Raw genomic sequence first — 51,263 nt, 5'->3', positions numbered from 1 at the left:
GGCGCCGGACAGTCACGGACATAAAACCCAATCAATGCATTGTTATTTAATGTATTTTTGGATGATTACGGACGTTACAGGAAGAGAGGATGGTGCCGATAATAGGAGTCGAACCTACGACCTTCGCATTACGAATGCGCTGCTCTACCAACTGAGCTATATCGGCATCGAGCCGGGCCTGTGGGGCAAGCCGGAAGTGCGTTGAACAAGGTAGACCTGCACGCGAAATGAGTCAATAGCCGCCGGGGCGTTTGGTTGTTTTGCAAGCAGTCACACTGCCGCGCGTTGGCCCTTCCAAAAAAATCAGGGCGCAGCATGCTGCACCCTGACGTCTTTACTACCGCAATCCGGCCTTAGCTGCGCACCAGATCGTCGCCGTAGCCGATCCACTTGTAGGTGGTCAGCGCGTCCAGCCCCATCGGGCCGCGGGCGTGCAGTTTCTGGGTGCTTACCGCCACTTCCGCGCCCAGGCCGAACTGGCCGCCGTCGGTGAAGCGGGTGCTGGCGTTGACATACACCGCCGAGGAGTCCACCGCGCGCACGAAGTGCTCGGCGCTGCTCAGCGAGCGGGTAAGGATCGCGTCGGAGTGGTTGGTGCCGTGGGTGCGGATGTGGTCGATGGCCTGATCGATATCGTCCACCAGCAACACGTTCAGATCCAGCGACAGCCATTCGTCGTCGTAATCTTCCGCGTTCACCGGCACCACCGTCGCAGGGCCGCCCTGCAGCAGCGGCAGCGCGTTTTCCGCCGCGTGCAGCGTCACGCCCGCCGCCGCCATTTTGGCGCTCAGCGCCGGCAGGAACTCGGTGGCGATGCTGCGGTTCACCAGCAGCGTCTCCAGCGAGTTACAGGCGCTCGGGCGCTGGATCTTGGCGTTCTCAATCACCGTCAGCGCCTTGTCGAAATCGACGTCGGCATCCACGTAGGTGTGGCACACGCCGATGCCGCCGGTAATCACCGGGATGGTCGATTGCTCGCGGCACAGCTTGTGCAGGCCGGCGCCGCCGCGCGGGATCAGCATGTCGACATAGCGATCCAGGCGCAGCAGTTCGTTCACCAGCGCGCGATCCGGGCTGTCGATCGCCTGTACCGCCGCCGCCGGCAGGCCGCACTGTTCCAGCGCCTGCTGGATCACTTTCACCGTTGCCTGGTTGGTATTGTGCGTCTCTTTACCGCCGCGCAGGATCACCGCGTTGCCGGTTTTCAGGCACAGGCTGGCGACGTCGATGGTGACGTTCGGCCGCGCCTCGTAAATCACGCCGATCACGCCGAGCGGCACCCGGCGGCGCTCCAGCTTTAGCCCGCTGTCCAGCAGGTTGCCGTCCAGCACGTGGCCGACCGGATCGTTCAGGCGGCACACCTGGCGCACGTCGTTGGCGATCGCCGCCAGCCGCGCCGGAGTCAGCAGCAGGCGATCGAGCAGCGCTTCGCTCATGCCGGTGGCGCGCGCCTGCGCCATGTCTTGTTCGTTCGCCAGCAGGATCGCTTCGCTGTTGGCTTCCAGCCTGTCGGCCATCACCGACAGCACCTGATTCTTCTTCGCCGTGCTCAGCACCGCCAGCTGCCAGGAGGCCTGCTTGGCGGCCTTCCCCATCTGCTCCAGCATGCTCACTCCTTAACTGACAATCATATCGTCGCGGTGCACTGCCACCGGACCGTATTCATAACCGAGGATTTCGCTGATTTCCTGCGAGTGGTGCCCGGCGATCATGCGCATCGCGTCGCTATTGTAGCGGCTGACGCCGTGCGCCAGATCGCGCCCCGCCAGGTTGCGAATGCGGATCACTTCGCCGCGCGAGAAGTCGCCCTTCACTTCGCGAATGCCCTTCGGCAGCAGCGAGCTGCCGCGCGCCATCATCGCTTCCACCGCGCCATCGTCGACGGTGATCTCACCGGCCGGCGGCGCACCGAAGATCCAGCGCTTGCGGTTTTCCAGCGGGGTTTCCAGCGCGTGGAAACGGGTGCCCACCGGTTTGCCTTCGATCACGTCCGCCACCACGCCCGGCTTGCTGCCCGCGGCGATCACCACGTCGATGCCGGCGCGGCAGGCCACGTCGGCCGCCTGCAGCTTGGTGCCCATGCCGCCGGTGCCCAGGCCGGAGACGCTGTCGCCGGCGATGGCACGCAGCGCGTCGTCGATACCGTGCACTTCACGGATCAGTTCGGCCTGCGGGTTGTTGCGCGGATCGGCGGTGTAGAGGCCCTGCTGATCGGTCAGCAGCAGCAGTTTATCGGCCCCGGCCAGAATGGCCGCCAGCGCCGATAGGTTATCGTTGTCGCCCACCTTGATTTCGGCGGTGGCGACGGCGTCGTTCTCATTGATTACCGGCACGATGCGGTTGTCCAGCAGCGCCGTCATGGTGTCGCGCGCGTTGAGGAAGCGCTCGCGGTCTTCCAGATCGGCGCGCGTCAGCAGCATCTGCCCGACGTGGATGCCGTAAATGGAGAACAGCTGTTCCCACAGCTGGATCAGCCGGCTCTGCCCCACCGCTGCCAGCAGCTGCTTGGAAGCGATAGTGGCGGGCAGTTCGGGGTAGCCCAGGTGTTCGCGCCCGGCGGCGATGGCGCCGGAGGTGACGATGACGATGCGGTGGCCCGCGGCGTGTTGCTGCGCGCACTGGCGCACCAATTCGACGATGTGGGCGCGGTTCAGACGCAGCGATCCGCCGGTCAACACGCTGGTGCCCAATTTCACAACCAATGTCTGGCTGCCGTTCATAGTATTTCTGCCGTGTGTAATGATGAGAAGAAGAGTGCAAGGGTCTTTGTAACAGGAGAGACGCGTTATGCCAACAGGCACAACGCGAAATCAGCACAATACGTGGTCAAACGGGGTCAGGCGGAGAGTTTGATCAGTTTTTCTTTGAAATCGTCGGCGGGTTCCAGCCCCAGTTCCATGGTCGCCAGCAGCTCGCCCAAGCGGCGATGGAAGTCGCGCAGGGTGTCTTCCAGCTTGGCGTTCACTTCATCATCCTTAATGTTTTGCGCCGTCCAGTCGCCTTCCTTGTCGAACAGGCCGAATTGGTACGAATAGGTGAAGCGCGCCTCTTCCGCCTGCAGCTCCATCCACCAGCCCCAGAACTCACGCTTTTCCGGAGCGGGCTTTACATTGACGCAGACGGCCAAACAATCAAAGAAAAACCGGTCGTTCTCACATTGCCCTTCACGCAGGTACGGCCCCAAGCTGGCAAAACGTTTCATTAGTCGGCTTTTAGGGTGACCACTCGGTAACGTCATTCTCTAACCTCCTCAATGTAGACCACTCTTTTTAACAAACTGTTAAAATTTAGCAACTAATTAACGCATTTTGTCCCTCAGCCAACCGGACATCTGCAGCAACGCCCGGTGGAAGCTGTCGTAAACCGGGGTGCGCGGGATGGCGACCAGCTTGCCGCTCACCGAGGAGGTGACGATCAGCTGCGACTCTTCTTTTGGGCTGAGCGTATCGCGCTCCCAGTAGCCGGAGATCATCGGCGTCGGGCAGCGGCGCCCCAGCAGCCCCTGCATTTTCAGCGAGTAGCTGTTCAGCTCCACCTTCAGCACGTTGTCCGAGGCGTTAGCCATGCCCATGCGGCTGGCCAGCACGTCCATATACATGTCCGGCACGTTCAGCTGGGTGCTGCTGTCACACAGCAGGCGATGCACCACCGGCCCCAGGCAGGCCACGCCGCGCAGCCGCTGCGGCTCCAGGTAGGCCAATCTCACCGCCACGTTGGCGCCGAAGCGGAAGCCAAAGGCGCTCACCCGCTGATGGTCCACCCACGGCACCGAGGCCAGCTGGATCAGCACCTGTTGGTGCAGGTAGCTGGAGTCCTGCGTCAGCTTCCATTTGCAGGAGGAGCCGATCGACGGCATGTCGAGCGTCAGCATGGCGATGCCGTGCGGCGCCAGGTAATCGCGGAACAGGCGGTGGTAGTCGGTCTGCAGCGTGTCGAGGCTGCCGCACATCAGCACCGTCGGGAACGGCGCTTCGCCCTTCTCCGGCATGTGCAGGAAACCGGTGACGCTGCCGCCGCCCTCGATGCGAAACTCCAGCTCTTTCAGCTGATACGGCAGCAGCAGCGCCGCCTCTTCGTAAGCGCGGTTGGCGAGCATCTCCGCCTGTTCGGCCAGCTCGTCGCCCTTCAGGTGCGGGTAACCGGCGATGCTGTACAGGCTCGCGGCCTTCAGCCAGTATTCGCCGCCGAGCAGCGGATCCTGCTGCTCCGTCGCCCGCTGCTGCCACTGCATGCCCTGATGGATCCACTCGTAGATCCAGTTGCCGTTGCGGTAGCCCACCACGGTATCCAGCCGCTGCGGATTGCTGCGCTCGGCGTCCGAGGCGGCGATGCGCGCCAGCACTTCGTGGATTTCGATCGGGCTGACGCCGCGCCAGGCCCACAGCAGCGGATTCAGCATGCGGTACCAGCTGCCGGTGGTGTCGCCTTCCAACGCGGAATGCATGGCGGCGCTCACTTTGTTGCGCGCGCGCAGCACCAGCGTCGAGGTTTCAGGGTGTTTGAATTTAGGCTTGAAAAGAATTTCAGAAAGGTTGGCCTGTGCCATGGTAACAACAGCCTCCGTAAATCTGGCGATAGGCCGCAAAAGGCCTACTTAACTGGAGGTAGTGTACCTAACTCTGGCAGGATAAACCAAGATAACGCAAACGCCCGGCATAACCGGGCGTTTGGCTGGAACGGGCTGGGCTTAGCGGCCGCCGATAGGGGGAACGAAGCTGACGCCCATGTCCCACGGCTGTTCGATCCAGGTGTCCTGCGGGATGTCGACCACGTAGTCGTCCACCAGCGGGCGGCCCGCCGGTTTGGCGAAGATGGTGACGAAATGCGCTTTCGGGTACATGTCGCGGATCGCTTTCGCGGTGCCGCCGGTATCCACCAGATCATCCACCACGATGAAGCCTTCACCGTCGCCTTCGGCGCGCTTGAGCACTTTCATTTCGCGTTGGTTGTCATGGTCATAGCTGGAAATGCAGACGGTATCCACATAGCGGATGCCCAGTTCGCGCGCCAGCAGGCCCGCCGGTACCAGACCGCCGCGGCTTACGGCAATGATGCCTGTCCATTTGTCGGCAGGCAGCAGGCGGTGCGCCAGCTTGCGTGCGTGCATTTGCAGCATATCCCAGGTAACAACGTATTTTTCGCTCATAGAATCGTGTCCCAGCCGGCGGTGAAGCGGCTTATTTTATAGTTCAGGGGAAAAAAGGTTGCGCGAGATTATAGAGACTGGCCGCATTGAATTCCAGCTGTACCGAGGAAAACCTCGCGATTTCCGCCGCGCGGCTTTCCGGTGATTGATGCTGAAAAAACGAACGTTCCCGCAGCGAAGCCGTGTGATCAAGCGCTTAAACCGCACAATACGGGGCGCGCACCGCCGGAAATAAAGTGATATTCTCTGATGATCGTGCCACGACGCACAGATGCCCACTCACCTTAACCGCGCGGCACGCCCGTCCTGTCGGAGCCTGCCGTCACAGGAGACTTATAGTGTCTGAATTGTCTCAGCTTTCGCCACAGCCGCTGTGGGATATTTTCGCCAAGATCTGTTCTATCCCACACCCTTCTTATCATGAAGAAGCGCTGGCGCAGCACATCCTCACCTGGGCCAAAGAAAAGAACCTGCACGCAGAGCGCGATCGGGTCGGCAATATCCTGCTGCGCAAGCCGGCCACCAAAGGCATGGAAAACCGCAAGCCGGTCGCGCTGCAGGCGCACCTGGACATGGTGCCGCAAAAGAATAACGACACCGTACACGACTTCGCCAAGGATCCGATCCAGCCTTATATCGCCGGCGAGTGGGTGAAAGCGCGCGGCACCACGCTGGGCGCCGACAACGGCATCGGCATGGCCTCCGCCCTGGCGGTGCTGGCCGACGACAGCGTTGAGCACGGCCCGCTGGAAGTGCTGCTGACCATGACCGAAGAAGCGGGCATGGACGGCGCCTTCGGGCTGCAGCCGAACTGGCTGCAGGCGGACATCCTGATCAATACCGATTCCGAAGAGGAAGGCGAAATCTACATGGGTTGCGCCGGCGGTATCGACTTCATCACCACCCTGCCGCTGCAGCGCGAAGCGGTACCGGCCGGTTACCAAACCCTGAAGCTGACGCTCAAGGGCCTGAAAGGCGGCCACTCCGGCGCCGAGATCCACGTCGGGCTGGGCAACGCCAACAAGCTGCTGGCGCGCTTCCTGTTCGCCCATGCGGCGGCGCTGAACCTGCGCGTGCTGGATCTGAACGGCGGCACCCTGCGCAACGCCATCCCGCGTGAAGCCTCCGCGGTGGTTGCGGTGCCGGCGGACAAGGCCGACGCGCTGAAAGCCCTGAGCCAGGAGTTCCTGGCGGTGCTGCAGAACGAACTCTCCGCCAAAGAGAAGAACATCACCGTGCTGCTGGAGCCGACCACCAGCGCTTCGCAGGCGCTGAGCGCCGACAGCCAGCAGCGTTTCCTGGCGCTGCTGAACGGCACGCCGAACGGCGTGATCCGCATGAGCGACGCGGTAAAAGGCGTGGTGGAAACCTCGCTGAACGTCGGGGTGGTCACCACCAGCGAAAACGAAGCGGAAATCATCTGCCTGATCCGCTCCCTGATCGACAGCGGCAAAGACTACGTGGTCGAGATGCTGACCGCGCTGGGCCAGCTGGCCGGCGCCAAGGTGGCACCGAAGGGCGGCTACCCGGGCTGGCAGCCGGACGCCGACTCGCCGGTGATGCACCTGGTGCGCGAGCTGTATCAGGAGCTGTTCGACAAGACGCCGAACATCATGGTGATCCACGCCGGTCTGGAGTGCGGTCTGTTCAAAAAGCCGTATCCAGACATGGACATGGTATCGATCGGGCCAACCATCACCGGCCCGCACTCGCCGGATGAGCAGGTGCATATCGAAAGCGTCGGTCTGTACTGGAAGCTGCTGACCTCGCTGCTGAAAGCGATCCCTGAGCGCGCGTAAGCTGCGCGCTTAACGCAAAAAGCCGGCGACCGCCGGCTTTTTTATTCCCAAGGCAGTGCCAGCTGCCGCTCCAGCTGCGGATCGAGCAGCGTCACATGCAGCCCCACCAGCCGCACGCCGCGCCCTTCGCGCCGCTCGCGCCACGCCTGCCGCGCCACCTCCAGCAAATCCTGCCGGTTCAGCACCGGGAACACGTGCTCCTGGGTGGTTTGCTGAAAATCCTGAAACTTCAGCTTCACGCCCTGCCGGGCGATGTGCAGATCCGGCTTCACCTTGCGCAGTCGCATCTCCAGCTCGGGATAGAGTTTGTCGATAATCAGCGTTTCGCAGTCTTCCCAGTCGTGAATGTCTTCCGCCAGCGTGCGCTCCACCCCCACCGATTTGCGCAGCCGCTCCGCCGAGATTTCGCGCCGATCGATGCCCTGGCACCGCTCCCACAGCACCCGGCCGAATTTGCCGAAGCGCTTGAGCAGCTGCGCCAAATCGTATTGCTGCACGTCGGCGCAGGTGATAAGCCCCACCTCTTCCAGCCGCTTGGCGGTCACCTTGCCGACGCCGGGGATCTTGCTGAGCGGCAGCTGCTGCAAAAACGCCGGCACCTGCGCCGGCGTGATCACGTATTGCCCGTTCGGCTTGTTTATCTCGGAGGCGATTTTGGCGAGAAACTTGATCGGCGCAACGCCGGCCGAGGCGGTGAGGTTCAGTTCGTCGGCGATCGCCTGGCGGATCTCCTGGGCGATCAGCGTTGCCGAGCCATTGCATTGCGGGCTGTCGGTCACGTCGAGGTAGGCTTCATCGAGCGACAGCGGCTCGATCAGCGGAGTATAGCGGGCGAAGATTTCGCGGATATGCAGCGAGGCCTCTTTGTAGGCCGCCATGCGCCCCGGCAACAGGGTGAGGTGCGGGCACAGCTTGAGCGCCATTGCCGTGGACATGGCGCTGTGTACGCCGTAGCGCCGCGCCGGGTAGTTGGCGGTGCTGATCACCCCGCGGCGATCGGCGCTGCCGCCAATCGCCAGCGGGATATCGCGCAGGCTGGGATCGTCGCGCATTTCCACCGCCGCGAAGAAGCAGTCCATATCGACATGAATGATTTTACGCATCGCACCCTCCAGTAACACTGTATAAGTATACAGTCAGATACCGAAAGCTCAAGGCCGCAGGGTTCAACGAAAGCACCGTTTCCGCCAGATATTTCCGCGTTGTTAAAAAAGCTTAATTTTTCAATAGTATGATTTCCGCCATCCCGTGTGGCTCACCACAACGATAACGACAAGGTACCCTACATGATCAGATTTTCTTATTTGCTGCTGGCTTCCGCGCTGTCGCTGAGCGCGCTGGCGGCCAGCGCTGCCGGTCACGCGCCGGCGATCGTCGCCCACCGCGGCGGCACCGCCGATGCGCCGGAGAACACCCGCATCGCCATCGAAACCGCGCTGAAAAACGGCGCCGACGCCATCTGGATCACCCTGCAAGAATCCAAAGACGGCGTCATCGTGCTGTATCGCCCTTCGGATCTGAAAGCGTTGACCAACCGGCAGGGCCCGGTCTCTGCCTATACCGCCGCGCAGCTGGCCGAGACCGACGCCGGCTGGGCCTTCGCCAGGGGGGATACGCACCCGTTCCGCGGCCAGGGCATCGGCATTCCGCGGCTGGACGACGTGCTTAAAGCGTTTCCGCACGTCACCTTCTATCTGGACATCAAATCCCCGGACGCCGATCCGGCGCAGTTTGGCCAGGCGCTGCTGGCGACGCTGGAGAGCACCGACAGCCTGAACCGCATCCGCGTCTACTCCACCGACGCCAAATACCTGCAGGCGCTGCCGCCGGCCATCCCGCGCTTCGAAAACCGCGACGAAACCCGCACGCTGCTGGCCAATATCACCATGGCGCACCAGTGCGACGTCAAACCGGACAACCGCCAGCCGCGCTGGTACGGGCTGGAGCTGAAACGCGAGGTGGAAGTGGTGGAGAAATATACCCTCGGCGAAGGGCGTTCGAAGGCGTTTCTGACCTGGGATAAAGAGTCGATGGACTGCTTCCGCTCTCAGGGCCCGGCGCATATCATCCTGTTCGGCGTCAACTCGCCGCAGGAGTATCAGCAGGCGCTGGCGCTGGGCGCCGACGGCGTGATGGTCAACTCACCGGCCGAGGCGAAAAGCTTCCGCAAGGCGAAATAAAAAACCCGGCCTTGGCCGGGTTTTCGCTACAGCTACAGAATGCGGTGCTTGTCCAGCTGCTCGCGCCGCTGCGCCGCTTTGGCTTCGCGCTTTTTGCGCGCATCGCAAGGTTCCGGGCAGTCGCAGACTTTCTCCATCCCCAATGCGGTGATGCCGCCGCAGCTGCCCTGCAGGCTTTTGCGTTTGAACACGTAGCCCAGCGACATCCCGCCGACGATCAGCAGGAACAACACGAAGGTGGCGGCGAATACCGTCAGCATAGCAACCTCACGAACTCTTTTTCAGGTAGGGTTTGAACGCGTCCGAATAACGCTCCTCAAACCCGTCGGCGGTTTTCACGATCATGAACACCGGGATACCGAGCAGATTGGCCAGCGCCAGGCCGCGCTCCGGCCCCATCACGTTCAGGCCGGTGGACAGACCGTCAGCGGTCATACAGGTCGGGCTCAGTACGGTGATCGACACCAGGCGGTGGTTGATCGGCCGGCCGGTGATAGGATCGATGGTGTGCGAATAGCGCACCCCGTCCTGCTCGAAGTAGTTGCGATAGTCACCCGAGGTGGCGATCGACATCTCCCCTGGCTGGATCACCAACTGCGCCTGCTGCTGCGCACCGGCGGTCGGGCGCTCGATGGCGATGCGCCACGGCTTTTGCTCGCCGTTGCGCCCGCGCGTGCGCACCTCACCGCCGATATCCACCATGTAATTTTGCACGTGTTGCGATTGCAGATATTCCGCCACCACGTCCACGCCGTATCCTTTGGCGATCGACGACAGGTCGACATACAGCTCGGGGATGCTTTTCACCAGCGCGCTGCCCTGCACCGACAGTTTGTCGGCGCCGGTCCAGGCGCGGCGATGCGCCAGCTCCGCCTCGCTCGGCACTTTATCCGGCCGCCCTTCCGGGCCGAAGCCCCACAGGTTGACCAGCGGCCCGACGGTCACGTCCAGCGCGCCATCGGTCACGCGGTTGATGCGCAGCGCTTCGCGCACCACCTCGGCGGTCGCCGGCGAAACCGGGAATGGCCGGTCAATGTCGCGGCTGGCGTTGAAGCGGCTCAGCTCGGAGTCCGGCCGGTAGGTGGACATCTGGTCGTTCACCTGCTCCAGCCGTTTATCGATCTCCGCCTGCATCTCGCGCGCCGACGGCGTATCGTCGCCGGTCACATAACGGATCGAATACGAGGTGCCCATGGTTTTACCCGTCAGGTCCACCTGTTCCGGCCCGCAGCCGGTCAGCAGCAGGGTGGCGCTCAGCGCCACGCCCGTCAGCCAGTTCTTCATCGCCAATGCGCGCATTTAGCCACCAAAGTCATCCAGCATGATGTTTTCGTCTTCGACGCCCAGATCTTTCAGCATCTTGATCACCGCAGCGTTCATCATCGGCGGCCCGCACATGTAAAACTCGCAGTCCTCCGGCGCCGGGTGATTCCTCAAGTAGTTCTCCAGCAGGACATTATGGATAAAGCCGGTGTAGCCGGTCCAGTTATCTTCCGGCTGCGGATCCGACAGCGCTACGTGCCAGGTGAAGTTGTCGTTCTCCGCCTGCAGCTGGTTGAAGTCGTCTTCATAGAACATCTCGCGCAGCGAACGCGCGCCGTACCAGAAGGTGATCTTGCGCTTCGAGTTCAGGCGCTTGAGCTGATCGAAGATGTGCGAACGCATCGGCGCCATGCCCGCGCCACCGCCGATGAAGATCATTTCGGCGTCGGTTTCCTTGGCGAAGAACTCGCCGAACGGCCCGGAGATCGTCACCTTGTCACCCGCCTTCAACGACCAGATATAGGAAGACATGATGCCCGGCGGCACGTCCGGGTTGTTTGGCGGCGGCGTGGCGATACGCACGTTGAGCATGATGATGCCCTTCTCTTCCGGGTAGTTGGCCATCGAGTAGGCGCGCACCGTGGTGTCGTTCACCGTCGAGCGGTAGCGGAACAGGTTGAACTTGTCCCAGTCGCCGCGATACTCCTGCGGCACGTCGAAGTCGGCGTAGCTGATGTCGTGCTCCGGGGCTTCGATCTGGATGAAACCGCCCGCGCGGAACGGCACGTCTTCGCCATCGGGGATCTTCAGCTTCAGCTCTTTGATAAAGGTGGCTTTGTTATCGTTGGAGATAACCTCGCACTCCCATTTCTTCACGCCGAAGATCTCTTCCGGCAGCTCGATCTTCAGGTTCTGCTTCACGTTCACCTGGCACGCCAGGCGGCAACCCTCTTTTGCTTCGCGCTTGTTGATGTGCGAGAGCTCGGTCGGCAGGATATCACCGCCGCCCTCTTTGATCACCACCCGGCACTGGCCGCAGGAACCGCCGCCGCCGCAAGCCGAGGAGACGAAAATTCCCTGGCTGGAGAGCACGTTGAGCAGCTTGTCGCCCGCCGGCGCATGGAAGCTCTTATCCAGATCGCCGTTGATCTCCACCGCGATGTCGCCGGTGTTCACCAGCTTCGATTTGGCGAACAGGATCAGCAATACCAGCACCATCACGATGGTGGTGAACATTGCTACGCCTAAAATAATTTCCATAAATTCTTCCCGCCTTTACAACTGAACACCGGAGAAGGACATGAAGCCCAGCGCCATCAGTCCGGTGGTGATAAAGGTAATGCCCAGGCCGCGCAGTCCCGCCGGCACGTTGGCATACTTGAGTTTTTCGCGGATCCCCGCCATGGCGACGATCGCCAGCATCCAGCCGGTGCCGGAGCCGATGCCGTACACCACCGATTCGGCGAAGTTGTAGTCGCGCTGCACCATGAAGGACACGCCGCCGAAGATGGCGCAGTTCACGGTGATGAGCGGCAGGAAGATGCCGAGCGCGTTATACAGCGACGGGAAGAAGCGATCGAGGATCATCTCCAAAATCTGCACCAGCGCCGCGATCACGCCGATGAAGGTGATGAAGTTGAGGAAGCTCAGATCGACGCCTTCCACCAGCGCGCCGTCGCGCAGGATCAGGTTGTAGACCAGGTTGTTCACCGGCACCGAAATGCCGAGCACGATGGTCACCGCGATGCCCAGGCCAAAGGCGGTCGAGACCTTCTTCGACACCGCCAGGAAGGTACACATCCCGAGGAAGAACGCCAGCGCCATGTTCTCGACGAACACCGCGCGCACAAACAGGCTGATATAGTGTTCCATCGGCCTTTACTCCTTTTCGATCTGCGCCGGCTTCAGGGTGCGCAGCACCCAGATCAGCAGGCCGATGATGAAGAACGCGCTCGGCGCCAGCAGGAACAGGCCGTTCGGCTGATACCAGCCGCCGTTCTGCACCGTTTCCAGCACCGGGACGCCGAACAGCTTGCCGGAGCCAATCAGCTCGCGCAGGAAACCGACCAGCACCAGGATCACCCCGTAGCCCAGCCCGTTGCCGATGCCGTCCATAAAGCTCTCGATCGGCGGCGACTTCATGGCGTAAGCCTCGGCGCGCCCCATCACGATACAGTTGGTGATGATAAGGCCGACGAACACCGACAGCTGCTTGGAGATCTCGAACGCGTAGGCGCGCAACAGCTGATCGACCACGATCACCAGCGAGGCGATGATCGCCATCTGCACGATGATGCGCACGCTGTTGGGAATATGGTGACGGATCAGCGAGATGAAGAAGCTGGAGAACGCCGTGACCAGCGTCACCGCAATGGTCATCACCACCGCCGTCTCCAGCTTGGTGGTCACCGCCAACGCAGAACAGACGCCCAGCACCTGCAGGGCGATCGGGTTATTGTCGAACAGCGGCCCCAGCAGGACCCGCTTTATCTCTTTGGAATCAGCCATTTTTCAGCGCTCCTTCACGAACTTTTTTCAGGAACGGGCCGAAGCCGTGCTCGCCCAACCAGAAATCAAACGTATGCTGCACGCCGTTGGAGGTCAGCGTGGCGCCGGACAGGCCGTCCACCCCGTGCACATCCCCCTGACGCGCGCCGCCTTTCACCACGCGGATCGCCGGCTGGCCGTTGTCGTCGAACAGCTGTTTGCCGACCCACTGCTGGCGCCAGGACGGGTTCTCGACCTCGCCACCCAGCCCCGGGGTTTCCCCCTGGTCGTAGTAAGTGATGCCCTTGACCGTGTTGCCGTCGTTATCCAGCGCCACGAAGGCGTACATCATCGACCACAGGCCGGTGCCGTATACCGGCAGCACAATCTTGTTCACCTGGCCGCTTTCATCGCGCACCAGGTAGATTTCCGCCTGATTGCTGCGGCGCTTGATGCCGGCCGGATCGTCGCCCGCCGCCAGCGCCACGCTTTTGGCGTCGTCGCGCAGCGCGGCGCCCAGATCGAACGCCGCCGCCTTGCCGGCGACAAACTCGCCGCTGTTCAGATCCACCAGGCGCGGCTCGATGCGTTCGCTGTACAGGCGCTTGACCTGCTCGCTCTCCATTTTCGGCTGCAACAGGCCGGCTACGTCGAGAATATTGCGCTGCTTATCGAGCAGCTTTTGCTCCTGCTGTTTGGACTTCAGGCCGACGGCGGAGCCCGCCACCACCACTGAACACACCAGACACAGCAGCAGCACTACCAGCAGCGTTTTACCGATGCCGTCGTTTTTCGCTTCATTCGCCACGGGCTTTTCTCCGCTTGATGTTGGCCTGCACCACCAGATAATCGAACAGCGGTGCGAACAGGTTGGCGAACAGGATCGCCAGCATCATGCCTTCCGGATAGGCGGGGTTGACCACCCGGATCAGCACGCACATCACGCCGATCAGAATGCCGTACCACCATTTCCCCTTGTTGGTGAAGGAGGCGGAAACCGGGTCGGTCGCCATAAAGATCATGCCGAAGGCGAAACCGCCCAGCACCAGATGCCAGTACCACGGCATGGCGAACATCGGGTTGGTATCGGAACCGATGGCGTTGAACAACAGGGCGGAAGCCACCATGCCGAGCATTACGCCGGCGACGATGCGCCAGGAGGCCACGCGGCCGAACAGGATAATCGCCCCGCCGATCAGGATCATCAGCGTGGAGACTTCACCGATGGAGCCGGGAATGTTGCCGAGGAAGGCGTCCATCCAGCTGATGGACTGGCCGGTGGCCACGTTGCTCAAGCTGTGCGCCCCGCCTGCGCTCCACTGCGCCAGCGGCGTCGCGCCGGAGAAACCGTCCGCAGAGGTCCACACCAGATCGCCGGAGATCTGCGCCGGATAGGCGAAGAACAGGAAGGCGCGGCCGGCCAACGCCGGGTTGAGGAAGTTGCGCCCGGTGCCGCCGAAGATCTCTTTGGCCACCACCACGCCGAAGGTGATGCCCAGCGCGGCCTGCCACAGCGGCAGGGTCGGCGGCACGATCAGCGCGAACAGGATAGAGGTGACGAAGAAGCCTTCGTTGACCTCATGCTTGCGGATAATGGCGAACAGCACTTCCCAGAAGCCGCCGACGACAAACACCACGGCGTAGATCGGCAGGAAGTAACAGGCGCCCAGCACCATTTTGCTGACCCAGCCGGCGTCGGCCGCCAGCGAGGCGCCGAGCCACTGCGCCAGGCGATAATGCCAGTCGCCCGCCAGCACCTGTTGCAGCTCGTCGCCGCTGTACAGATGGTGCAGCGCCGGGATTGCCTGCTGGCCGACGTTGTACATGCCCCAGAACATCGCCGGGAATACCGCCAGCCACACCAGGATCATCATGCGTTTCAAATCGATGGCGTCGCGCACGTGCGAAGCGCCGCGCGTCACCGTGCCGGGGGTATAAAACACCGTGGTGGTCGCTTCATACAGCGGGTACCACTTTTCCAGTTTGCCGCCCGGCGTGAAGTGATGCTCTATCTTCTCAAAATAATTCTTCAGGCCCATCGGTTATCCTTCCTGCTCAATCTTGGTCAGCACCTCGCGCAGCACCGGCGCGTACTCATACTTGCCGGGGCAAACGAAGGTGCACAGCGCCAGATCTTCCTCGTCCAGCTCCAGGCAGCCCAGCGCCTGCGCGCTGTCGCTGTCGCCCGCCAGCAGATCGCGCAGCAGCAGCGTCGGCAGAATATCCAGCGGCATCACCCGCTCGTAGTTGCCGATCGGCACCATGGCGCGCTCGCCGCCGTTAGTGGTAGTCGAGAAGGCGAACAGTTTGTTCTTCAGGAAGTGGCCCAGCGTGGTGCGGGTAATGGAGAACTTGTTCGGCGAAGGCACGATCCAACCGAACAGCTCTTTGTCGCGCCCTTCTTCCAGCACCGACACCTGCGAGTGGAAACGGCCAAGCCAGGCGTTCGGGCCGGCGGCGTGCATGCCGTTCAGCACCGAACCGGAGATCACCCGGTTCTCGCCGTCTTTCAGGCGGCCGGCGTTCAGCTCCTCGAGGCTGGCCCCCAGGCGGGTGCGCAGCAGCGCCGGCTGCGCCACCTGCGGCCCGGCCAGCGCCACAACCCGGCGGGTATCGAGCTTACCGGTGGTGAACAGCGTGCCGATGGCGATGACGTCCTGGTAGCCGATGTGCCAAACGGTTTTCTTCAGGCTGACCGGTTCCAGGAAGTGAATGTGCGTACCCACCAGCCCGGCGGGGTGCGGGCCGGCAAATTCGCTGTAGGCGATCTGCGGGCTGCTCTGCTGGCCAACGGAGGCACCGGCGGCGTGGCATACGTGTACCTTGCCCGTCGTCAGGCGCGCCAACACCAGCAGCCCGGCGTTGAACGCCGCCTGCTGTTCGGCGATGATCACCTGCGGATCGGCGGCCAACGGCTGGGTATCCATCGCGGTGACGAAAATGGCGCGCGCTTCGCTGCCGGGGCTCGGCGTTTTGCTGAACGGACGGGTGCGCAGCGCGGTCCACAGGCCGCTGGCGATCAGTTCACTCTCGACCTGTTCGCGCGGCAGCTGGGCCAGCTCACCCAGCGGGTAATGCGCAAACTCGAGCTGATCGTCACCGCCGTTTTCCAGCGCAATCACCACCGATTGCAATACGCGCCGTTCGCCGCGGTTAATCGCGGCGATGCGGCCGCTGGCGGGAGCCGTGAAGAAAACCCCGGGGTTTTTCTTATCTTCGAACAACGCCTGGCCTTTCTTAACGGTATCGCCTTCCTGCACCAGCATGGAGGGACGCATTCCGACATACTCTTCCCCAAGCAGGGCGACATGCTGAATGTTCGGGCCGTCTTGGATCGCCTGAACCGGAGCCCCGGCTATCGGCAGATCTAACCCTTTTCTGATCTTAATCATAGGATTTATACGATGTAGTTTGGTTTACACGTCTGCCCGGCCCCAGAGGCGGGTGCTGACGATGCCAGGATTGCCGGGTAGTGCGCATGGCGGCACGCCCAACATGAACTTTCTCGCAGTGAAAAATCGGGGTAACGCGCATTCCCTTGATTCCCCCTTTCCGTTGTTTGCTCGACAGTCGATGTGTTAACGGCCTGTAGCCAAATAACCATCAAAACGGCCGGGTTATATGCCATAACCCCTGCCGCTTCAATCGCCACAGCGCGTTAAATTGAAGAGGGAATATTAACATTGTTCGCAACATTGTTCTGCGTTCCGTCGTGACTTGGGTCAAGCAAACGCAATTAAATTTCGCCTGTTTTTCACTACTTATCGTTAAAATCTGCCGGTCATTTCACTTTTATCGAGCTTTGTCGTTTTTTTATACATATCACGTATTGCTAAAAATAAACGCGCTGGTAATCTGGCGGTGTTTTGCAGCAGTAAAAACAATAATCAGTGGCATGCCGACCAACGTCATTGCGCCGGCAGATAAATATAAGCAGGAATAATAATGAGCAAAATCGCGCTGTTGTTTGCGATGCTTGTTTCTATGCCGATGATCACGGCCTGCAGCGCCAGCGAGCAGGTACCGGAAACGCCGGTAGTTAAACAGCAATTATTGGGTTCGCCGGTCTATATTCAGATCTTCAAAGAGGAACGCAAGCTGGAATTGTATGCCAGAATGGGCAATGAATTCCGCCTGGTCAACACGTTCCCGATCTGTAATTTCTCCGGTGGGCTGGGTCCTAAACGTCGTGAAGGCGACTTTAAAAGTCCGGAAGGCTTTTATAGCGTTGACGCGCGCCATCTGAAACCCGACAGCAAGTATTACCGGGCGATCAATATCGGTTTCCCTAATGATTACGATAAATCGCAGGGCTATTCCGGTGCTTATCTGATGATCCACGGTGAATGTAAATCGATCGGCTGTTACGCGATGACCAACACCTATATGGATGAAATCTATCGCTACGTCGAAGCCGCCTTCGCCTATGGCCAAAGCCGCGTCGACATCAGCATCTACCCGTTCCGCATGACCGAGCAAAACCTCAAGCGCCATGCGTCATCCAGCTATATCGCCTTCTGGCGCCAGCTGAAGCCGGGCTACGATTACTTCGCGAAGAACCACCAGCCGCCGACAATGGGCGTGGTCAATGGCCAGTACGTGCTGGGTCAACCGTTGATGAGCAGCGGCCAGATGACGCAGTACGCGTCAGCCAGCCCGACGCCCAACACCAACCCCTTCGCTCAGAACAAGCCGCTCACCGAAGTGAAATAACGCGAACTCGCCTGGCTCAATCTTGTGCCAGGTTTCGTTGGCGGTCAGCGGTTGGGTGGCGATCACCGTGACCACATCGTTCGGTGTGGTCTGCTGCTGAAAATCGATTTCCACATCCTGATCGAGCAGCGTCGCCTTGCCAAACGGCGCGCGGCGCGTGATCCAATACAGGTTGGTGGAGCAATAGGCCATCACGAAGCGCCCGTCCGACAACAGCATGTTGAATACCCCTTTCTTGCGCAGCTGGCTCGCCAACAGGCCGATGTAGCGGAAAACCGCCGGCCACTGGCTCGGGGTGCGCGGGTATTTCAGCGCCAGCTGATGCAGCAGCCAGCAGAACGCGTATTCGCTGTCGGTCTGGCCGACCGGGCGAAACGTGCCGGTATCCAGCTGACGGTAGCCTTTCAATTGGCCGTTGTGCGCGTAGGTCCAGTTGCGGCCCCACAGTTCGCGGGTGAACGGGTGGGTGTTTTCCAGCGCCACTTCGCCGCGGTTAGCCTGGCGAATATGGGACACCACCGCACAGGACTTGATCGGGTAGTCCTGCACCAGGCGGGCGATCGGTGAGTTGAAGCTCGGCTGCGGATCCTTGAATGTGCGGCAGCCGTTCCCTTCATAGAAGGTAATGCCCCAGCCATCCTTATGCGGCCCGGTGCGGCCGCCGCGCTGTACCAGGCCGGTAAAGCTGAAGCAGATATCGGTCGGTACGTTTGCGCTCATCCCGAGCAGTTCACACATCGCCAGCACTCCTTAACCACACTGACACAGGCTGTGCGGGCGCACCATGCGGCGCCCGCAGTCTTATTCATGGGGAGCCGCAGCTCCCCGCAGGCTATCAAGCCTTAACCATCTCTTTTTCGATCAGCTGAATCAAGATGTGAATCGCTTTGATGTGGATTTCCTGAATGCGGTCGGCGTAGCCGAAGTGCGGCACGCGAATTTCCACATCGGCGGAACCCGCCATCTTGCCGCCGTCCTTGCCGGTCAGGGTGATCACTTTCATCCCCTTGGCGCGCGCCGCGTCGATGGCCTTGATGATGTTGCCGGAGTTGCCGGAGGTGGAAATGCCCAGCAGCACGTCGCCTTCGCGGCCTACCGCTTCCACATAGCGAGAGAAGACGTACTCATAGCCGAAGTCGTTGCTGACGCAGGACAGGTGGCTCACGTCCGAGATGGCAATCGCCGGGTAGCCCGGGCGGTTTTCACGGTAGCGGCCGGTCAGCTCTTCGGCGAAGTGCATCGCGTCGCAATGGGAACCGCCGTTGCCGCAGGAAATCACTTTACCGCCGGCTTTGAAGGAATCCGCCAGCAGCACCGCCGCACGTTGGATGGCGTCGATGTTGGCGTCGTCATTGATAAATTTCGCCAGGGTATCAGCCGCTTCGTTCAGTTCACTGCGAATAAGGTCGTGGTACATGAGGAACCTCTTGTTATCGTCAAATCTTCCGCTCCGCAGTGTACCGGATCGCGGAAACAGCGAGAAGCATTCTCAGCCAAACAGCGCGCCGGTTAAGGAAGCGGAGAGGTTTTTGATGATTGGTGCTGTCAGTTTGTGACCTGAGTTGTAATTAAACTGTAAACGCATTGATAAAAATTCTGCCTTGTACTAAAACCTATTACATACACACAACAGGTCAGACCTCTTACTACTTCGGAGCTTCTTATGATGGTTCTTAGTATTGTCGTTTTACTGGCTCTCCTCGGCGTGGTGTTCTACCACCGAGTGAACCTTACCCTCAGCAGCCTGATCCTGGTGGCGTACACCGCCGCCATGGGCGCGATTGGCCTGTGGAGCTTCTGGCTGTTGCTGCCGCTGGCGATCGTGCTGCTGCCGCTGAACCTTTCCTCCCTGCGCCGTTCCCTGCTCTCCGCACCGGCGTTGCGCGCCTTCCGCAAGGTGATGCCGCCGATGTCCACCACCGAGAAGGAGGCGATCGACGCCGGCACCACCTGGTGGGAAGGCGATCTGTTCCGCGGCGCGCCGGACTGGAACAAGCTGCACAGCTACCCGAAACCGCGCCTGACGGAAGAAGAGCAGGCGTTTATCGACGGCCCGGTGGAAGAAGCCTGCCGCATGGCCAACGACTTCCAGATCACCCATGAACTGGCCGATCTGCCGCCTGAACTCTGGGCGTACCTGAAAGAACACCGTTTCTTCGCGATGATCATCAAGAAAGAGTACGGCGGTCTGGAATTCTCTCCTTATGCTCAGGCGATGGTGCTGCAAAAACTGGCCGGCGTTTCCGGCATCCTGGCGATCACCGTCGGCGTGCCGAACTCCCTCGGCCCGGGCGAACTGCTGCAGCACTACGGCACCGAAGAACAGAAAAACCACTATCTGCCGGGCCTGGCGCGCGGCGACGAGATCCCTTGCTTCGCGCTGACCAGCCCGGAAGCGGGCTCCGATGCCGGTGCCATTCCGGACGTCGGCACCGTGTGCATGGGCGACTGGCAGGGCAAACAGGTGCTGGGCATGCGCCTGACCTGGAACAAGCGCTACATCACGCTGGCGCCGGTCGCCACCGTACTGGGCCTGGCGTTCAAATTGCATGACCCGAACCGCCTGCTGAGCGACAACGAATCCCCGGGCATCACCTGTGCGCTGATCCCGACCAGCACGCCGGGCGTGGAAATCGGCAACCGCCACTTCCCGCTGAACGTGCCGTTCCAAAACGGCCCGACCCGCGGCACCGACGTGTTCGTCCCGATCGATTACATCATCGGCGGCCCGAAAATGGCCGGCCAGGGCTGGCGCATGCTGGTTGAGTGTCTGTCGGTCGGTCGCGGCATCACCCTGCCGTCCAACTCTACCGGCAGCCTGAAATCCATCGCCCTGGCGACCGGTGCCTACGCGCACATTCGCCGTCAGTTCAAGATCTCCATCGGCAAGATGGAAGGGATCGAAGAGCCGTTGGCGCGCATCGCCGGCAACACCTATGTGATGGACGCCGCCGCTTCGCTGATCACCTATGCGCTGGTGCAGGGCGAGAAGCCGGCCGTGCTGTCGGCCATCGTCAAATACCACTGTACGCACCGCGGCCAGCAGTCGATCGTTGACGCCATGGACATCGCCGGCGGTAAAGGCATCATGCTCGGCGAATCCAACTTCCTGGCTCGCGCCTATCAGGGTGCACCGATCGCCATCACGGTGGAAGGCGCGAACATCCTGACCCGCACCATGATGATCTTCGGTCAAGGCGCGATCCGCTGCCATCCTTATGTGCTGGATGAAATGGCGGCGGCGCAGAGCAACGATCTGAACGCCTTCGATAAATCGCTGTTCGGCCATCTGGGCCACGTTGGCAGCAACAAGGTACGCAGCTTCTGGCTGGGCCTGACCAACGGCCGCACCAGCGCCACGCCGACCAAGGACGCGACCCGTCGTTACTATCAGCAATTGAACCGCCTGAGCGCCAACCTGGCGTTGCTGTCGGACGTTTCCATGGGCGTGCTGGGCGGTAGCCTGAAGCGCCGCGAGCGCATCTCCGCTCGCCTGGGGGACATCCTCAGCCAGATGTATTTGGCTTCCGCCGTGCTGAAACGCTTTGACGACGAAGGCCGTCAGAAAGAAGATCTGCCGCTGGTGCATTGGGGCGTGCAAGACAGCCTGCATAAAGCCGAACAGGCGCTGGATGACCTGCTGCGTAACTTCCCGAACCGCTTTATCGCCGGCGCGATGCGCTTCGTGGTCTTCCCGCTCGGCCGTGTGCATACCGCACCGTCCGATCGTCTGGATCACCAGTTGGCCAAGATCCTGCAGGTACCTTCCGCCACCCGCAGCCGTCTGGGGCGCGGCCAGTACCTGACGCCGAGCGAACATAACCCAATCGGCCTGCTGGAAGCGGCGCTGGCCGACGTGATGGCCGCCGAGCCGATTCACGAACGTCTGTGCAAGGCGGTCGGCAAAAACCTGCCGTTCACCCGTCTGGATCGTTTGGCGGAACGCGCGCTGGAAGAAGGCAAGATCAGCGCCGACGAAGCGAAAATTCTGGTGAAAGCCGAAGAGAGCCGTCTGCGCTCCATCAACGTGGACGACTTTGCGCCGGATGCGCTGGCGGCCGCCAAGCCGGAAAAGCCGGCGGCGCAGTCTAAGCGCCAACAGCAGACCGAAGCGGCTTAACGCCAATTCAAGCTTCACGCATCCAAGGGGCGATCATCATCGCCCCTTTTTCTTTTCTTGCATCTCTTGCATCACGAACTGCGCACCGCGCCGCAGGTTGGCGCAACGGCGGATTTCACGGGAAGGAAGTTCGAGTAGACTGCGCGGCGGGTGCTCTGGATCTTTCTGTCCGGAGCCTTGGCAAAGGAGAGAAAGAGAAAGGCCCCGAGTCGATATTATCAACCCGAGGCCACTCTGATGCCTAGCAACATCAGGTTAGCCTCTTACCCGCCGCAAGGCAAGGATAGGGAGGTCAAAAATGCAGCAAAAACGGGTCGTACTTAAACGGGTGATCGTCTGTATGACGCTGATCGCGTTCATCTGGCTAACCCGCGGTTCGCTGTGCGAACTGCGCATCAGGCTGGGAGGCTCGGAGGTTGCGGCCACTTTGGCTTACGAATCCGAACGGTAAGGCAACCCAACGGCGGGGTTCGCCCCGCCCGTTGGCCGATGGTGTCAGGCAGGATCCACGAGCACCCGTCTTTTCAACCGCTGACCGTCAGTTTGTCGTAGCCGCGCAGGCGGTAATTCACCACCGACACCAACCAGCAGAAGATGAACACGGCGATCACCCAATAGCCCATCTCCCCCAGATGATCGTTGAGCCGTGCGACGGCGTCCCACAGCGGGCCGGACAGCGCCAGCTTGTCGGCGATAAGCCCGAGCGCTTCGATGCCGCCGATAAACACCGCGATGATCACCGACGCCGCCGTGATGGTCATGTTGTAGTACAGCTTGCGGATCGGTTTGGAGAACGCCCAACCGTAAGCGCCAATCATCACGAAGTTGTCGATGGAGTCGATCAGCGCCATCCCGGCGGCGAACAGCGCCGGGAACAGCATGATGCTCCACAGATTCATGCCATGGCCCGCACCGGCGGCCGAAATCCCCAGCAGCCCGACCTCGGTGGCGGTGTCGAAGCCCAGGCCAAACAAGAAACCCACCAGGTACATGTGCCAGCTCTGGTTCACCAGCCTGAACAGCGGGCGGAAACAGCGCGCCAGCACACCGCCGCCGCTCATCAGCAGATCCAGCGATTGATGCGCAGGCAGTTCGCCCGCCTTCACCTGCCGGAACGCTCGCCACACGGAGATCAGCACCAGCAGATTGATAAAGGCCACCGTCAGCAAAAACAACGAGGACACCAGCGTGCCGATCAGGCCGCCGGTTTCGTGAAACCAGCCCATCTGACGGCTGAACATCATCGCCGTCGCGGCAATCGCGGCCGAGGCCAGCACCACGATGGTCGAGTGGCCGAGCGAGAAGAAGGTACCGACCGCCACCGGCGTTTTGCCCTGCTGCATCAGCTTGCGGGTCACGTTGTCGATCGCGGCGATGTGATCGGCATCCACCGCATGGCGCAGACCAAAACTGTAGGCCAGCAAGGCGGTGCCCATCAGCGCGGCATTGTCTTTGAACACCGCCAGCGCCAGCAGCCAGACGATGACGTTGACCGCCACCAGCCCCAACAACAGGGATACCGCCCGTCGCCGGGCCGCGCCATGCAATCCTTCGGAAACTACCGCCATACCCACACTCCTGTTTTATCGTTATGTTCAAATCAATGGATTAGCGCCGCGCCGCGATCACCGCCGGATTGGCGCTCAAAAACAGCCAGGACGCGATCACGAACGGCATGGTCAACGACGGCATGCCCAGCGGGGCCAGCAGGGTATTGAACGCGCCCTGCACCAGCACCGTAAAAATCACGCCGAGCAGCGTATAGATCAGCACTCGCCGGCCGGGCGGGTTGAAGACGGATCCCAGCGCCACCGCCGTCAGCACTGCGCTGAAGGCGTATAGCCCGGCGAAAACCGCCTGCGGATCGGCGCCGATCGCCAGCGATGTGGCCACCGCCAGCAACGCGCCGAAAAAACCCAGCAGCATCGCGCGCGGCGACGACACCGCCAGCCCGAGCAACAGCAGTACGCCACCGCTCACGCTGCTGCACAAAAAGACCTGAGAAACGCCGTGCAGCGCGCCGCTCAGCATCTCTGCGACGCCGGGATGCGCGTAGAACACCGCCCCGTCGGCCGGGATGGCCGCCGCCGGCAACCGTACATGCCGCAGATGGCTGAACGGGTAGCTGGCCAACAGCACCGTCCAGGTGGTCAGCACGAAAGGCGCCGTCAGCGCCGCGATCTTCCAGGTGCGCAACAGCCGATTGAGGCCAACGGTGACGATCACCGAGATCGTGCTGCTGAACATCACGCCGATCCACAGCCAGGCCGAGGGCAGTAAAAAGGTCGGCAGCGCGGCACCGACCAGGCAGCCGTTGTAGCCATACAGCCCAGAGCGCAACGCCGTGCGATCGTCCACCAGCCACGCCGCGCTCAGCGTCGCCGACGCGGTGCCCAGCAGACAGCCGAAGGCCACCTGCGGCAACCCTTCCTCATAGGCGCCCACAAAAATGGCGATAAAAAACAGCAATCCGGTCAACGGGTTATTTTGAAACATCACCTGCGAACAGCCGCGCAGCACCGCATCCGCCGCCGCCGCTATCCGGCTGTGGGCACACAGACCGCCCCAACTCCACCTTGTCGTCATGACCGCTTCCCGCTGCAGATTAGCGCCAGATAAAGGGCTCCGGCAGCGTCACGCCCAGGATCTCTTCCCGGGCGACGCGCCAGAAAACGCGAATGGCCGCCTTCACCTGGCGCGCCTCTTTGCCCAGGGCCTTAAAGATCAGCCCGCACTCGTTGGGCAACCGGCTGACGCCGCTGGCGATCCCCTCAACCTCGTCATAATGGGGCGCGATGCGATCGAGGATCCGCTGATGGTGCTCGGGCGGCGTCAGCAGGATCACATTGCCGAACACGTCGAACGGCCCCATCACGCCGACCCCGTTCAGCGGGTGTTTATGCGGCTCCAGCACATAGCGTTCGACAAACAGCGTCTTGCCCTCGGGGCGGCAGGCGCTGATGCGCGAGGAGTACACGTCGAATCTGAACCCGCGATCCGCCTGATGGTGTTTGCGCCCCGACATCAGGATCTCGCCGTAGAGCAGCGTCGCCGTCGGGTGTAGCGTAATGCGGGTATCGGTAATGAAGCGCGAACCGCAGTGGGGGATCACCGGATCGGGCATCATCTCCAGATAGCTGCCCTCTTCGAGCGTCAGCGTCTGCATCTGCGCCGCGTAATTATTTTCCATGGCGTGGATCTTGGTCGCCGACTGGGTGGTGACATGCCCGCAGGCCTGGGGAGCGACCTGCACCTCGAGCGTCAGGCGATCGCCCTGCAAGATGCACCCCGAGGTGGAGATGACGAACACGCACGGCATCTGCGGCAGCGCTTCATCCCAATACAGCGCCCGCTGCACCAGAAACGGTACGCGCCGCTCCATCTGCCGCAGCACGCTGCGATGCCCGCTTAGCGCAAACCCCAGCCGCAGATAGCCGGTTTTGCCCACGCCGCCGCTGGCCATTTGCGGCGGCTCATCCTGATAATCGGCCAGCTCCGGCGCATCGGCGCCAAGCTGCGCGACGCGCCTCGCGGCTTCGCTGACCGCAGTCATACCGCCGCCGACGGCGCATGGGTGAACAGGAAATCACGCATGATCATGTCCACCAGCTCGTCGATGCCTTCGCCGGTTTTGCAGTTGGTGAGAATATAAGGCCGCTCGCCGCGCACCACGCGGGTGTCGTGTTCCATCACCGCCAGGCTGGCGCCGACATAGGGGGCCAGATCGATTTTGTTGATCACCAGGATGTCGGCCTGCACCAGGCCCGGCCCGTTTTTACGCGGGATCTTTTCCCCTTCGGCGACGTCGATGACATAGATGTAAAAGTCCGCCAGCGCCGGGCTGAAGGTCAGCGTCAGATTATCGCCGCCGCTCTCGATCATCACCACGTCGCTTTCCGGAAAGCGGGCCTCCATCTCCTCTACCGCCGCGATATTCATGCTCGGATCCTCCCGCACGGCGGTATGCGGGCAAGCGCCGGTTTCCACGCCCAGAATTTTCTCCTCGTCCAGGATCCCCTTGAGCGTGCGCTTGACCTGTTTGGCGTCTTCGGTGGTGACGATGTCGTTGGTGATGATCAGCGGGCTGATGCCCCGCTCGATCAAGCGCGGCGTGATGACTTCAATGATCGCGGTCTTGCCCGAGCCTACCGGGCCGCCGATACCGATGCGGGTAATTTTTTTCACTCTGCTCGTTCCTTATTATCAGTTGCTGAACAGTCGGGTAAATGCGCCGACGTGCAGTGCGGCCAGGACATCGGTCACCGGCGCGTAAGAGGCCATTTGTTCAACGCCGCCGCGTTCGGCTTCGTCACAAAAAACGTCGATGTCCCGGTTGAGTTGAAACAGGATGCGTTGGGTGTCGATATGGGTGACGCGCATCAGGCGCATGGCGGCGCTGAGAATGGTCATCGCCACGCCGTACTGATGCATCACCGCCACCTCGCGCGGGCCGGCGCCCAGCGCCGTCATCACCACCGCCTGCGTCACCGGATAGGTGCCGGCGGCGCGGCCGGTTTTGATCTGCTCAAGCCACCAGACCACCTGAGGTTCGTCGCAGATGGCCGCCGCCATTTCCGCCAGCTTTTTTCCCATCCGCACCACCATGTTGCGGCCCTCTTCGTTCAGCTTGCGGTTGAACAGTGCCCAGTCGTGGCCCATCGCCGCCTCGCGATCGCCGGCCTGCAGCGCCCGGCAGGCCGCCGTCACCGCTCGGCCGTCGCCGCCCGCCGCCTGTTGCAAGGCGGTGCGGGTGAACGACTGCAGCGTGTCGGCATCGCGCACGATGCCGGCCTGGATCGCCGACTCGACGCCGTTGGAAAAGGCGAACGCCCCCACCGGCAGCACCGAGTCGGCAAACTGCAGAATGCGAATCAACTGGACGGCGTTCATTTCAGTTTGATCACATGCTGGCCGAGGAAGGGGCTGTCGACATGCACATGGGTGGCGGAATCCTCCGCGCCACCGAACAGCAAGCGCGCTTCGGGCTGGGTCAAATGCGGCAAAATGGTTTCGCCCTTCACGAACGAATAAGGCAACGCGTGGAAACCGTGGGTTTTCATCACCGAATCCATCACCTTGGTCGCCACCGTCAGCGGAATAAAGATGCGATTCCCTTTGATGACCGATTTCCAGTGCTGATTGCCCAGCGCATGCCCCAGTTCGAACGCAGTCTTCAGCACCGTCGCCATATCGGTCGCCAGCAACGACTCAAGATGGATGACCATCACGTCGCGCAGGTTCATCTGCACCACCACCGCGCTGCGGTTCGCTTCGTCCCAAAGCAACACGTCGCCGTCGGCCAGCACCTGATGACGATCGAGGGAGATGCCAAGATCCTGGCCGTCGCGAGTCGTCTTGCGGCAGCGGCTTTTCTGCGCCTCCCACTGCGAAAGCGCCAGCACGTCCAGCGAGGCGTGTTGCAAGCGTTCGCGCCAGTCGGCATCCCGTTTGATATTGCCGAGTATCTTTTCAATCACGATCATGGGCGGCGGTTCCTAGCTGAAGAAGTAGCGTTGATTAAGCACGGCGGTGGAGATGGGCTTCACCGTGGCGTGTTCGCCGTTGACCTTGACCGCGAAGGTTTCGGGATCCACCTCGATGTTCGGCGTTTCCGCATTGCGCACCATGTCCTGCTTGGAGATCGCCCGGCAGTTATGCACTGCCATCACCTGCCGCTCCAGCCCCAGTTTCTCTTTGATGCCGTCGTGCAACGCGGCGCCGGAGACGAAGGTGACGCAGGTTTCCTGCAGCGATTTGCCCATGGCGCCGAACATCGGGCGGTAGAACGTGGGCTGCGGCGTCGGCAACGACGCGTTGGGATCGCCCATCACCGCCCAGTTGATCATCCCCCCCTTGATCACCAGCTTCGGCTTGGCGCCGAAGAAGCGCGGCTCCCACAGCACCAGATCGGCCATCTTGCCGACCTCGACCGAACCCAGCACGTGGCTGATGCCCTGCGCAATCGCCGGATTGATGGTGATCTTCGCCACGTAGCGCAACACGCGGAAGTTGTCGTGCTCCGCCGCGTCTTCCGGCAGCTTGCCGCGCGCGACTTTCATCGCATGTGCCGTCTGCATCACCCGCAACCAGTTTTCGCCGACCCGCCCCATCGCCTGGGAATCGCTGGAAAACATCGACAGCACGCCCATGTCGTGCAGCACGTTTTCCGCCGCGATGGTTTCCGGCCGCCCCCGGCTTTCAGAGAACGCCACGTCGGCCGGCACATTGGGATTGAGGTTGTGGCACACCATGATCATGTCGAACAATTCGGCCTGGCTGTTGATGCCGAACGGCAGCGTGGGGTTGGTGGAGCTCGGCAACACGTTCATCTGCGCGGCAACCTTGATGATATCCGGCGAGTGCCCGCCGCCGGCGCCTTCGGTGTGGAAGGTGTGGATGGTGCGCCCTTCAAAGGCGTCGATGGTGTCCTCGACGTAGCCGCCTTCATTCAGGCTGTCGGTGTGCACCGCCACCTGAATATCCATGTCGTCGGCCACGCGCAACGCGTGGCGCAGCGCGGAGTTGGTGGCGCCCCAGTCCTCATGCACTTTCAGCCCCGCCACGCCGGCGGCGATTTGTTCGACCAGCGGCGCAGCGTGCGAAGCGTGCCCCTTGCCGAGCATCCCCACGTTGACCGGCATAGTCTCGAAGGCGCGCAGCATGCGGTGGATATGCCAGGGCCCGGCGGTCACGGTGGTGCCGTTGGAGCCGTCGGTCGGCCCGACGCCACCGCCGAAGAACGTCGTCACGCCGTTGGAAAGCGCATGCGCCGCCTGCTGCGGCGAAATGAAGTGGATATGCGTATCGATGCCGGCGGCGGTCAGGATCAGGTGCTCGCCCGAGATAGCGTCGGTGCTGACGCCCACCACCATCCCGGGCGTGACGCCGTTCATCATCGCCGGGTTGCCGCTTTTGCCGATGCCGGCGATCAGGCCGTTTTTGATGCCGACGTCCGCCTTGATCACCCCTTGCCGGGCGTCCAAAATCGTTACGTTGGTAATCACCAGATCCAGCACGTTATCGCTGGTTAATCGGTTGTCGGCGCCCATGCCGTCACGCAGCGACTTGCCGCCGCCGTAGACCGATTCCTCGCCGTAGCCGCGCAGGTCTTTCTCTATTTCAATAAACAGTTGCGTATCGCCCAAACGAATTTTATCGCCGGTGGTTGGGCCGAACAGCCCGGCATATTCTTGCCTAGAGAGGGTTGGCATGCGTTATTCCTCGCTCGTTTTCGTCGGCGCCTGATCGAGGTTTTTATAACCCAGCTCAATAGCTCGCTTTACATCTATCGTTTTCTTTACTCTTTCACCGGCCGCAACCGGGCTGTCCCCCGCCCAACCGTCCACTAGATTATTAAATCCGTAGACCGTTTGTTTGCCGCCGATGGCAATAAGCGCCACCTCAATCTCGTCACCGGGTTCAAAACGGATCGCCGTCGTGGCAGTGATATTCAAACGCTTGCCAAAGGCGGCAGCGCGATCGAATTGCAAGACTTTGTTGGCCTCAAAGAAATGAAAATGCGAACCGACCTGAATAGGTCTGTCGCCGGTGTTACGCACCGTTAAAATAAGGCTTTCGCGATCTTCATTGAAGGTAATGGGGGTTTCGGACAGGATATAGCCGCCGGGCGGCACGTGCTTTTCTGGGTCATGCTTTTTCATCGAAATACCTGTGCTGATAAGGTTTATCCGTGGCAATCAGGAACGCAAACCGCACTTACTGAATCGGATCGTGCACCGTCACCAGGCGGCTGCCGTCGCTGAATATCGCTTCGACCTGCACGTGCGGGATCAGATCCGCCACGCCGTCCATCACGTCATCGCGGCTCAATACCTGCCGCGTGTCGTTCATGACTTCTTCCAGCGTTTTTCCCTCGCGGGCGCCTTCCAGCGCTGCGGTGGTAATAATCGCCACCGCCTCGGGGTAATTCAGCTTTATCCCTCTGGACTTTCGCTTTAATGCGACGTCGGCCAGGGTATAGACCATCAACTTTTCAATTTCTCTTGGCGTTAATTGCATGGGGCACTCCGATCTCGATAGGAATAATCAGACAAAACGAGGCCAAAGGTGATTAATAGTTAATAACCTTGCGTTATTTATTTGCGTTTATCTGACCCTCGAACAATCTAGGAGGTAATATTGAGATGATCAACCCACAACTTTATTCACGTTAGAGCATGAGTTATCCCACGCCATAAAAAAGTAACGGTGACATGATAGTTTTTATCGATAAAATTTCTTTTTTTCTCTTTCTGTTTCCACAATAAAACGATCAAAAAAAGCACAGCCCACCCTGCTTTGTTTTCACCACCTCAATAAAACCCAGAAAAATACCCTCCTCAGGCACCAAACCACCAATATTAAACACATGTAACCAACGGTCAGAAAATATAATTAAATTTACAAATAGAGCACGAACAAAAATACATTTTTAGTTAAAAACAATTTATCTATTCTATTGCTGATACCAATAAGTTCTTAAAAATAAAAAACCCGGCCGCAGCCGGGTTTGCCTCATTGCCGAGTTATTCAGCCTTGCTGACGAATGCGTGCCAACAGCGCGTCAATATGCTCGATCTGCGGCGCATTGACGATCAGCGTGCGCCCCAGTCCCAGCGCATGACGCTGGCAGTCGAGGCGCATGTCGGCGTCGGCGATGCTGTCCAGATCGGCGACGTGCGCCAGGCCGATGGTGCGCCGAATCAGTTCGGTACCGCAGTACCCGACCGCATCGGCCCAGACCTGTTGCAGGAACTGCTCGGCGTAACCCGGCGTCGCCAGTGCCGCATCCCGGCTTTGCTGATGGCACAGCGCCAGGAAGCGATCGGCAAAGATCAGCCACAGCTCGCGCACATCCTGCAAGCGCTGCTCGCGCCCGGCGGCGGCGTCGCGCGGCCCGAACAGCCCCGGCAGCCCGCAATAGTTGAGCAGCAGATTGCCCAATGCGGTGCCGATATCGAAACCGATCGGGCCGTAGAAACCGAATTCGGCGTCGATCGCTTTCAACCGTCCTTCCGCCACGAAGATCGAACCGCTGTGAATATCGCCGTGCAGCAGCGCCTCCGCCTTGCTGAGAAAGCGATGTTTCAGGCCGGCGACGGCCAGCTTCAGCGGCGTATCCTCACGCAGCGCCTGCACCTGCGGCAACAGCGCCGCCTCGAAGCGATTGCGCTCATGATCGATATAAGGATCGGTAAAGAACAGATCTTCGGTGATCTGGCACAGCTCGGGGTTGGTGAAACGGCTGACTTCCGCCTTCTTCTGCTGCGCCGACTGATAAAAATCGGAGGTGTGGAACAGCGTCTGCGCCAGGTATTCCGCCAGTTGCCCGGCCGCCAGCGGGTGATAGTTGCCCTGCACCAGCTCGCTGCGCCAGATGCGATGGTCGGAAAGGTCTTCCTGCACCATCACCGCCAATTCGGGATCGTGATGCAAGACTTTTACCGTATGCCGCGGGCAGAAGCCGCCGTGGACCAGCAGCGTTTCCGCTTCGATGCGCGCCCGATCCAGCGTCAACGGCCAGGATTCGCCCACGCAACGTACGTAAGGCAGCGCCTGTTTGACGATCACCCGGCTCACCCCTTCGCGATCGCGGATCTTGAACACCAGATTCAGGTTGCCGTCACCGATCTCGTCAGCGCTGACCAGTGCCTGCGGTTCAGACACCCGACCGTATTGGCGGGCGTATTCAACGGCGTCGGTAGCCGTAAACGTACGATAAAGCGACATTCCCTAACCCCTCTGTTCTCTCTCACCGATCCCAGCGATTCTGTTTATTTAGACGCAAAAGCATTTGGACGTCTATACATCTGGAAGTCATGTTGGCAGAATAGCGTTTCAGATGCAATAACCACGCAACAAGGAATTAACCGCCGATGCAAGCGCTTAACACCACCAGTTTGACCCTGCAGGACAACCGCCTTTGGATCCTCGATCAGCAAGCCCTGCCGCAGGAAAAGCGGTGGCGCGCCTGCGACAGCGTGGAGGAATTGGTCGGGCACATTCACAGCCTGCGGGTGCGCGGCGCGCCACTGATCGGGCTGTCTGCCAGCCTGCTGTTGGCGCTGCTCGCGGAACGCGGTCTGCCGCGCGCCGAGCTGGAGCAGGCGCTGCACACGCTGCGCGCCGCCCGCCCGACGGCGGTCAACCTGATGAATAATCTGGATCGCATGAAGCTGGCGCTGGCGGAGCCTGATTGGGTGCCGGCGATGGTGAACGAAGCGCTGCGGTTGGTGGAAGAAGATCGCCGATTGTGCGATCGCATTGCCGATCACGGCGCTGGGCTGGTCAAGCCCGGCAGCCGCCTGCTGACCCACTGCAATACCGGCGGGTTGGCCACCGCCGGCGTCGGCACCGCCATCGGCGTGCTGCTGCACGCTCACCGGCAAGGCAAGGTGCAACAGGTGTGGGTCGATGAAACCCGGCCGCTGCTGCAGGGCGGCCGCCTGACCGCCTGGGAACTGGGCGAGCTAGGCATTCCCTATCGCCTGATCTGCGATTCGATGGCCGCCAGCCTGATGGCACAGGGCCAGGTCGATGCGGTGTGGGTCGGCGCGGATCGCATCGCCGCCAACGGCGACGTCGCCAACAAAATCGGCACCTACAGCCTGGCGGTGCTGGCGCACTACCACGGCATCCCGTTCTACGTGGCCGCCCCGCATACCACCCACGATCCGCACTGCCCGGACGGCGCTGCCATTCCGATCGAGCAGCGCGCGGCGGCCGAAGTCACCGGCGTTTCAGGCAGCTTCGGCGCCTGTCAGTGGGCGCCAAACGAGGCACCGGTCTACAATCCGGCGTTCGACGTTACGCCGGCCAAGCTTATCAGCGGCTGGGTATTCGACAGCGGCGTGATTACGCCGCAGCAGGTTGAAGCGGGGATTTTCCGGCGGGCGCTGGGGTAACGCCCGCGGATTGACGCTCAGTCCAGACGTGGATAGTCATCGGCGATCTTGTCGCCGGTGAAATGCGCCACCCAGCCTTCCGGGTTGTCGAACACCCGGATCGCGGTGAAATGTGGGGCCGATCCCATATCGAACCAGTGCCGGGTGTTGGCCGGCACCGAGATCAGATCGTTCTTTTCGCACAGGATCTGGAAGATCTTGCCGTCCAGATGCAGGCAAAACAGCCCTGCGCCTTCGACGAAAAAGCGTACTTCATCTTCGCCGTGCGTATGTTCGGACAGGAATTTTTCACGCAGCGCCTGGCGCTGCTCATGGTCCGGCCGCATGCTGATCACATCCCAGCTCTGGTAACCCTTTTCCGCCACCAGCCGGTCTATCTCATGCTGGTAGGCGGCGATCACCGCCTCCGGCTGCGGGTTATCGCCCAGCTCGCGATCCGCTTGCCAGCGCTCAAAGCGCACGCCGATCTGCGCCAACTGCCGCTTGATCTCCTGCGCATCGCGGCTCTGCCACAGCGGTTGCTGCGGCGCTGTATCGCTGAAAATGGTCAATCCACTCATGAGACGAACTCCCCTAAATCGATACGATCAAAACGGTTAACCTGCGGATGCCGGCTCTGCTCGTCCGCGTCATCACGGATCAGCTGGCAGGTATGCCAGCCGGCGGCCTGCGCCGCATCCAGCTCCTGGCGGATGTCGGACAAAAACAGCAGCTCGTCGGGCGCGATGCCGATAGCCTGCGCGATATTGCGGTACGACGCGGTTTCACGCTTGGCGCCGACGTGCGTATCGAAATAGCCGCTGAACAACGGCTGCAGATCGCCCGCATCGCTGTGGCCGAACAGCAGTTTCTGCGCTTCCACCGAACCGGAAGAATAGACGTAAAGCTTCACCCCCAGCCGCTGCCAGGCGGCCAACTGCCCGGCGACCTCCGGATAAAGATGCCCGCGAAAGTCGCCTTCGCGGTAACCGCTGCGCCAAATGATGCCCTGCAACGCCTTGAGCGCGGTAGATTTACGGTCTTCATCCATAAAGCGGTACAGCGCGGCGATCAGCGCGTCGAGATCTGCCTGCGGCTGGTCAATTTCAGCGCGCAGCGCCGCCAGCGGCGCGGCGACTTCGCTCTCAGCGGCATGGCGGCGCACAAAATCCGCCAGCCGTTCGCGGGCGTAAGGAAACAGTACCTGATGCACAAAGCGAATATCGCTGGTGGTACCTTCAATATCGGTCACGATAGCGCGGATCATTTCGCCTCCAGTAAGCGGCGTTGCAGTTCACACTGGAACAGGAATTCCAGCCCTTCGAGATGGCGGCGGGCTTCCGCCACCTGGCTCCCCCAGCAATACAGGCCGTGGCCGCGTACCAGAAAGCCGTATTGCAGCGGCGTGGCCTCGGCATAGGCCGCCACGCGCGCCGCCAGCCGGGGGATGTCCTGATCGTTATCGAAAATGGGGATCGCCACGCTGTCCAGGTGGCTGCGCTGGCCGGCCAGCGACTTCTGCATTTCGTACCCCTGCAGCACCAGCGCATCGCCGCGCTCCACCCGTGACAGGACGGTAGCGTTGACGGAATGGGTATGCAGCACCGCGCCGATGTGCGCAGACAGGCGGTAGAGCAGCGTATGCAGCCCAGTCTCCGCCGATGGCGTGCGGCCGCTCGGCACATGATTGTCGGCGATATCCACCCGCAGAAAATCGGTGGCGCTGAGGCTACCCTTGTCTTTGCCGGACTCGGTGACCAGGCACTGACGTTCGTCCAGGCGCAGCGACATGTTGCCGCCGGTCGCCGGGCACCAGCCTTTGTCGCCAATCCAGTGGCAGGCCGCCAGCAATGCGGTAAGTTGCGGATTCTCCGTCATTATTATCGTTTCCCGTTCGGTAAGGCGGTCGGCAGATGAAACGTTGCCTGCCGCGTGGCGGGCTAAGCACTTTTTCGCATTTAGCCATCTAAGCGTCTTGATTGCCAAATACTAGCATCGTGTTATATTGACGGCAATATAAGCGCCTGGAGTATTCACCTGCTATGAGCACTTCCGCATTGATTCCCGAAAGTAAACTGCCTGCCCTGGGCACCACCATCTTTACCCAGATGAGCGCGCTGGCGCAGCAGCATCAGGCGATCAACCTGTCGCAGGGCTTCCCCGATTTCGACGGCCCGGACTACCTGAAAGAACGTCTGGCCTGGCACGTCGCCCAGGGCGCCAACCAGTATGCGCCAATGACCGGCGTGGCGCCGCTGCGCGAAGCCATCGCCGACAAAACCGCCGAGCTGTATGGCTGGCAACCGGACGCCACCGCCGAAGTGACTGTCACCGCCGGCGCCACCGAAGCGCTGTTCGCCGCCATCAGTGCGCTGGTGCGCCCCGGCGACGAAGTGGTCTGCTTCGATCCCAGCTATGACAGCTATGCGCCGGCGGTCACGTTGGCCGGCGGCATACTCAAACGCATCGCCCTTCAGCCGCCCGCGTTTGCCGTGGATTGGCCAGGGTTCGCCGCCGCGCTGTCGCCGCGCACCCGCCTGGTGATCGTCAACACGCCGCACAACCCGTCCGCCACCGCCTGGCAGGCGGAAGACATGCAGCAGCTGTGGCACGCTATCGCCGAACGCGAAATCTACGTGCTCAGCGACGAGGTTTACGAACACATCTGCTTTGCCAAAGGCGGGCACGCCAGCGTGCTGGCCCACCCGCAGCTGCGCCAACGCGCGATCGCGGTGTCCTCTTTCGGCAAAACCTTCCACATGACCGGCTGGAAAGTGGGCTATTGCGTGGCACCCGCCGCGCTGAGCGCCGAGGTGCGCAAGGTGCATCAATACCTGACCTTTTCGGTCAATACCCCGGCCCAGCTGGCGCTTGCGGATAGCCTGCGCGCCGAGCCGGAGCACTGGCGACAGCTGCCGGCGTTCTATCGCGCCAAACGCGACCGCTTTGTGCAGGCGCTGACGAGCAGCCGACTGGAAATTTTACCCTGCGCGGGTACATACTTCTTGCTGGCGGACTACAGCGCCATCTCCGATCTGGACGATGTGGCATTCTGCCATTGGTTAACCGAGCACGTGGGCGTGGCGGCCATTCCGCTGTCGGTCTTCTGTGCCGATCCTTTCCCCCATAAATTGATCCGGCTGTGCTTCGCTAAACAGGACGCCACGCTGGATGCAGCTGCGGAGCGGTTATGTCGACTTTAAAAATTACCCTGTTGCAGCAACCGCTGGTCTGGCGCGACGGCCCCGCCAACCTGGCGGCTTTCGATGCGTTGCTGGCGCCGATCGTTGGCCGAGATCTCATCGTCTTGCCGGAGATGTTCACCACCGGTTTCGCCATGGATGCCGGCGAGAGCGCCCTGCCCGAACAGCAGGTGATCGACTGGCTGCACGGTTGGGCGGTGAAAAGCCACGCGTTAATCGGCGGCAGCGTGGCGTTGAAAACTGACGAAGGTGCGGTCAACCGCTTCCTGCTGGTCGAGCCGGGCGGCCAGGTGCACGCCTATGACAAACGCCACCTGTTCCGCATGGCCGGCGAACATCTGCACTACCAAGCCGGCAACCGGCGTGAAATCTTCGAATGGCGCGGCTGGCGCATCCTGCCGCAGATCTGCTACGACCTGCGTTTCCCGGTCTGGGCGCGCTATCAGCAGGATTACGATCTGGCGCTGTACGTCGCCAACTGGCCGGCGCCGCGCAGCAGCCATTGGCAAACGCTGCTGGCGGCGCGGGCGATTGAAAACCAGGTGTACGTGGCGGGCTGCAACCGGGTGGGCGAAGATCCCAACGGCCTGAGCTACAGCGGAGACAGCCTGATCATCAGCCCACAGGGCGAGATCCTGGCGAATGCGGAGCCCGGCGCGGCCACGCAGCTGGACGCCGAGCTGTCGCTGGAAACCCTGCAGAGTTACCGCAGCGCCTTCCCGGCCTGGCGCGATGCCGACAGCTTTCTGCGTTTAGACTGATTCCTCCTTCTCCCAGCCGGCGATCATCAGGCAATAGGCCTGGATCGCCAGCGCCACGTCCGCCTGCCGCACCGCTTCGTCCGGATGATGGCTGACGCCGCCGGCGCAACGCACGAACAGCATGCCGACCGGCCATTGCGCCGCCACGGCGATGGCGTCATGCCCAGCGCCGCTCGGCAACGCCAGGCTACGGCCCTGCACTTGTGCGACAGCCGCCTGCCAGCGGCGCTGCAGGTCCACGTCGCAGGCGGTGGCATCGATGCAATAAAACGCCTCGCTGGCGAAGCGCATTCCACGCCGCGCGCAGATCGCCTGCGCCTGCGCCAGCAACGCCGTCAATAGCGCCGCCAGCGGCGCATCCTGCGGGCCGCGCACATCGAGCGTCAATTTCACCTCACCGGGGATCACATTGACCGCGCCCGGCAGACTCTCGATGCAGCCGACGGTGGCCACCAGTGGCGAATCGGCGGCGCAGGTCAGCGTTTCGACCGCCGTGATCCATTCTGCTGCGGCCGCCAGCGCATCTTTGCGCTGCCCCATCGGCACCGTGCCAGCGTGGCCCGCCTCGCCGCTGAAAGTGCAGTTAAGCCGGCGCGCGCCATTGATCGCCGTCACCACGCCCAGCGCCAAATCGGCCGCCTCCAGACATGGGCCCTGTTCGATATGTAATTCGAGATAGGCGCGAATTTCGTTTGGTGCGCGATCGCCGCCGGATCCAGCCCAAAGTCGCGCATCGCCTGCGCTATGCTCACGCCGTCGGCGTCGGTGCGCGCCAGCCACTCTGCGGGCCACTGGCCGGTCAGGCCGCGGCTGCCGAGCAGCGTGACGCCAAAGCGCGCGCCCTCCTCGTCGGCAAAGCCGATCACCTCCAGCGCCAGCGGTAATCGATGCTCCTGGCGGTGATAGTGCGCCACCGTTTCCAGCGCCGTGAGCACGCCGAGCATGCCGTCATAGCGCCCGGCGTTACGCACCGTGTCCAAATGCGAACCGAGCAGCAGCGCGGGGGCGCCGGGCGTGTGCCCTTCATAGCGGCCGCAGATATTGCCGACGCTGTCCTGCCAAACCTGCATGCCGCTCTCACGCATCCACTCCCCGACTCGGTGATTGGCGCGCCGATGTTCGGCGGAGAGATAAAGACGCGTCAGCCGATCGGGCTCTGCGCTGATCGCCGCCAGCTCGTCACAGCGCGCCATCACCCGTGCGGCGGCCTGCTGTGCCTCCAGCGGCGTCATCCACGCTTGCCTGTGTCATAAACGTTCCAGGCGGCCTGCAACGCCTCGCCCTGCTTGCTGGCGAAACCGAGGCGGTTCAGCACCGCCTCCAGCGCCGCCAGGGTTTGCAGCACGCAATCTTTGCGCGCGTTGTAACCCATGGTGCCAATGCGCCAGATCTTGCCCTGCAGCGGGCCAAACGAGGTGCCGATTTCAATGCCAAAGTCGTTCAGCATCATCTGCCGCACCTGTTCACCCTGTACCTGCGGCGGGATCATCACGCCAAGCACGTTGTTCATGCGGTGCTCAAGATCGCCGAACACTGCCAGCCCCATGCCCCGGATGCCCGCCAGCATCGCCGCGCCGTGCAGCCGGTGGCGGGCGATGGCATGATCCAGCCCTTCTTCGAGGATCACCCGCGCGCATTCCCGCGCCGCGAACAGCATGCTGGTGGCTTCGGTATGGTGATTGAGGCGCTCCGGCCCCCAATAATCCATGATCATGCCGATGTCGAAATAGTTGGAGTAGATCATCTCGTCGTCGCCATCGGCGTGCTCGGCGGTGCGGATCCCCTCCTCCACGCATTTACGGCGGCGCACAATCTCTTCAAACTGCGGGCTGAGAGTGACCGGCGAGCTGCCGGAGGGGCCGCCCAGGCACTTCTGCAGCCCGGCGGAGACCGCATCCAGCCCCCAGGCATCGGTCTCCAGCGGGTTACCGCCGAAGGAAGCCGTCGCGTCGGTATAGAACAGCACGCCGTGGCGGCGGCAGATATCGCCCAGCTCATGCAGCGGCTGCAGCATGGTGGTGGACGTGTCGCCCTGCACCGTCAGCAGCAGGCGCGGGCGCACTCGCTTAATCGCGTCTTCGATGCGATCGGCGCTGAACACTTCGCCCCACGGTACCTCGATCGTGTGTACCTCGGCACGGCAGCGGCGGGCAATCTCGCACAGCAGATGCCCGAAACGGCCGAAGACCGGCACCAGCACCTTATCGCCCGGTCGAATGGCGGAAACCAGCAGTGCCTCGATGCCGGCGCGCGAGGTGCCGTCCACCAGCATCGTCCAGCGGTTTTCGGTGCGGAACAGCGCGCGGTACAGCGCCATGACCTGATTCATGTAACCGGTCATCGCCGGATCGTACTGGCCGATCAGCTGACTCGACATGGCGCGCAGCACGCGCGGATCGGCGTTGATCGGCCCCGGCCCCATCAGCAGGCGCGCCGGCGGGTTAATCTGATCGAATTGCGAAATATCCAACATGTTCATTCCCTGTCAGCTTAGTAAGTTATTGAGTTATGCCGTCAGCGTCGACATGACGTTTGTTTGCTGCCCAACAGCCTACTCCCGATAGGGATTCAGTTGAAACAAAAGATTCTTATGATCAATTAATGAAACCAAAGTAACAAAATGAGGTGACCGATCCGCCTTAAACGGCGGAAGGTGAAGGAAGGGAAATGAACTGCCGTGCTTAACGCAGCTCCAGTTCGTCCAGCGCCTGGAACAGTTCGGCGACGTGATGAATGCGCTGCCGCCCCTGCGCCAGCCTCTCATGCAGCAACGCATTGCTGAGCAGGCTGGCCAGGCTCATGGCGGCAGCATAGCTGTCAAAGGCCGACACGCTGTCGAGCGGTACGGTCAAGTGCCAGTTGGCCAACGGGAACAACGCCTGCGCCTGCGGTTCACAGATCAACAGCGTCGGTACCCCGCGGCTTTGCAACAGCGCCAGCACTGCCTTTATCTGGCGCGGCCGGCGACGGAACGCCACCACCACCGCCACGTCCTGCGGCGTCAGCCCCGCCAGATCTTCCGCCAGCGTCTGCCCCGGCTGCGGCGCCAGCAGCACCTGTTCACGCACCTGCATCAGCTGCTGGCGCAGGTGCATCGCCACCGGATAGCTGTTGCGCAGCCCCAGCAGCATTACGCCTCGCGCCTGCGCCAGTGCGGCGATCGCCGCGCTGAACTGCACCGCATCGATCTGCTTTACCCAGCGGGTGAGATTGGCCATTTCCTGCTTACAGTGCCGCGCCAGCAGCGTATCGCCCTGCACCGCATCGCGGCTGTCGGTCAGCGGCATGCCACTTTGGCGCAGGGTGCGCAGCTCATCGCGCATGGCGCGGTAGTTGGGGTAGCCCAGCCGTTTGAACAAGCGGCTGACCGTGGCTTTGGAAACGCCGCTCAGACGCGCCAGCTCGGCGCTGTTGTAACCGATCAAATCGTCATAGTGATCGAAAATGAAGTCGGCCACCCGCTGCTCCTGTGGCGTCAACTGTGGGTAGTCGCGGCGCAGGCGTTCGTCGAACCGTTGCATTATCGTTCTCGCTGTAACCTTCGTTTCAGCGGAACATAACACGGTCGAACTACCCGCTGGCAAGTGATTATTCGTTGGTAGGAAATGGCAGCGGCATGCCCTTCTCCCGCATCAATGCCGGAAAAGGGCCGCGCGTTCAGCACCAATAGGCCATGAAGTTGACGGTAGCGCGATCCAGATCGCGTTCGCCGATCAGATAACGCCGCAGCGTTTTCACCGTGGAAGACTCGGCCGCCACCCAGGCATAAAAAGCGTTACCGCCGGCCGCACGCTCCCACAACACCTCATCGCTCAGGCTGCTTTCCGCCAGGGACTGCGCCTGCGCACACGCCGACGCGGGGATAACGACCCGCTGGCGCACCGCCTCCGCCAGCAGCGTGCCATGCGCCATTTGGTGGCCCACGTCACGCGGCAGCCAGTAAACCTCGGCGAACGGGAAACGGGCCAAATCCAGGCAATCCCCCGCCACCGGCACCTCAAAAAATGCCTGCACTCGCGGCGGATTGGCCTGCTGCGCCAGCTGCTCCAGAATACCCATCGCCGCCGGCACCGCCGTCTCATCGGCGATCAACAGCGCCTGCTGCAACTGCGCCGGCGGCACCCATTCGTAGCCGCCGCTGTCGCCGTCGAAGTCAGCGTTGGGAGCGACCGTCTGAAGGGCGTCACCCGGCTCGGCGTGGGTCGCCCAAGCGGAGGCCGGGCCGTTCACGCCATGCAGCACGAATTCGACGTCCATCTGATTCTGCTCACAGCGCAGCGCACGCAGCGTATAGGTGCGCATCACCGGACGCTGTTCTTTGGGGATCGCCATGTAATCGCCGTACCAGTCCGGGCCGTTGACCAACTGCGGGATCTTGCCGTCCTCCGCCGGGAACAACAGTTTGATGCGCTGATCCGGCGCTTCCAGCTTCATCCGATGAATATCCGCACCTTCAAACACGCAGCGCACCAGCGAAGGTGAAATCAGCGTTTTGCTTTTCAAGGTGATATCAAAAATTCTGTAGCTGGCGGACATGTTCTCGATTCTCCGGCAACGGCTGTCGCTTATACGTATGGCCGATCGGCTACCGTTTGACGGCGTGGAGTGCGCGATCGTGCAGCGGGTAAAATGTTAATAAAACTAATTAATTACGTTAATGTATCGCAAAAAATCATATCATGATTTTATTGATAACAAGAAACGTTATTGATAAAAGAATCATTCTCAAAAATAACGTAATAACAATATCACCTGGGAAATAACGATGAAACGCAAACACCTTTGGGTATTGAACCCTTGTCTGCTGGCAATGCTTGCGCCGGCGGCTTGGGCAGAGGATCAGAAAGCCGGCAACGAAGAGCAGTTGGTGGTCTCCGCCAGCCGTTCGCACCGTAGCGCGGCGGAAATGGCGCAAACGACCTGGATCATTGAAAGCCAGGAGATCGAACAGCAGGTTCAGGGCGGTAAAGAGATCAAGGACATGTTGGCGCAGCTGATCCCCGGCATGGACGTCAGCGGCCAGGGCCGCACCAACTATGGCATGAATATGCGCGGCCGTTCGATGATGGTGATGATCGACGGCGTACGCCTGAATTCATCGCGCAGCGACAGCCGCCAATTGGATTCGATCGATCCGTTCAATATCGATCATATTGAGGTGATTTCCGGCGCGACCTCGCTGTACGGCGGCGGCAGCACCGGCGGCCTGATCAACATCGTCACCAAAAAGGGGCAACGAGAACAGCAGGTCGAATTACAGATCGGCAGTAAAACCGGCTTTGGCGGCCATAACGATCACGACGAAAACGTGGCGGCGGCGGTCAGCGGTGGCAACGACAACGCCTCGGGACGCCTGTCCGTTTCTTACCAACGCTACGGTGGCTGGTACGACGGCAAAGGCAACGAGGTGCTGATCGACAATACCCAAACCGGCCTGCAGTATTCCGATCGCCTCGACGTCATGGGCACCGGCACCCTCAACATCGACGAACACCAACAGCTGCAGCTGACCACCCAATACTATAAAAGCCAATCCGACGGCGATCACGGCCTATTCCTGGGAGAGAACTTTGCGGCGGTGACCGGCAACGCCAAGGCATACAACAGCGGCAACTTAAATTCCGACCGTATCCCCGGCACCGAACGCCATCTGATTAACCTGCAGTATTCCAACACCGATTTCCTCGGCCAGGACTTGGTGGCACAGGTCTACTACCGCGACGAAACCCTGACCTTCTACCCGTTCCCGACGCTGGCGGGCAAAGCGCCGAACTATTACGTCAGCAGCATTGGCGCTTCGCAGCAAAAAACCGATTTCTACGGCGGCAAGCTGACGTTAAACAGCAAGCCTGTCGATGCGCTGACGCTGACTTACGGCCTCGACGCCGAGCATGAGAGCTTCAACGCCAACCAACAGTTCTTCAACCTGGCGAAGGCGCAACAGTCCGGCGGCATGACGCTGGAGAACGCCTACAATACCGGCCGCTACCCGAGCTATACCACCAGCAACCTGGCGTCGTTCCTGCAGGCCAGCTACGACATCAACCCGATCTTCACCCTGAGCGGTGGCCTGCGTTACCAGTACACCGAAAACAAGATTGACGACTTCGTCGGCTATAACCAACAGCAGGCGATCGCCACCGGCGCCGCGACGTCCGCCGACGCGATACCGGGAGGGAAAACCGACTACAACAACGCGCTGTTCAACGCCGGCCTGTTGGCGCACCTGACCGATCGCCAGCAAACCTGGTTCAACTTCTCTCAGGGCTTCGAGATCCCGGACCCGGGCAAGTATTACGGCAACGGCACCTACGCGTTGAATGGCGGCCATTACCGGCTGCTGAAGAGCGTCAACGTCGGCGATTCCAAGCTGGAAGGCATCAAGGTCAATGCCTACGAGCTGGGTTGGCGCTATACCGGCGATAACCTGCGCACGCAAATCGCCGCCTACTATTCGCTGTCCGACAAGAGCATCGCCATCAACAAAACCGACATGACCATCAACGTCAATGCGGACAAGCGCCGCATCTACGGAGTGGAAGGCGCGGTGGATTATTTCTTTGAAGACAGCGACTGGAGCGCCGGCACCAACTTCAACGTTATCCGTTCCGAAACCAAGGTCAACGGCGAATGGAAGAAGCTGGTGGTGGATACCGCCAGCCCATCGAAAGTCACCGCTTATGTCGGCTGGGCGCCGGGCGACTGGAATCTGCGCTTACAGTCGCAGCAAACCTTCGACGTGTCGGACGACGGTGATTACACCAAGGCCAATTCCACCCAGGGCCGCAAGATCGATGGCTACAACACCCTCGACTTCCTCGGCAGCTATACCCTGCCGGTGGGGAAAATCAGCTTCAGCGTGGAAAACCTGCTGGACAAAGAGTACACCACCGTTTGGGGCCAACGCGCGCCGATCCTGTACAGCCCGACCTACGGCTCGCCTGAGCTGTACAGTTATAAAGGCCGCGGACGCACCTTCGGCTTGAACTACTCGGTGTTGTTCTGAGGAATAAGGGGCCGGTCTGCCGGCCCCGTTTATTGGACCGCACCGTTTTTCAGAGAGCAGAAACGACGAAGCCCTGAGTTATCGCTAACTCAGGGCTTCTGAATAGTGGCGGAACGGACGGGGCTCGAACCCGCGACCCCCTGCGTGACAGGCAGGTATTCTAACCAACTGAACTACCGCTCCGCGCCATTCCCTCTTGCGGGGGAACGAGGCGCATATTACGGACGCCTCTCGGTTCCGTCAACGCCTTTTTCTCACCAAATGAACCGTTTGCACAGTTTTTCAACGAAGGTTCATCCGGTGCGTTTTTTTCGTGCAACAATGCCGTTACTCGGCCGGCGCACCGCGCCACAGGCAGCTGCCGCCCTTTTTCGCCACCAGATCCAGACGCGCCTCGTGCGCCTTCACTTCTTCGTCGCTGGCGTAGACCACTTTCATCGCGGTCGCCGGGCGGACAATGCGCTGAATTTCTTGCGCGGCGTCGTTTTGCTGGGTATCACCCTCCATCTGGAACGCTATCGAGGTCTGACCGCCGGTCATCGCCAGATAGACTTCAGCCAGGATCTCGGCATCGAGCAATGCGCCGTGCAGCGTACGCTTGCTGTTGTCTATCTCATAGCGGCTGCACAAGGCATCGAGGTTGTTGCGCTTGCCTGGGAACAGGCGGCGCGCCATCAGCAGGCTGTCGGTGATGGTGCAGAAGGTCTCGGTCTTCGGGATGCCCTGCTGCAACATGCGGAATTCGTGATCCATAAAGCCGATATCGAACGCCGCGTTATGGATCACCAACTCGCCGCCGCGGATAAAGTCGAGGAATTCGTCGGCAACCTGATCGAAGGTCGGCTTGTCGGCCAGGAAATCGTCGCTGATGCCGTGTACGCCGTAAGCTTCCGGATCCACCAGCCGATCCGGCTTGATGTAAACGTGGAAGTTACGCCCGGTCAGGCGGCGGTTAATCACCTCCACCGCACCGATTTCGATGATGCGGTGCCCTTCGTAGTGCACCCCAAGCTTGTTCATACCGGTGGTTTCGGTATCGAGGACAATCTGTCTGGTGGTTGTAGAGATCATATTGCAGTGCTCACAGCGCTCGTTTATGTCAGACTTGGCTTTTATAAAACTGATAGGAAGAGTCTACCAGAGATGCTCAAACAGGTAGAAATTTTCACCGATGGCTCCTGCCTTGGCAATCCCGGCCCCGGGGGTTACGGTGCGATATTACGCTATAAGCAGACGGAAAAAACTTTCAGCGAGGGTTTTCGTCTGACCACCAATAACCGCATGGAAATGATGGCGGCGATCGTGGCGCTGGAAGCGCTGACCGTACCCTGCGCCGTGACGCTCAGCACTGACAGCCAGTATGTGCGCCAGGGCATCACCAGTTGGATCCATAACTGGAAGAAGCGCGGCTGGAAAACCGCCGACAAAAAGCCGGTCAAGAATGTCGATCTGTGGCAGCGGTTGGATTTGGCCATTCAGCGCCACGAGGTAAAATGGGAATGGGTCAAGGGCCACGCCGGCCACCCGGAGAACGAACGTTGTGACGTGCTGGCGCGCGAAGCGGCCGGCAAGCCGACGCAGGAAGACGTCGGTTATCAACCGGAAGCCTAAGGCAGTTTGCGGTAGCTCTTGGTCGCGCCCACCGCGCGGCTGAGAGACGGTTTTCTCGCCCCCAGTTTCATCGGCGTGGGCGTCAGCGGCAAGGTACGTTTGCGCGCCACAATCACGCTCATGCAGCCCAGCGCCGGCAAATGGGTGCATAAAAATTTTCCACCCTGGCGATGCCACGGCAGCACGTGAAAACGCGCCTGGTGCAGCACCTCATAATTCAGCAGGCTAAGCCAATCCAGCAGCCGCATCTGGGTAAACATGCGGCTGACATAGGGTTGGCGGCGACGCAGTCCGGGCACCAGCTTGCCCAGTCCCAACAGGCTGAACGGATTGAAGCTGCTGATAACCAACCAGCCGTCGTCGATCAATACCCTGTCCACCTCGCGCAACATGCGGTGCGGATCGTCCGCGTAGGACAGCGTATGCGCCAACAGGCAGGCATCCACCGACTTGGCGGCAAACGGCAGTTGATAAGCATCGGCGATCACCTGCAGCCCTTCGCCCTCCAGCCCTACGTTGACCTGATGGGAAATCGCGCATTTGTCCGTGGCCAGCTCGGCGCTGAGCATGCCCATCTTCAGCAGATGGAAACCGAACAGCTTCGGCCACCAGGGTTGCAACTGCCGCTCGAGCGCTTCACGATAGTACTCCCCCCACGGCAGCTCCGCCCAGGACTGCGGGCCGGTGAGCTTTTGTAGAGTATGGGCTGGTTTCATGATTTATTATCTTCTTTCAAGCCGTTGCCAACGAGAGGTACACCATGAATCTTATCAGCATTCCCGCCTTCCAGGACAATTACATTTGGTTATTGGATGACCGGCAGGGACGCTGCATTATCGTCGATCCGGGTGAGGCGCAACCGGTGCTCAAAGCGCTGCAGCGCCTGCAGCTGGTGCCGGCGGCGATCCTGCTGACCCACCACCATCACGATCACGTCGGCGGCGTGGCGCAGATCGTGGCCCAGTATCCCGGCCTGGCCGTCTATGGGCCGCAAGAAACCGCAGACAAAGGCGCCAATCACATCGTCCGCGACGGCGACACCTTTAACGTCGATGGGCGCCAGTACAGGACGTTCGCCGTCCCCGGCCATACGTTAGGCCATGTGGCATTCTATAGTGCCCCTTATCTGTTCTGTGGCGACACAATGTTCTCTGCCGGCTGCGGCAGGCTGTTTGAAGGCACCGCCAAACAAATGTACGACTCATTTCAACAACTCGCGCAACTTCCCGATAACACCTTAATTTGCTGCGCGCATGAATATACTCTTTCAAATCTTAAGTTTGCGCGGGCTATTTTGCCGGAAGATCGAGAGATTGAAACATATCAACAACATGTTGAAGCGTTAAGGGCAAAAGGCCAAGCCAGCGTGCCGACCACGTTGCAATTAGAGCGCAAAATTAACCTGTTTTTACGTTGCCATGACGCTGATTTACAAAAGAAATTAGGCTTTAATTCACCACCAGAAAGCCTTCATTCAGTTTTTTCCGAATTACGCCTGCGGAAAGATAACTTCTAAGCTTTTAGTTGTGTTATTTGGCGAAGCAAAGTATTATTGCTCGTCTTTTAAGCAACTACATTGACACACACATGAAGGCTAAAGCGATATTTCTCGCCTCAGTCTTGCTAGTGGGTTGCCAGTCGTCCAGGCAGGACGCACCGGCGCCAGAACAGCATGCACAGAGTTTGTCTTCGGCTGGTCAAGATGGTGAAGCAGGAGAGTACACAGCAAATGGCCGAGCGAGCTCGGCGCGGTGGTTGGATAACAACAGTCCCGCCGCGCAACAGGACCTGTGGAACTTCATTAGCGACGAGCTGAAGATGGAGGTTCCGGAAAATTCCCGGATCCGTGATCAGAAAAGAAAGTACTTAAAAAGTAAGAGCTATCTCCACGATGTAACATTACGGGCAGAGCCGTACATGTACTGGATAGTCGGGCAGATTAAGAAACGTAATATGCCGATGGAACTGGTACTGCTACCCATAGTGGAGAGCGCTTTTGACCCACACGCCACGTCAAGTGCCAACGCCGCAGGGCTATGGCAAATCGTGCCGCAAACGGGTCGCAATTATGGTTTGAAAAACAATCAGTGGTATGACGGTCGACGCGATGTCGTCGCCTCGACAACCGCTGCGCTTAACATGATGCAACGCTTGAACCGCATGTTTAACGGCGACTGGTTACTGACCGTAGCCGCCTATAACAGTGGTGAAGGCCGCGTGATGCAAGCGGTGAAGGCAAACAAACGCCAGGGTAAGCCAACCAATTTCTGGGCACTGTCGCTTCCGCGTGAAACGTCAATCTATGTCCCGAAAATGCTGGCGCTGAGTGACATCATCAAGAACAGCAAGAAGTACGGCGTGAAACTCCCGAAAACGGATGAAACCCGTGCGCTGGCGCGTATCGATGTCGGACAGCAGATCCAGCTGACTCAGGCGGCTGAGATGGCAGGGCTTTCGGTCACCAAGATGAAAGCGTATAACCCAGGCTACAAAAAAGGCGTTACGGCACCTAACGGGCCCCATTACATCATGGTTCCCAAAGGGCATGCCGATCAGCTGAAAGACTCGCTGGCCGATGGCCAGATCGCCGTGACTCAGCCAACGACGCAGTTGGCGAAGAACAGCGGTTTGTCCGGTGGCAGTTCGTATAAAGTACGCTCCGGCGACACTTTATCGGGCATTGCCAAGCGGCTGAACGTTAAGACCAGCGATTTGCAGAGTTGGAACAACTTGCGCGCCAAGAGCGCCTTAAAAGTTGGGCAAACCCTGCAAGTGGCCAGCAATACGGGCAGTAACAGCAGTATCACCTATCAGGTTCGCAAAGGTGATTCGCTCGCCAGTATTGCACGTCGTCACGGCGTCGATATTAACGACGTGATGCGTTGGAATTCAACGCTCGGTAAAGGCAGTCTGCAACCCGGTCTGAAGTTGACCCTGTTTGTCGGCAACAAGCTAACGCCGGATACCTAAGTTTCCGGCACAAAAAAAGCACCCCTTAGGGTGCTTTTTTATTACCTGCGATTCACCAGACGGGGGAGTCTTTTTCCGGGTGGAACTCCACCAACAACGGATTGTGATCCGACGCGCTGGTCACCAGCACCGAGGCCTCAACAACACCCAGGTTACGGTAAAACACGAAGTCCAGCGGGCGACCAAAGGCCTTGCGACGATGATCGTCGGTGAAGCTAACCTCGCGCAGCGCCATTTCGCCAGCAAAGTCATACAGCGCGTTGATACGTTTACGGCTCCAGGCGTTGAAGTCCCCCGCCATGATCACCGGCCCCCGATGGCTGGCGATCTGCTCGCCAATCGGCCCCAGCTGCTTGCTGTAGACGTCGACTCCCAGGCTGAAGTTCACCGCATGGATATTCACCACCATCAACAGCTCGCCATTGTACAGCGGGTAAACGGTGATCAAGGCCGATTTGGACAGCCGCAGCAGCGGCTCACGCTCACGCAGCGGGCAGCAGTAAACCGGATGAGCGGCTGCCAGCGTCATCACGCCGGAAGGATGTTGCGGCAACACAAAAGCCGGCACCTGATCGGCCGCCAGATAGTTGGCGGTAGCGTAGCTCACCAGCTCCGGCGTGGTTTGCGCCTCTTGCAACAACACCAGCTGCGCATCTTTGCCATGATTTTTCAACACCGAAAGCCAGTCGGCTCGTTGCTGTTTGAAAATATTCCATACCATGACGCGCAAAGCGCCGGTCGTCGGCAGCGCAGCCCCTGGCGGCAACGGCTGGTTAACGGCGCCAGGAAAAATTCGTTCAACTGGCTGCCCTGCAACATACCTCATTGCATAAGTTCGTTTCGGCACGCGATTCGCCTATTACCCATTAGCATGAAACTGGCGATGAAGACTTCGCCAACGGTGAATTGATTATACGCCTGCCCCGCACAGAGGGCATGGCTTTTACAGGCATAACCTTTTCAGTTATAGGGGCCGTCTGCGGTGATTTCAATATTCTGAGGGTATAGCTGTGTAAAGGTGACGCATCAGAGGCGAAAAATGCGAAAAGGCCAGCAAAATGCGCACGGGATATCGGAATGTACAGGTTCGCGCTCAAGTGGGTGACGGCGATGCTCCGACGTGATTAAATGACGAAATCGCTCAAAATTTCAAACGATGTTTGCCCGTGGAGCAAAAATGAAAGCGAATTCGGACGAGCTTATCACCTTCGTCACCGTAGTGGAGAGCGGCAGCTTCAGCCGGGCGGCAGAGCGCCTGCAGCAGGCCAACTCCGTGGTTAGCCGTACGGTAAAAAAACTGGAGAGCAAGCTGGGCGTGACCCTGCTCAACCGTACGACACGCCAAATCAGCCTGACACAGGAAGGCGAAAACTACTTTCGGCAGGTGCAAAAGGTGTTGAGCGATATGGCCGCAGCGGAAAATGCGTTGCTGGAAAGCCGCCAACGCCCGCAGGGGCTGCTGCGCGTCGATGCCGCAACGCCGGTCGTCTTGCATCTGTTGACGCCGCTGGTCGCCGAGTTTCGTGAACGCTATCCGGAAATGTCGCTATCGTTAGTCTCTTCGGAAAACTTCATCAATTTGATCGAACGGAAAGTGGATATCGCAATCCGCGTCGGCGAGCTGACGGACTCTACGCTGAAAGCGCGCAAGCTAATGGCCAGCTATCGGCGCATCCTGGCCTCCCCCGCCTACCTGGCGCAGTATGGCGCGCCAAAGACGGTGGCCGATCTGGAACACCATTGCTGCATCGGCTTTAACGACCTGCCTAACCTAAACCGCTGGCCGCTGGCCTGTGCCGATGGTCGCCAACTGGAGATCGTTCCAGGGCTGACCACCAACAGCGGCGAAACCCAGCGCCACCTGTGCCTGCACGGCAACGGCATCGCCTGCCTGTCGGACTTTATGAGTGATGAAGACGTCAAACGCGGGGATCTGGTCCCCCTTCTGGTGGGGGACACGCTGCCACTCGAAATGCCGATCAACGCGGTGTACTACAGCGATAGCGCCGTCAGTAACCGCCTGCGCAGCTTTATCGATTTTATCAGCGAGCGGTTAAAGTGATAAAAAAGGCGCTCTCTCGAGCGCCTGAGGTCATCATATCTGAAGATTAGTCCCAGTCGGGTGCCAGACCTTCCGGGCTGACCAACCGGCCGTTGCTTTCCAGCGCGGCAATCTGTGCCATATCTTCATCACTCAGCTGCAGCTGCTGCGCTAGCAGGTTGCTTTCCAGGTTTTCACGCTTGGTCGAGGAAGGGATCACCGCGTAGCCGAGCTTCAGCGCCCAGGCCAGGACCACCTGTGCCGGCGTCGCCTTGTGCCGCGCCGCGATACGCTTGATCGTCTCCTCCTGCAACGCTTTGCCATACGCCAGCGTCATATAAGAGGTGATGGCAATGCCATGCTGCCGTGCGAACGCCACCACTTTCTCATTCTGCAAGAACGGCGACAGTTCGATCTGGTTGGTTGCGATCTGATCGGCACCGACCGCGTCAATCGCCTGCTGCATCAGATCGACCGTGAAATTGGATACCCCTATCTGACGGGTTAGCCCCAATCGCTTGGCTTCCAGCAATTCAGCCATAAACTCGGCGACCGACACTTCATCATTTGGCGATGGCCAGTGAATCAATGTCAGATCGACATACGAGGTCTGCAGTTTGACCAAGCTGTCTCGCAGGCTGGGAATTAATGACCCCTTGGCCAGATTCGCGATCCAAATTTTGGTCGTGATGAACAGCTCGTCACGCGGCACACCGCTGGCTGCGATAGCCTGGCCGACGGCCGCTTCGTTTTCATAGATCTGTGCGGTATCGATAGCCCGATAGCCCAGTTCCAGCGCCGTACTCACCGAGTCGATAACGACCTGATCCTGAAGGCGGAAAGTACCTAAACCAAATGCAGGAATGCTCACAATTTTTACTCTCTCATTAGTGGATAAATAGCAATGCGAGAGAGTATGGCAATATTTTTAGTGAGCAAAAACGCCAGGTTCGGCATAAGACTTTTGATCAACAGGCAACAATATTGAGGAAAAGCGGCAGGAGCGGTGGCAATTTCGACGATATTCCGTGAATTTTGCATATGAAAAAGCCCTGAGTCAGAGACTCAGGGCTTATCAAT

Annotated in this window: 49 protein-coding genes, 2 tRNA genes and 1 pseudogene; 13 read left to right on the top strand and 39 right to left on the bottom strand. The window is 60.4% G+C overall.

What is annotated here, in order from left to right; all coding sequences use genetic code 11:
• Window positions 1-90: 90 nt before the first annotated feature.
• The 6 genes from WCL58_RS24675 to gpt all read right to left on the bottom strand — a co-directional run bounded on the left by WCL58_RS24675 (window position 91) and on the right by gpt (window position 5,146).
• A tRNA-Thr gene (locus WCL58_RS24675) sits at window positions 91-166 on the bottom strand.
• Between the two features lie 187 nt (window positions 167-353).
• Complete coding sequence (proA, locus tag WCL58_RS24670) at window positions 354-1,607, bottom strand: glutamate-5-semialdehyde dehydrogenase (protein WP_060425303.1); 1,254 nt, start codon at window positions 1,605-1,607, stop codon at window positions 354-356.
• Between the two features lie 9 nt (window positions 1,608-1,616).
• Complete coding sequence (gene proB, locus WCL58_RS24665) at window positions 1,617-2,720, bottom strand: glutamate 5-kinase (RefSeq protein ID WP_015376738.1); 1,104 nt, start codon at window positions 2,718-2,720, stop codon at window positions 1,617-1,619.
• A gap of 116 nt (window positions 2,721-2,836) precedes the next feature.
• Window positions 2,837-3,238 (bottom strand): sigma factor-binding protein Crl, encoded by a 402-nt coding sequence (gene crl / locus WCL58_RS24660; RefSeq protein WP_004930258.1) that lies wholly within the window; start codon window positions 3,236-3,238, stop codon window positions 2,837-2,839.
• Between the two features lie 60 nt (window positions 3,239-3,298).
• The gene (gene frsA / locus WCL58_RS24655; protein WP_021504999.1) at window positions 3,299-4,546 is read right to left on the bottom strand and encodes an esterase FrsA; all 1,248 of its coding nucleotides are present in this window, start codon (window positions 4,544-4,546) and stop codon (window positions 3,299-3,301) included.
• Between the two features lie 141 nt (window positions 4,547-4,687).
• Window positions 4,688-5,146, bottom strand: coding sequence for a xanthine phosphoribosyltransferase (gene gpt / locus WCL58_RS24650; protein WP_159317676.1), 459 nt, complete (start codon window positions 5,144-5,146; stop codon window positions 4,688-4,690).
• A gap of 338 nt (window positions 5,147-5,484) precedes the next feature.
• On the opposite strand from gpt, the gene pepD reads away from it, so the two are divergent.
• Window positions 5,485-6,945: a beta-Ala-His dipeptidase gene (pepD, locus tag WCL58_RS24645; protein ID WP_060445719.1), complete on the top strand. Its 1,461-nt coding sequence runs from the start codon at window positions 5,485-5,487 to the stop codon at window positions 6,943-6,945.
• Window positions 6,946-6,986: 41 nt separating this feature from the next.
• Here the strand turns inward: pepD and dinB are convergent, their stop codons facing one another.
• Window positions 6,987-8,048, bottom strand: a complete 1,062-nt coding sequence (gene dinB / locus WCL58_RS24640; protein WP_060423844.1) for a DNA polymerase IV — start codon at window positions 8,046-8,048, stop codon at window positions 6,987-6,989.
• Window positions 8,049-8,231: 183 nt separating this feature from the next.
• Here dinB and WCL58_RS24635 point away from each other — a divergent pair, with 183 nt between their 5' ends.
• Window positions 8,232-9,125 (top strand): glycerophosphodiester phosphodiesterase family protein, encoded by an 894-nt coding sequence (locus tag WCL58_RS24635; protein WP_197658110.1) that lies wholly within the window; start codon window positions 8,232-8,234, stop codon window positions 9,123-9,125.
• Between the two features lie 32 nt (window positions 9,126-9,157).
• Here WCL58_RS24635 and nqrM read toward each other — a convergent pair whose 3' ends face one another.
• Genes nqrM through WCL58_RS24595 form a run of 8 tightly spaced genes read right to left on the bottom strand, consistent with a single transcriptional unit; the run spans window position 9,158 to window position 16,267 of the window.
• Entirely contained in the window at window positions 9,158-9,385 is a 228-nt protein-coding gene (gene nqrM / locus WCL58_RS24630) for a (Na+)-NQR maturation NqrM (protein ID WP_004930244.1), read from the bottom strand.
• Between the two features lie 7 nt (window positions 9,386-9,392).
• Window positions 9,393-10,424 carry an FAD:protein FMN transferase gene (locus tag WCL58_RS24625; RefSeq protein WP_174137556.1) on the bottom strand — a complete coding sequence of 344 codons (1,032 nt, stop codon included), beginning with the start codon at window positions 10,422-10,424 and terminating at the stop codon, window positions 9,393-9,395.
• Entirely contained in the window at window positions 10,425-11,648 is a 1,224-nt protein-coding gene (nqrF, locus tag WCL58_RS24620; RefSeq protein WP_336851726.1) for an NADH:ubiquinone reductase (Na(+)-transporting) subunit F, read from the bottom strand. It lies immediately after the preceding gene.
• 15 nt (window positions 11,649-11,663) lie between these two features.
• Window positions 11,664-12,260: an NADH:ubiquinone reductase (Na(+)-transporting) subunit E gene (gene nqrE, locus WCL58_RS24615; RefSeq protein ID WP_015376732.1), complete on the bottom strand. Its 597-nt coding sequence runs from the start codon at window positions 12,258-12,260 to the stop codon at window positions 11,664-11,666.
• Between the two features lie 6 nt (window positions 12,261-12,266).
• On the bottom strand, window positions 12,267-12,896 hold the full coding sequence (locus WCL58_RS24610) for an NADH:ubiquinone reductase (Na(+)-transporting) subunit D (RefSeq protein WP_004930232.1): 630 nt from the start codon (window positions 12,894-12,896) through the stop codon (window positions 12,267-12,269).
• Window positions 12,889-13,683 (bottom strand): Na(+)-translocating NADH-quinone reductase subunit C, encoded by a 795-nt coding sequence (locus tag WCL58_RS24605; protein WP_015376731.1) that lies wholly within the window; start codon window positions 13,681-13,683, stop codon window positions 12,889-12,891. Before WCL58_RS24605 ends, WCL58_RS24610 begins: the two co-directional genes overlap by 8 nt.
• On the bottom strand, window positions 13,673-14,914 hold the full coding sequence (locus WCL58_RS24600; RefSeq protein ID WP_033649926.1) for an NADH:ubiquinone reductase (Na(+)-transporting) subunit B: 1,242 nt from the start codon (window positions 14,912-14,914) through the stop codon (window positions 13,673-13,675). Before WCL58_RS24600 ends, WCL58_RS24605 begins: the two co-directional genes overlap by 11 nt.
• A 3-nt stretch (window positions 14,915-14,917) precedes the next feature.
• A complete protein-coding gene (locus WCL58_RS24595) occupies window positions 14,918-16,267 on the bottom strand; it encodes a Na(+)-translocating NADH-quinone reductase subunit A (RefSeq protein WP_336851725.1) in 1,350 nt (449 codons plus the stop codon).
• Between the two features lie 553 nt (window positions 16,268-16,820).
• Between WCL58_RS24595 and dpaA the strand changes: the two genes are divergently transcribed.
• Window positions 16,821-17,588, top strand: a complete 768-nt coding sequence (gene dpaA / locus WCL58_RS24590; RefSeq protein WP_336851724.1) for a peptidoglycan meso-diaminopimelic acid protein amidase — start codon at window positions 16,821-16,823, stop codon at window positions 17,586-17,588.
• On the opposite strand, the gene WCL58_RS24585 is transcribed toward dpaA, so the two are convergent.
• Entirely contained in the window at window positions 17,523-18,326 is an 804-nt protein-coding gene (locus tag WCL58_RS24585) for a class II glutamine amidotransferase (RefSeq protein ID WP_004930222.1), read from the bottom strand. The two genes, dpaA and WCL58_RS24585, sit on opposite strands and share 66 nt — an antisense overlap.
• A 97-nt stretch (window positions 18,327-18,423) precedes the next feature.
• Window positions 18,424-19,005, bottom strand: coding sequence for a D-sedoheptulose 7-phosphate isomerase (lpcA, locus tag WCL58_RS24580; protein WP_004930220.1), 582 nt, complete (start codon window positions 19,003-19,005; stop codon window positions 18,424-18,426).
• A gap of 246 nt (window positions 19,006-19,251) precedes the next feature.
• Between lpcA and fadE the strand changes: the two genes are divergently transcribed.
• Complete coding sequence (fadE, locus tag WCL58_RS24575; protein WP_038871338.1) at window positions 19,252-21,708, top strand: acyl-CoA dehydrogenase FadE; 2,457 nt, start codon at window positions 19,252-19,254, stop codon at window positions 21,706-21,708.
• 298 nt (window positions 21,709-22,006) lie between these two features.
• A complete protein-coding gene (locus tag WCL58_RS24570; protein WP_197794041.1) occupies window positions 22,007-22,159 on the top strand; it encodes a Hok/Gef family protein in 153 nt (50 codons plus the stop codon).
• Between the two features lie 73 nt (window positions 22,160-22,232).
• Here WCL58_RS24570 and WCL58_RS24565 read toward each other — a convergent pair whose 3' ends face one another.
• The 10 genes from WCL58_RS24565 to mtnK form a co-directional block, all read right to left on the bottom strand.
• Window positions 22,233-23,276: a HoxN/HupN/NixA family nickel/cobalt transporter gene (locus WCL58_RS24565; RefSeq protein ID WP_049271941.1), complete on the bottom strand. Its 1,044-nt coding sequence runs from the start codon at window positions 23,274-23,276 to the stop codon at window positions 22,233-22,235.
• 40 nt (window positions 23,277-23,316) lie between these two features.
• A complete protein-coding gene (gene yut / locus WCL58_RS24560) occupies window positions 23,317-24,294 on the bottom strand; it encodes an urea transporter (RefSeq protein WP_100397109.1) in 978 nt (325 codons plus the stop codon).
• A 19-nt stretch (window positions 24,295-24,313) separates the two neighbouring features.
• Window positions 24,314-25,261, bottom strand: coding sequence for an urease accessory protein UreD (locus WCL58_RS24555; protein WP_049202286.1), 948 nt, complete (start codon window positions 25,259-25,261; stop codon window positions 24,314-24,316).
• On the bottom strand, window positions 25,258-25,893 hold the full coding sequence (gene ureG, locus WCL58_RS24550; RefSeq protein WP_019454316.1) for an urease accessory protein UreG: 636 nt from the start codon (window positions 25,891-25,893) through the stop codon (window positions 25,258-25,260). The genes WCL58_RS24555 and ureG overlap by 4 nt, the downstream gene beginning before the upstream one ends.
• Before the next feature lie 18 nt (window positions 25,894-25,911).
• Window positions 25,912-26,598: an urease accessory protein UreF gene (locus tag WCL58_RS24545; protein WP_049202285.1), complete on the bottom strand. Its 687-nt coding sequence runs from the start codon at window positions 26,596-26,598 to the stop codon at window positions 25,912-25,914.
• Window positions 26,595-27,191 (bottom strand): urease accessory protein UreE, encoded by a 597-nt coding sequence (gene ureE, locus WCL58_RS24540; protein ID WP_060440635.1) that lies wholly within the window; start codon window positions 27,189-27,191, stop codon window positions 26,595-26,597. Before ureE ends, WCL58_RS24545 begins: the two co-directional genes overlap by 4 nt.
• 12 nt (window positions 27,192-27,203) lie before the next feature.
• A complete protein-coding gene (locus WCL58_RS24535) occupies window positions 27,204-28,919 on the bottom strand; it encodes an urease subunit alpha (protein WP_336851723.1) in 1,716 nt (571 codons plus the stop codon).
• Window positions 28,920-28,922: 3 nt separating this feature from the next.
• Entirely contained in the window at window positions 28,923-29,369 is a 447-nt protein-coding gene (locus WCL58_RS24530; protein WP_154632711.1) for an urease subunit beta, read from the bottom strand.
• Window positions 29,370-29,424: 55 nt separating this feature from the next.
• Window positions 29,425-29,727 carry an urease subunit gamma gene (locus WCL58_RS24525; RefSeq protein WP_025160087.1) on the bottom strand — a complete coding sequence of 101 codons (303 nt, stop codon included), beginning with the start codon at window positions 29,725-29,727 and terminating at the stop codon, window positions 29,425-29,427.
• Between the two features lie 510 nt (window positions 29,728-30,237).
• Window positions 30,238-31,437, bottom strand: a complete 1,200-nt coding sequence (gene mtnK / locus WCL58_RS24520) for an S-methyl-5-thioribose kinase (protein ID WP_060440637.1) — start codon at window positions 31,435-31,437, stop codon at window positions 30,238-30,240.
• Between the two features lie 146 nt (window positions 31,438-31,583).
• Between mtnK and mtnA the strand changes: the two genes are divergently transcribed.
• Window positions 31,584-32,612: an S-methyl-5-thioribose-1-phosphate isomerase gene (gene mtnA, locus WCL58_RS24515; protein WP_084826791.1), complete on the top strand. Its 1,029-nt coding sequence runs from the start codon at window positions 31,584-31,586 to the stop codon at window positions 32,610-32,612.
• 17 nt (window positions 32,613-32,629) lie between these two features.
• Here the strand turns inward: mtnA and WCL58_RS24510 are convergent, their stop codons facing one another.
• From WCL58_RS24510 to WCL58_RS24500, 3 genes are read right to left on the bottom strand one after another with little or no spacing between them, the layout of a single operon-like run.
• On the bottom strand, window positions 32,630-33,172 hold the full coding sequence (locus WCL58_RS24510; protein ID WP_060440639.1) for a 1,2-dihydroxy-3-keto-5-methylthiopentene dioxygenase: 543 nt from the start codon (window positions 33,170-33,172) through the stop codon (window positions 32,630-32,632).
• Window positions 33,169-33,858 carry an acireductone synthase gene (gene mtnC, locus WCL58_RS24505; protein ID WP_336851722.1) on the bottom strand — a complete coding sequence of 230 codons (690 nt, stop codon included), beginning with the start codon at window positions 33,856-33,858 and terminating at the stop codon, window positions 33,169-33,171. Before mtnC ends, WCL58_RS24510 begins: the two co-directional genes overlap by 4 nt.
• Complete coding sequence (locus tag WCL58_RS24500) at window positions 33,855-34,469, bottom strand: methylthioribulose 1-phosphate dehydratase (RefSeq protein ID WP_038871354.1); 615 nt, start codon at window positions 34,467-34,469, stop codon at window positions 33,855-33,857. Before WCL58_RS24500 ends, mtnC begins: the two co-directional genes overlap by 4 nt.
• Window positions 34,470-34,633: 164 nt before the next feature.
• Here WCL58_RS24500 and WCL58_RS24495 point away from each other — a divergent pair, with 164 nt between their 5' ends.
• Together WCL58_RS24495 and WCL58_RS24490 are read left to right on the top strand one after the other, a co-directional pair.
• Window positions 34,634-35,794, top strand: a complete 1,161-nt coding sequence (locus WCL58_RS24495) for a pyridoxal phosphate-dependent aminotransferase (protein ID WP_141958030.1) — start codon at window positions 34,634-34,636, stop codon at window positions 35,792-35,794.
• Complete coding sequence (locus WCL58_RS24490) at window positions 35,782-36,555, top strand: amidohydrolase (RefSeq protein ID WP_336851721.1); 774 nt, start codon at window positions 35,782-35,784, stop codon at window positions 36,553-36,555. The genes WCL58_RS24495 and WCL58_RS24490 overlap by 13 nt, the downstream gene beginning before the upstream one ends.
• Here the strand turns inward: WCL58_RS24490 and hpxK are convergent.
• The 4 genes and pseudogenes from hpxK to WCL58_RS24470 all read right to left on the bottom strand — a co-directional run bounded on the left by hpxK (window position 36,547) and on the right by WCL58_RS24470 (window position 41,091).
• Window positions 36,547-37,787, bottom strand: a pseudogene (gene hpxK / locus WCL58_RS24485) (allantoate amidohydrolase). The gene WCL58_RS24490 and the pseudogene hpxK sit on opposite strands and share 9 nt — an antisense overlap.
• Window positions 37,784-39,028, bottom strand: coding sequence for a pyridoxal-phosphate-dependent aminotransferase family protein (locus tag WCL58_RS24480; RefSeq protein WP_100397120.1), 1,245 nt, complete (start codon window positions 39,026-39,028; stop codon window positions 37,784-37,786). The pseudogene hpxK and the gene WCL58_RS24480 overlap by 4 nt, the downstream one beginning before the upstream one ends.
• A 208-nt stretch (window positions 39,029-39,236) precedes the next feature.
• Window positions 39,237-40,076, bottom strand: a complete 840-nt coding sequence (locus tag WCL58_RS24475) for a MurR/RpiR family transcriptional regulator (protein ID WP_060425266.1) — start codon at window positions 40,074-40,076, stop codon at window positions 39,237-39,239.
• Window positions 40,077-40,212: 136 nt separating this feature from the next.
• Entirely contained in the window at window positions 40,213-41,091 is an 879-nt protein-coding gene (locus WCL58_RS24470) for a siderophore-interacting protein (protein WP_147839354.1), read from the bottom strand.
• 229 nt (window positions 41,092-41,320) lie between these two features.
• Between WCL58_RS24470 and WCL58_RS24465 the strand changes: the two genes are divergently transcribed.
• On the top strand, window positions 41,321-43,561 hold the full coding sequence (locus WCL58_RS24465; protein ID WP_336851720.1) for a TonB-dependent siderophore receptor: 2,241 nt from the start codon (window positions 41,321-41,323) through the stop codon (window positions 43,559-43,561).
• 106 nt (window positions 43,562-43,667) lie between these two features.
• On the opposite strand, the gene WCL58_RS24460 is transcribed toward WCL58_RS24465, so the two are convergent.
• A tRNA-Asp gene (locus WCL58_RS24460) sits at window positions 43,668-43,744 on the bottom strand.
• Between the two features lie 144 nt (window positions 43,745-43,888).
• Window positions 43,889-44,632 (bottom strand): DNA polymerase III subunit epsilon, encoded by a 744-nt coding sequence (gene dnaQ, locus WCL58_RS24455; RefSeq protein ID WP_038871384.1) that lies wholly within the window; start codon window positions 44,630-44,632, stop codon window positions 43,889-43,891.
• Window positions 44,633-44,704: 72 nt separating this feature from the next.
• Here dnaQ and rnhA point away from each other — a divergent pair, with 72 nt between their 5' ends.
• A complete protein-coding gene (rnhA, locus tag WCL58_RS24450; protein WP_033649910.1) occupies window positions 44,705-45,172 on the top strand; it encodes a ribonuclease HI in 468 nt (155 codons plus the stop codon).
• Here the strand turns inward: rnhA and WCL58_RS24445 are convergent.
• Window positions 45,169-45,888, bottom strand: a complete 720-nt coding sequence (locus WCL58_RS24445; RefSeq protein ID WP_038871387.1) for a class I SAM-dependent methyltransferase — start codon at window positions 45,886-45,888, stop codon at window positions 45,169-45,171. The two genes, rnhA and WCL58_RS24445, sit on opposite strands and share 4 nt — an antisense overlap.
• A gap of 44 nt (window positions 45,889-45,932) precedes the next feature.
• Between WCL58_RS24445 and gloB the strand changes: the two genes are divergently transcribed.
• Window positions 45,933-46,688 carry a hydroxyacylglutathione hydrolase gene (gloB, locus tag WCL58_RS24440; RefSeq protein WP_336851719.1) on the top strand — a complete coding sequence of 252 codons (756 nt, stop codon included), beginning with the start codon at window positions 45,933-45,935 and terminating at the stop codon, window positions 46,686-46,688.
• A 71-nt stretch (window positions 46,689-46,759) separates the two neighbouring features.
• The gene (gene mltD / locus WCL58_RS24435) at window positions 46,760-48,142 is read left to right on the top strand and encodes a murein transglycosylase D (RefSeq protein ID WP_060440648.1); all 1,383 of its coding nucleotides are present in this window, start codon (window positions 46,760-46,762) and stop codon (window positions 48,140-48,142) included.
• 52 nt (window positions 48,143-48,194) lie between these two features.
• Here the strand turns inward: mltD and WCL58_RS24430 are convergent, their stop codons facing one another.
• Entirely contained in the window at window positions 48,195-48,989 is a 795-nt protein-coding gene (locus WCL58_RS24430; protein WP_025160092.1) for an endonuclease/exonuclease/phosphatase family protein, read from the bottom strand.
• A 330-nt stretch (window positions 48,990-49,319) separates the two neighbouring features.
• On the opposite strand from WCL58_RS24430, the gene yafC reads away from it, so the two are divergent.
• Window positions 49,320-50,204 carry a DNA-binding transcriptional regulator YafC gene (gene yafC, locus WCL58_RS24425; protein WP_060425254.1) on the top strand — a complete coding sequence of 295 codons (885 nt, stop codon included), beginning with the start codon at window positions 49,320-49,322 and terminating at the stop codon, window positions 50,202-50,204.
• A gap of 46 nt (window positions 50,205-50,250) precedes the next feature.
• On the opposite strand, the gene dkgB is transcribed toward yafC, so the two are convergent.
• Window positions 50,251-51,054: a 2,5-didehydrogluconate reductase DkgB gene (gene dkgB, locus WCL58_RS24420; RefSeq protein WP_060425251.1), complete on the bottom strand. Its 804-nt coding sequence runs from the start codon at window positions 51,052-51,054 to the stop codon at window positions 50,251-50,253.
• Window positions 51,055-51,263 lie beyond the last annotated feature (209 nt).

This window comes from Serratia sp. TMDUHS_CL (assembly GCF_037137105.1).
GTDB classification, from domain to species: domain Bacteria; phylum Pseudomonadota; class Gammaproteobacteria; order Enterobacterales; family Enterobacteriaceae; genus Serratia; species Serratia nevei.
This window is presented reverse-complemented; position numbering and strand designations above follow the sequence as displayed.

Excerpts from the sequence above, each read along its gene's own strand:
- WCL58_RS24445 (WP_038871387.1), bottom strand. The coding sequence starts at position 45,888 with ATGAAACCAGCCCATACTCTACAAAAGCTCACCGGCCCGCAGTCCTGG.
- WCL58_RS24595 (WP_336851725.1), bottom strand. The coding sequence starts at position 16,267 with ATGATTAAGATCAGAAAAGGGTTAGATCTGCCGATAGCCGGGGCTCCG.
- WCL58_RS24565 (WP_049271941.1), bottom strand. The coding sequence starts at position 23,276 with ATGGCGGTAGTTTCCGAAGGATTGCATGGCGCGGCCCGGCGACGGGCG.
- dnaQ (WP_038871384.1), bottom strand. The coding sequence starts at position 44,632 with ATGATCTCTACAACCACCAGACAGATTGTCCTCGATACCGAAACCACC.
- mtnC (WP_336851722.1), bottom strand. The coding sequence starts at position 33,858 with ATGATCCGCGCTATCGTGACCGATATTGAAGGTACCACCAGCGATATT.
- WCL58_RS24545 (WP_049202285.1), bottom strand. The coding sequence starts at position 26,598 with ATGAACGCCGTCCAGTTGATTCGCATTCTGCAGTTTGCCGACTCGGTG.
- mtnA (WP_084826791.1), top strand. The coding sequence starts at position 31,584 with ATGCAAGCGCTTAACACCACCAGTTTGACCCTGCAGGACAACCGCCTT.
- gloB (WP_336851719.1), top strand. The coding sequence starts at position 45,933 with ATGAATCTTATCAGCATTCCCGCCTTCCAGGACAATTACATTTGGTTA.
- WCL58_RS24475 (WP_060425266.1), bottom strand. The coding sequence starts at position 40,076 with ATGCAACGGTTCGACGAACGCCTGCGCCGCGACTACCCACAGTTGACG.
- dpaA (WP_336851724.1), top strand. The coding sequence starts at position 16,821 with ATGAGCAAAATCGCGCTGTTGTTTGCGATGCTTGTTTCTATGCCGATG.
- nqrF (WP_336851726.1), bottom strand. The coding sequence starts at position 11,648 with ATGGAAATTATTTTAGGCGTAGCAATGTTCACCACCATCGTGATGGTG.
- rnhA (WP_033649910.1), top strand. The coding sequence starts at position 44,705 with ATGCTCAAACAGGTAGAAATTTTCACCGATGGCTCCTGCCTTGGCAAT.
- gpt (WP_159317676.1), bottom strand. The coding sequence starts at position 5,146 with ATGAGCGAAAAATACGTTGTTACCTGGGATATGCTGCAAATGCACGCA.
- nqrE (WP_015376732.1), bottom strand. The coding sequence starts at position 12,260 with ATGGAACACTATATCAGCCTGTTTGTGCGCGCGGTGTTCGTCGAGAAC.
- WCL58_RS24600 (WP_033649926.1), bottom strand. The coding sequence starts at position 14,914 with ATGGGCCTGAAGAATTATTTTGAGAAGATAGAGCATCACTTCACGCCG.
- yafC (WP_060425254.1), top strand. The coding sequence starts at position 49,320 with ATGAAAGCGAATTCGGACGAGCTTATCACCTTCGTCACCGTAGTGGAG.
- WCL58_RS24480 (WP_100397120.1), bottom strand. The coding sequence starts at position 39,028 with ATGTTGGATATTTCGCAATTCGATCAGATTAACCCGCCGGCGCGCCTG.
- WCL58_RS24490 (WP_336851721.1), top strand. The coding sequence starts at position 35,782 with ATGTCGACTTTAAAAATTACCCTGTTGCAGCAACCGCTGGTCTGGCGC.
- crl (WP_004930258.1), bottom strand. The coding sequence starts at position 3,238 with ATGACGTTACCGAGTGGTCACCCTAAAAGCCGACTAATGAAACGTTTT.
- ureE (WP_060440635.1), bottom strand. The coding sequence starts at position 27,191 with ATGATCGTGATTGAAAAGATACTCGGCAATATCAAACGGGATGCCGAC.
- WCL58_RS24525 (WP_025160087.1), bottom strand. The coding sequence starts at position 29,727 with ATGCAATTAACGCCAAGAGAAATTGAAAAGTTGATGGTCTATACCCTG.
- fadE (WP_038871338.1), top strand. The coding sequence starts at position 19,252 with ATGATGGTTCTTAGTATTGTCGTTTTACTGGCTCTCCTCGGCGTGGTG.
- WCL58_RS24465 (WP_336851720.1), top strand. The coding sequence starts at position 41,321 with ATGAAACGCAAACACCTTTGGGTATTGAACCCTTGTCTGCTGGCAATG.
- proB (WP_015376738.1), bottom strand. The coding sequence starts at position 2,720 with ATGAACGGCAGCCAGACATTGGTTGTGAAATTGGGCACCAGCGTGTTG.
- WCL58_RS24555 (WP_049202286.1), bottom strand. The coding sequence starts at position 25,261 with ATGACTGCGGTCAGCGAAGCCGCGAGGCGCGTCGCGCAGCTTGGCGCC.
- frsA (WP_021504999.1), bottom strand. The coding sequence starts at position 4,546 with ATGGCACAGGCCAACCTTTCTGAAATTCTTTTCAAGCCTAAATTCAAA.
- mltD (WP_060440648.1), top strand. The coding sequence starts at position 46,760 with ATGAAGGCTAAAGCGATATTTCTCGCCTCAGTCTTGCTAGTGGGTTGC.
- WCL58_RS24585 (WP_004930222.1), bottom strand. The coding sequence starts at position 18,326 with ATGTGTGAACTGCTCGGGATGAGCGCAAACGTACCGACCGATATCTGC.
- WCL58_RS24500 (WP_038871354.1), bottom strand. The coding sequence starts at position 34,469 with ATGACGGAGAATCCGCAACTTACCGCATTGCTGGCGGCCTGCCACTGG.
- dinB (WP_060423844.1), bottom strand. The coding sequence starts at position 8,048 with ATGCGTAAAATCATTCATGTCGATATGGACTGCTTCTTCGCGGCGGTG.
- WCL58_RS24635 (WP_197658110.1), top strand. The coding sequence starts at position 8,232 with ATGATCAGATTTTCTTATTTGCTGCTGGCTTCCGCGCTGTCGCTGAGC.
- WCL58_RS24495 (WP_141958030.1), top strand. The coding sequence starts at position 34,634 with ATGAGCACTTCCGCATTGATTCCCGAAAGTAAACTGCCTGCCCTGGGC.
- WCL58_RS24510 (WP_060440639.1), bottom strand. The coding sequence starts at position 33,172 with ATGAGTGGATTGACCATTTTCAGCGATACAGCGCCGCAGCAACCGCTG.
- nqrM (WP_004930244.1), bottom strand. The coding sequence starts at position 9,385 with ATGCTGACGGTATTCGCCGCCACCTTCGTGTTGTTCCTGCTGATCGTC.
- lpcA (WP_004930220.1), bottom strand. The coding sequence starts at position 19,005 with ATGTACCACGACCTTATTCGCAGTGAACTGAACGAAGCGGCTGATACC.
- WCL58_RS24535 (WP_336851723.1), bottom strand. The coding sequence starts at position 28,919 with ATGCCAACCCTCTCTAGGCAAGAATATGCCGGGCTGTTCGGCCCAACC.
- WCL58_RS24530 (WP_154632711.1), bottom strand. The coding sequence starts at position 29,369 with ATGAAAAAGCATGACCCAGAAAAGCACGTGCCGCCCGGCGGCTATATC.
- WCL58_RS24610 (WP_004930232.1), bottom strand. The coding sequence starts at position 12,896 with ATGGCTGATTCCAAAGAGATAAAGCGGGTCCTGCTGGGGCCGCTGTTC.
- yut (WP_100397109.1), bottom strand. The coding sequence starts at position 24,294 with ATGACGACAAGGTGGAGTTGGGGCGGTCTGTGTGCCCACAGCCGGATA.
- WCL58_RS24625 (WP_174137556.1), bottom strand. The coding sequence starts at position 10,424 with ATGCGCGCATTGGCGATGAAGAACTGGCTGACGGGCGTGGCGCTGAGC.
- mtnK (WP_060440637.1), bottom strand. The coding sequence starts at position 31,437 with ATGTCGCTTTATCGTACGTTTACGGCTACCGACGCCGTTGAATACGCC.
- WCL58_RS24570 (WP_197794041.1), top strand. The coding sequence starts at position 22,007 with ATGCAGCAAAAACGGGTCGTACTTAAACGGGTGATCGTCTGTATGACG.
- proA (WP_060425303.1), bottom strand. The coding sequence starts at position 1,607 with ATGCTGGAGCAGATGGGGAAGGCCGCCAAGCAGGCCTCCTGGCAGCTG.
- WCL58_RS24470 (WP_147839354.1), bottom strand. The coding sequence starts at position 41,091 with ATGTCCGCCAGCTACAGAATTTTTGATATCACCTTGAAAAGCAAAACG.